The organism is Streptomyces sp. NPDC027663 (assembly GCF_055566415.1).
Window position 1 is genome coordinate 879,184 of record NZ_JBVHSK010000001.1, and the last position, 54,607, is coordinate 933,790.

General features: G+C 72.6%; 55 protein-coding genes, 1 other RNA gene and 2 pseudogenes (1 of these 58 cut by a window edge). 33 read left to right on the forward strand and 25 right to left on the reverse strand.

Going from position 1 to position 54,607, the window contains the following annotated elements:
• Positions 1–218: 218 nt before the first annotated feature.
• From ACZ4SF_RS03915 to ACZ4SF_RS03925, 3 genes are all read right to left on the reverse strand, one after another.
• Entirely contained in the window at positions 219–869 is a 651-nt protein-coding gene (locus tag ACZ4SF_RS03915; protein ID WP_468377790.1) for an SCO2322 family protein, read from the reverse strand.
• Positions 866–2,080: a prenyltransferase/squalene oxidase repeat-containing protein gene (locus ACZ4SF_RS03920; protein WP_468377793.1), complete on the reverse strand. Its 1,215-nt coding sequence runs from the start codon at positions 2,078–2,080 to the stop codon at positions 866–868. Before ACZ4SF_RS03920 ends, ACZ4SF_RS03915 begins: the two co-directional genes overlap by 4 nt.
• A gap of 414 nt (positions 2,081–2,494) precedes the next feature.
• Complete coding sequence (locus tag ACZ4SF_RS03925) at positions 2,495–3,541, reverse strand: hypothetical protein (RefSeq protein WP_468377795.1); 1,047 nt, start codon at positions 3,539–3,541, stop codon at positions 2,495–2,497.
• 250 nt (positions 3,542–3,791) lie between these two features.
• Here ACZ4SF_RS03925 and ACZ4SF_RS03930 point away from each other — a divergent pair, with 250 nt between their 5' ends.
• Genes ACZ4SF_RS03930 through ACZ4SF_RS03945 form a run of 4 tightly spaced genes read left to right on the forward strand, consistent with a single transcriptional unit; the run spans position 3,792 to position 7,629 of the window.
• The gene (locus tag ACZ4SF_RS03930; protein WP_468377798.1) at positions 3,792–4,385 is read left to right on the forward strand and encodes a helix-turn-helix domain-containing protein; all 594 of its coding nucleotides are present in this window, start codon (positions 3,792–3,794) and stop codon (positions 4,383–4,385) included.
• On the forward strand, positions 4,378–5,019 hold the full coding sequence (locus ACZ4SF_RS03935) for a hypothetical protein (RefSeq protein ID WP_468377802.1): 642 nt from the start codon (positions 4,378–4,380) through the stop codon (positions 5,017–5,019). The genes ACZ4SF_RS03930 and ACZ4SF_RS03935 overlap by 8 nt, the downstream gene beginning before the upstream one ends.
• Entirely contained in the window at positions 5,019–6,224 is a 1,206-nt protein-coding gene (locus ACZ4SF_RS03940) for an MAB_1171c family putative transporter (RefSeq protein ID WP_468377805.1), read from the forward strand. Before ACZ4SF_RS03935 ends, ACZ4SF_RS03940 begins: the two co-directional genes overlap by 1 nt.
• The gene (locus ACZ4SF_RS03945) at positions 6,217–7,629 is read left to right on the forward strand and encodes an FAD-dependent oxidoreductase (RefSeq protein ID WP_468377808.1); all 1,413 of its coding nucleotides are present in this window, start codon (positions 6,217–6,219) and stop codon (positions 7,627–7,629) included. Before ACZ4SF_RS03940 ends, ACZ4SF_RS03945 begins: the two co-directional genes overlap by 8 nt.
• A 99-nt stretch (positions 7,630–7,728) precedes the next feature.
• Here ACZ4SF_RS03945 and ACZ4SF_RS03950 read toward each other — a convergent pair whose 3' ends face one another.
• From ACZ4SF_RS03950 to ACZ4SF_RS03965, 4 genes are all read right to left on the reverse strand, one after another.
• The gene (locus ACZ4SF_RS03950) at positions 7,729–8,757 is read right to left on the reverse strand and encodes an MBL fold metallo-hydrolase (RefSeq protein WP_468377810.1); all 1,029 of its coding nucleotides are present in this window, start codon (positions 8,755–8,757) and stop codon (positions 7,729–7,731) included.
• Between the two features lie 90 nt (positions 8,758–8,847).
• Positions 8,848–9,750 carry a hypothetical protein gene (locus ACZ4SF_RS03955; protein WP_468377812.1) on the reverse strand — a complete coding sequence of 301 codons (903 nt, stop codon included), beginning with the start codon at positions 9,748–9,750 and terminating at the stop codon, positions 8,848–8,850.
• A 124-nt stretch (positions 9,751–9,874) separates the two neighbouring features.
• Positions 9,875–10,987, reverse strand: coding sequence for a S1 family peptidase (locus tag ACZ4SF_RS03960; protein ID WP_468377814.1), 1,113 nt, complete (start codon positions 10,985–10,987; stop codon positions 9,875–9,877).
• Between the two features lie 246 nt (positions 10,988–11,233).
• Positions 11,234–12,277 (reverse strand): hypothetical protein, encoded by a 1,044-nt coding sequence (locus ACZ4SF_RS03965; RefSeq protein WP_468377816.1) that lies wholly within the window; start codon positions 12,275–12,277, stop codon positions 11,234–11,236.
• A 212-nt stretch (positions 12,278–12,489) separates the two neighbouring features.
• Here ACZ4SF_RS03965 and ACZ4SF_RS03970 point away from each other — a divergent pair, with 212 nt between their 5' ends.
• From ACZ4SF_RS03970 to ACZ4SF_RS03980, 3 genes are all read left to right on the forward strand, one after another.
• On the forward strand, positions 12,490–12,693 hold the full coding sequence (locus ACZ4SF_RS03970) for a hypothetical protein (protein WP_468377818.1): 204 nt from the start codon (positions 12,490–12,492) through the stop codon (positions 12,691–12,693).
• A 144-nt stretch (positions 12,694–12,837) separates the two neighbouring features.
• Positions 12,838–14,289: an aldehyde dehydrogenase gene (locus ACZ4SF_RS03975; protein WP_468377820.1), complete on the forward strand. Its 1,452-nt coding sequence runs from the start codon at positions 12,838–12,840 to the stop codon at positions 14,287–14,289.
• A gap of 3 nt (positions 14,290–14,292) precedes the next feature.
• A complete protein-coding gene (locus tag ACZ4SF_RS03980) occupies positions 14,293–14,526 on the forward strand; it encodes a ferredoxin (RefSeq protein WP_468377823.1) in 234 nt (77 codons plus the stop codon).
• A gap of 676 nt (positions 14,527–15,202) precedes the next feature.
• Here ACZ4SF_RS03980 and ACZ4SF_RS03985 read toward each other — a convergent pair.
• On the reverse strand, positions 15,203–15,826 hold the full coding sequence (locus tag ACZ4SF_RS03985) for a TetR family transcriptional regulator (RefSeq protein ID WP_468377826.1): 624 nt from the start codon (positions 15,824–15,826) through the stop codon (positions 15,203–15,205).
• A gap of 220 nt (positions 15,827–16,046) precedes the next feature.
• On the opposite strand from ACZ4SF_RS03985, the gene ACZ4SF_RS03990 reads away from it, so the two are divergent.
• Genes ACZ4SF_RS03990 through ACZ4SF_RS04000 form a run of 3 tightly spaced genes read left to right on the forward strand, consistent with a single transcriptional unit; the run spans position 16,047 to position 19,356 of the window.
• Positions 16,047–17,543: a glycosyltransferase family 4 protein gene (locus tag ACZ4SF_RS03990; RefSeq protein WP_468377829.1), complete on the forward strand. Its 1,497-nt coding sequence runs from the start codon at positions 16,047–16,049 to the stop codon at positions 17,541–17,543.
• On the forward strand, positions 17,537–18,289 hold the full coding sequence (locus ACZ4SF_RS03995) for a class I SAM-dependent methyltransferase (RefSeq protein ID WP_468377831.1): 753 nt from the start codon (positions 17,537–17,539) through the stop codon (positions 18,287–18,289). The genes ACZ4SF_RS03990 and ACZ4SF_RS03995 overlap by 7 nt, the downstream gene beginning before the upstream one ends.
• Positions 18,286–19,356 (forward strand): prenyltransferase/squalene oxidase repeat-containing protein, encoded by a 1,071-nt coding sequence (locus ACZ4SF_RS04000; protein ID WP_468377835.1) that lies wholly within the window; start codon positions 18,286–18,288, stop codon positions 19,354–19,356. Before ACZ4SF_RS03995 ends, ACZ4SF_RS04000 begins: the two co-directional genes overlap by 4 nt.
• Before the next feature lie 100 nt (positions 19,357–19,456).
• Here ACZ4SF_RS04000 and ACZ4SF_RS04005 read toward each other — a convergent pair whose 3' ends face one another.
• Positions 19,457–19,750: a hypothetical protein gene (locus ACZ4SF_RS04005; protein ID WP_030655739.1), complete on the reverse strand. Its 294-nt coding sequence runs from the start codon at positions 19,748–19,750 to the stop codon at positions 19,457–19,459.
• Positions 19,751–19,877: 127 nt separating this feature from the next.
• On the opposite strand from ACZ4SF_RS04005, the gene ACZ4SF_RS04010 reads away from it, so the two are divergent.
• The 3 genes from ACZ4SF_RS04010 (at position 19,878) to ACZ4SF_RS04020 (ending at position 21,666) form a co-directional block, all read left to right on the forward strand.
• On the forward strand, positions 19,878–20,447 hold the full coding sequence (locus ACZ4SF_RS04010) for a hypothetical protein (protein ID WP_468377838.1): 570 nt from the start codon (positions 19,878–19,880) through the stop codon (positions 20,445–20,447).
• Positions 20,448–20,702: 255 nt separating this feature from the next.
• On the forward strand, positions 20,703–21,320 hold the full coding sequence (locus tag ACZ4SF_RS04015; RefSeq protein WP_468377840.1) for a GNAT family N-acetyltransferase: 618 nt from the start codon (positions 20,703–20,705) through the stop codon (positions 21,318–21,320).
• 37 nt (positions 21,321–21,357) lie between these two features.
• Positions 21,358–21,666 (forward strand): transposase, encoded by a 309-nt coding sequence (locus ACZ4SF_RS04020; protein WP_468377843.1) that lies wholly within the window; start codon positions 21,358–21,360, stop codon positions 21,664–21,666.
• Between the two features lie 45 nt (positions 21,667–21,711).
• On the opposite strand, the gene ACZ4SF_RS04025 is transcribed toward ACZ4SF_RS04020, so the two are convergent.
• Positions 21,712–22,308, reverse strand: a complete 597-nt coding sequence (locus ACZ4SF_RS04025) for a dihydrofolate reductase family protein (RefSeq protein ID WP_468377846.1) — start codon at positions 22,306–22,308, stop codon at positions 21,712–21,714.
• 354 nt (positions 22,309–22,662) lie between these two features.
• On the opposite strand from ACZ4SF_RS04025, the pseudogene ACZ4SF_RS04030 reads away from it, so the two are divergent.
• Positions 22,663–23,148, forward strand: a pseudogene (locus ACZ4SF_RS04030) (IS5 family transposase); the annotation flags it as partial.
• A 15-nt stretch (positions 23,149–23,163) separates the two neighbouring features.
• Here ACZ4SF_RS04030 and ACZ4SF_RS04035 read toward each other — a convergent pair.
• From ACZ4SF_RS04035 to ACZ4SF_RS04055, 5 genes are all read right to left on the reverse strand, one after another.
• Entirely contained in the window at positions 23,164–24,174 is a 1,011-nt protein-coding gene (locus ACZ4SF_RS04035; protein WP_468377849.1) for an LLM class F420-dependent oxidoreductase, read from the reverse strand.
• A 104-nt stretch (positions 24,175–24,278) separates the two neighbouring features.
• Positions 24,279–25,091, reverse strand: coding sequence for a DUF5336 domain-containing protein (locus ACZ4SF_RS04040; protein ID WP_468377852.1), 813 nt, complete (start codon positions 25,089–25,091; stop codon positions 24,279–24,281).
• Positions 25,092–25,173: 82 nt separating this feature from the next.
• Positions 25,174–26,148: an N-acetylmuramoyl-L-alanine amidase gene (locus tag ACZ4SF_RS04045; protein ID WP_468377855.1), complete on the reverse strand. Its 975-nt coding sequence runs from the start codon at positions 26,146–26,148 to the stop codon at positions 25,174–25,176.
• Positions 26,149–26,170: 22 nt separating this feature from the next.
• Positions 26,171–26,821: a class I SAM-dependent methyltransferase gene (locus tag ACZ4SF_RS04050; RefSeq protein ID WP_468377858.1), complete on the reverse strand. Its 651-nt coding sequence runs from the start codon at positions 26,819–26,821 to the stop codon at positions 26,171–26,173.
• A 196-nt stretch (positions 26,822–27,017) separates the two neighbouring features.
• Positions 27,018–28,763 carry an MFS transporter gene (locus tag ACZ4SF_RS04055; protein ID WP_468377860.1) on the reverse strand — a complete coding sequence of 582 codons (1,746 nt, stop codon included), beginning with the start codon at positions 28,761–28,763 and terminating at the stop codon, positions 27,018–27,020.
• Between the two features lie 158 nt (positions 28,764–28,921).
• Here ACZ4SF_RS04055 and ACZ4SF_RS04060 point away from each other — a divergent pair, with 158 nt between their 5' ends.
• The 3 genes from ACZ4SF_RS04060 to ACZ4SF_RS04070 all read left to right on the forward strand — a co-directional run bounded on the left by ACZ4SF_RS04060 (position 28,922) and on the right by ACZ4SF_RS04070 (position 31,592).
• On the forward strand, positions 28,922–30,109 hold the full coding sequence (locus ACZ4SF_RS04060; RefSeq protein WP_468377863.1) for a lipid-transfer protein: 1,188 nt from the start codon (positions 28,922–28,924) through the stop codon (positions 30,107–30,109).
• Between the two features lie 125 nt (positions 30,110–30,234).
• Positions 30,235–30,774 carry a SigE family RNA polymerase sigma factor gene (locus ACZ4SF_RS04065; protein WP_468377865.1) on the forward strand — a complete coding sequence of 180 codons (540 nt, stop codon included), beginning with the start codon at positions 30,235–30,237 and terminating at the stop codon, positions 30,772–30,774.
• Positions 30,774–31,592 (forward strand): hypothetical protein, encoded by an 819-nt coding sequence (locus ACZ4SF_RS04070; protein ID WP_468377868.1) that lies wholly within the window; start codon positions 30,774–30,776, stop codon positions 31,590–31,592. The genes ACZ4SF_RS04065 and ACZ4SF_RS04070 overlap by 1 nt, the downstream gene beginning before the upstream one ends.
• A gap of 13 nt (positions 31,593–31,605) precedes the next feature.
• On the opposite strand, the gene ACZ4SF_RS04075 is transcribed toward ACZ4SF_RS04070, so the two are convergent.
• Both ACZ4SF_RS04075 and ACZ4SF_RS04080 read right to left on the reverse strand, forming a co-directional pair.
• Positions 31,606–32,238 (reverse strand): response regulator, encoded by a 633-nt coding sequence (locus tag ACZ4SF_RS04075; protein WP_468378310.1) that lies wholly within the window; start codon positions 32,236–32,238, stop codon positions 31,606–31,608.
• Positions 32,239–32,298: 60 nt separating this feature from the next.
• Complete coding sequence (locus ACZ4SF_RS04080) at positions 32,299–33,585, reverse strand: sensor histidine kinase (protein WP_468377870.1); 1,287 nt, start codon at positions 33,583–33,585, stop codon at positions 32,299–32,301.
• A gap of 303 nt (positions 33,586–33,888) precedes the next feature.
• On the opposite strand from ACZ4SF_RS04080, the gene ACZ4SF_RS04085 reads away from it, so the two are divergent.
• The 3 genes from ACZ4SF_RS04085 to ACZ4SF_RS04095 are packed head-to-tail and all read left to right on the forward strand — an operon-like array spanning position 33,889 to position 36,816.
• Positions 33,889–34,746: a MaoC/PaaZ C-terminal domain-containing protein gene (locus tag ACZ4SF_RS04085; RefSeq protein ID WP_468377872.1), complete on the forward strand. Its 858-nt coding sequence runs from the start codon at positions 33,889–33,891 to the stop codon at positions 34,744–34,746.
• 34 nt (positions 34,747–34,780) lie between these two features.
• Positions 34,781–35,857, forward strand: coding sequence for a Zn-dependent alcohol dehydrogenase (locus tag ACZ4SF_RS04090; RefSeq protein WP_468377874.1), 1,077 nt, complete (start codon positions 34,781–34,783; stop codon positions 35,855–35,857).
• Positions 35,858–35,877: 20 nt separating this feature from the next.
• Complete coding sequence (locus tag ACZ4SF_RS04095) at positions 35,878–36,816, forward strand: 3-oxoacyl-ACP reductase (RefSeq protein WP_468377876.1); 939 nt, start codon at positions 35,878–35,880, stop codon at positions 36,814–36,816.
• A gap of 88 nt (positions 36,817–36,904) precedes the next feature.
• Here ACZ4SF_RS04095 and ACZ4SF_RS04100 read toward each other — a convergent pair whose 3' ends face one another.
• Positions 36,905–37,063 carry a hypothetical protein gene (locus ACZ4SF_RS04100; RefSeq protein ID WP_468377878.1) on the reverse strand — a complete coding sequence of 53 codons (159 nt, stop codon included), beginning with the start codon at positions 37,061–37,063 and terminating at the stop codon, positions 36,905–36,907.
• 411 nt (positions 37,064–37,474) lie between these two features.
• Positions 37,475–38,752: pseudogene (locus ACZ4SF_RS04105) on the reverse strand (hypothetical protein); the annotation flags it as partial.
• Between the two features lie 187 nt (positions 38,753–38,939).
• Between ACZ4SF_RS04105 and ACZ4SF_RS04110 the strand changes: the two are divergent.
• Genes ACZ4SF_RS04110 through ACZ4SF_RS04120 form a run of 3 tightly spaced genes read left to right on the forward strand, consistent with a single transcriptional unit; the run spans position 38,940 to position 41,992 of the window.
• Positions 38,940–39,788, forward strand: coding sequence for a Nif3-like dinuclear metal center hexameric protein (locus ACZ4SF_RS04110; protein WP_468377880.1), 849 nt, complete (start codon positions 38,940–38,942; stop codon positions 39,786–39,788).
• Between the two features lie 13 nt (positions 39,789–39,801).
• Positions 39,802–40,545, forward strand: coding sequence for a zinc ribbon domain-containing protein (locus ACZ4SF_RS04115; protein ID WP_468378312.1), 744 nt, complete (start codon positions 39,802–39,804; stop codon positions 40,543–40,545).
• Between the two features lie 16 nt (positions 40,546–40,561).
• Positions 40,562–41,992, forward strand: a complete 1,431-nt coding sequence (locus tag ACZ4SF_RS04120; protein WP_468377882.1) for a bifunctional RNase H/acid phosphatase — start codon at positions 40,562–40,564, stop codon at positions 41,990–41,992.
• Here ACZ4SF_RS04120 and eda read toward each other — a convergent pair.
• Together eda and yaaA are read right to left on the reverse strand one after the other, a co-directional pair.
• A complete protein-coding gene (eda, locus tag ACZ4SF_RS04125; protein WP_468377884.1) occupies positions 41,964–42,626 on the reverse strand; it encodes a bifunctional 4-hydroxy-2-oxoglutarate aldolase/2-dehydro-3-deoxy-phosphogluconate aldolase in 663 nt (220 codons plus the stop codon). The genes ACZ4SF_RS04120 and eda overlap by 29 nt on opposite strands.
• Positions 42,627–42,753: 127 nt before the next feature.
• Complete coding sequence (gene yaaA, locus ACZ4SF_RS04130) at positions 42,754–43,536, reverse strand: peroxide stress protein YaaA (protein WP_468377887.1); 783 nt, start codon at positions 43,534–43,536, stop codon at positions 42,754–42,756.
• Positions 43,537–43,610: 74 nt separating this feature from the next.
• Between yaaA and ACZ4SF_RS04135 the strand changes: the two genes are divergently transcribed.
• Positions 43,611–45,062: an RNB domain-containing ribonuclease gene (locus tag ACZ4SF_RS04135; protein WP_468377889.1), complete on the forward strand. Its 1,452-nt coding sequence runs from the start codon at positions 43,611–43,613 to the stop codon at positions 45,060–45,062.
• A gap of 107 nt (positions 45,063–45,169) precedes the next feature.
• Here ACZ4SF_RS04135 and ACZ4SF_RS04140 read toward each other — a convergent pair whose 3' ends face one another.
• Positions 45,170–45,274 (reverse strand): MerR family DNA-binding transcriptional regulator, encoded by a 105-nt coding sequence (locus tag ACZ4SF_RS04140; protein ID WP_468377891.1) that lies wholly within the window; start codon positions 45,272–45,274, stop codon positions 45,170–45,172.
• A 232-nt stretch (positions 45,275–45,506) separates the two neighbouring features.
• On the opposite strand from ACZ4SF_RS04140, the gene ACZ4SF_RS04145 reads away from it, so the two are divergent.
• From ACZ4SF_RS04145 to ACZ4SF_RS04165, 5 genes are all read left to right on the forward strand, one after another.
• Entirely contained in the window at positions 45,507–45,923 is a 417-nt protein-coding gene (locus ACZ4SF_RS04145; protein ID WP_468377893.1) for a DUF4260 family protein, read from the forward strand.
• Complete coding sequence (locus tag ACZ4SF_RS04150) at positions 45,916–46,437, forward strand: TetR/AcrR family transcriptional regulator (RefSeq protein ID WP_468377895.1); 522 nt, start codon at positions 45,916–45,918, stop codon at positions 46,435–46,437. The genes ACZ4SF_RS04145 and ACZ4SF_RS04150 overlap by 8 nt, the downstream gene beginning before the upstream one ends.
• A gap of 147 nt (positions 46,438–46,584) precedes the next feature.
• Positions 46,585–46,989: RNase P RNA component class A (gene rnpB, locus ACZ4SF_RS04155), an RNA gene on the forward strand.
• A gap of 116 nt (positions 46,990–47,105) precedes the next feature.
• Positions 47,106–48,086: a tyrosine-protein phosphatase gene (locus ACZ4SF_RS04160; RefSeq protein ID WP_468377897.1), complete on the forward strand. Its 981-nt coding sequence runs from the start codon at positions 47,106–47,108 to the stop codon at positions 48,084–48,086.
• A 44-nt stretch (positions 48,087–48,130) separates the two neighbouring features.
• Positions 48,131–48,673 carry an NADPH-dependent FMN reductase gene (locus ACZ4SF_RS04165; RefSeq protein ID WP_468377900.1) on the forward strand — a complete coding sequence of 181 codons (543 nt, stop codon included), beginning with the start codon at positions 48,131–48,133 and terminating at the stop codon, positions 48,671–48,673.
• A gap of 34 nt (positions 48,674–48,707) precedes the next feature.
• Here ACZ4SF_RS04165 and ACZ4SF_RS04170 read toward each other — a convergent pair whose 3' ends face one another.
• On the reverse strand, positions 48,708–49,046 hold the full coding sequence (locus tag ACZ4SF_RS04170; protein ID WP_468377903.1) for a MazG-like family protein: 339 nt from the start codon (positions 49,044–49,046) through the stop codon (positions 48,708–48,710).
• Between the two features lie 39 nt (positions 49,047–49,085).
• Positions 49,086–49,640 (reverse strand): DoxX family protein, encoded by a 555-nt coding sequence (locus ACZ4SF_RS04175; RefSeq protein ID WP_468377905.1) that lies wholly within the window; start codon positions 49,638–49,640, stop codon positions 49,086–49,088.
• Positions 49,641–49,768: 128 nt separating this feature from the next.
• On the opposite strand from ACZ4SF_RS04175, the gene ACZ4SF_RS04180 reads away from it, so the two are divergent.
• Complete coding sequence (locus ACZ4SF_RS04180) at positions 49,769–50,095, forward strand: nuclear transport factor 2-like protein (protein ID WP_468377908.1); 327 nt, start codon at positions 49,769–49,771, stop codon at positions 50,093–50,095.
• Positions 50,096–50,384: 289 nt separating this feature from the next.
• Positions 50,385–51,671 (forward strand): D-alanyl-D-alanine carboxypeptidase family protein, encoded by a 1,287-nt coding sequence (locus tag ACZ4SF_RS04185; protein WP_468377911.1) that lies wholly within the window; start codon positions 50,385–50,387, stop codon positions 51,669–51,671.
• 264 nt (positions 51,672–51,935) lie between these two features.
• Here the strand turns inward: ACZ4SF_RS04185 and ACZ4SF_RS04190 are convergent, their stop codons facing one another.
• Positions 51,936–52,694: an SDR family oxidoreductase gene (locus tag ACZ4SF_RS04190; protein ID WP_468377915.1), complete on the reverse strand. Its 759-nt coding sequence runs from the start codon at positions 52,692–52,694 to the stop codon at positions 51,936–51,938.
• A 203-nt stretch (positions 52,695–52,897) separates the two neighbouring features.
• Here ACZ4SF_RS04190 and ACZ4SF_RS04195 point away from each other — a divergent pair, with 203 nt between their 5' ends.
• Together ACZ4SF_RS04195 and ACZ4SF_RS04200 are read left to right on the forward strand one after the other, a co-directional pair.
• Entirely contained in the window at positions 52,898–54,187 is a 1,290-nt protein-coding gene (locus ACZ4SF_RS04195) for a multidrug effflux MFS transporter (protein WP_468377919.1), read from the forward strand.
• Positions 54,139–54,607, forward strand: the 5' end (the start) of a protein-coding gene (locus tag ACZ4SF_RS04200) for a serine hydrolase domain-containing protein (protein WP_468377921.1). The gene runs 701 nt beyond the window's last position; the window shows 469 of its 1,170 coding nt (coding positions 1–469); the start codon lies at positions 54,139–54,141; its stop codon lies beyond the right edge, outside the window. The genes ACZ4SF_RS04195 and ACZ4SF_RS04200 overlap by 49 nt, the downstream gene beginning before the upstream one ends.

Genomic DNA, 54,607 nt, shown 5'->3' on the forward strand with positions numbered 1-54,607 from the left:
AGGACGGCTCGCAGTTACGGTGCGAATTCGACTGCGGTGCCTGCAGTTCCCTGGGGGCGCGGGGAACTGCGCGCCCGGCCCCAGCGCACCCGCACGCGCAGGACGGCTCGCAGTTACGGTGCGAATTCGACTGCGGTGCCTGCAGTTCCCTGGGGGCGCGGGGAACTGCGCGCCCGGCCCCAGCGCACCCGCACCCGCACTCGCACGACGGCCCGCACTCACCCCGCGTCATCGCGTCGCCGCCGTACCTGCCACACCGCCGCCCCGGCCAGCAGGGCGACGACACCCGCGCCGATCGGCAGGCCCAGCGACGGTCCGCTGTCGGAACCCTGGTCCGCTGCGCCGCCCGTGCCGGACTTGCCCCGGGCGGAGACCTGCTCTCCGCATCCCTTCCCCGGATACCCGGCGATCGCGCACAGCAGGGCATTGCTGTCGTACCGCAACGGCTTGGCCACAGCGGCCAGCGCCTCCGCGGTGGACGCGTCGCGGGACACCCGCGCGCACGCCGTCCGCCGCCCCGGCGGCGTCTCGCCGGACGGCGCATCCGACGGCGTACCGAAGTCGAGGACCAGCCCCACCCGCTTCGTGCCGGCCTTCGCGGTCGTACGCCCGCAGATCGTGTCGAAGTCCGCCGTACCCCGGGGCCGGCTCGCGTCCGCGGAGTCCGCGCTCACCGCGAACCGGAAGCCCTGCACGGCACCGTCGTCGGGGCGGACGACCGAAGGACCCTGCGTGGCGTACGTCCAGTGGCCCCCGCTGCGCTCCCAGAACGACCAGTAGCGGTACCCGGTGGCGCCCGCCCGGCCCGCGGAGCCGAGCAGCAGCAGCGCGGCGACGAGCACGGGCACGGCACGGCGGACGGCGGTCACGGCTGGCGCTTCTTCCGGCCGCTGAGCAGGAAGCCGATGCCGGCGCCGGCGACGAGACCGACGCCGACGATCCACCAGACGCTCGTACCGGAGTCCGAGTCGTCCGACTTCGTCTGCTGGTCCTCGGACCTGTCCGCCTTGTCGGTCTGCGGGGCCGGACCCGTCGCGTTCAGGAGGGCGACCAGATCCTGGCCGCCGAAGTGGCGCGGGTCGGCTCCCGCGGTGTCGGCCGCGAGGATCAGCTGGGCGTAGGCCGCCGGCCCGCTCTTCTCGGCCCAGGCCGCGGAGTTCTTCTCCAGCCACTTCAGGGGCCCCTGTGCCGCCTTGGAACCGCCCTGCACGGCGAGTGCCACGACCGCGTCCGCCGTGTTGCCGTAGTCGGGCTGGTCCTTGGAGCCGGGCAGGACGGACATCAGGTGGCCGTCCTTCGCGACCGCCTTCGCCAGGTACGCCGCGCCGTTGGCCGCCGCCCGCTCCGGGGTGGGGCGGGAGGAGTCGCTGCACCCGGCCGCCGACGTGTCACCGGCCTTCGCCGACACCATGCCCTGGCCCAGCGCGCCGACCACGGCCGCCGCCGTCGCGTCCGCGTTGGCCGACAACTTGCCCTTCTTGTCCGGCTGGTAGGCGAAGGCGCCTCCCTGCGCACACGGCAGCGCGAGCTTCAGCAGGGCGTCGTAGGGCGACTTGCCGGCCTTCAGGACCTTTCCGGGGTCGTCGCCGGAGGCCTTGAGCGCGCCGATGACGACGGACGTCGAGTTCGCGTCACTGGGCCCGCCCGGCATGTAGCTCCAGCCGCCGTCCTTGTTCTGGACGGACTTCAGCCAGGACACCGCCTTGCCGGCCTCGGTGTCGTGGTCGCCGAGCGCGGACAGGGCCTGGGCGGCGGCGGCCGTGCTGTTGGTGTCGACCGACAGCTTGGCGTCGCAGGCCTTGGCGGTCTCGGCGCGGAAGGCGGCGAACGCCCCGCTCGCACACTGCTGCCGGGCCAGCCAGTCGACGGCCTTCGTCGCGGGCTCGACACCGGCCCGGTGCTGGGCGAGCAGCGCGAGGGACTGCCGCCAGACGCCGTCGTACGTCGGGTCGGACGTGCCGTAGAGGCCGGAGGGCAGCGCCTGCGACGGCTTGGGGGACGGGGACGCGGCCACGGCGGGCGCGGCGGCGGCCAACACGCCTACGGCGGCGAGAGCCGCGGCACTGCGGCGTACGTTCATGGTCGGCGACTGCCTCTCCCTGTGAGGAGCCGGGCAGCGCAGGGGAACACCCGCGCGGCTCGGCTCCGTGGACCTCGACGGTGCCGTGCGCGGCGGGCTGCCGACGCACGCGAGCCGGTCAACGTCCCGTCCCGGGGCAGTCCGGCTCACCGCTTTTCCTCCGGCGGCTCACGGACAGGTGTCTCCCCTGCTCGAGCGAAGCCGAGAGCATGGGGAAGGGTCGGCGCCGGAATTGCACCGGCTTCCCCCCGTACGGGTGTGATGACGACCCCGCCACTTTACCGGCCGTCCCGAGCGAGCCGAGGGGTGGCCGTGGGCACACCGCACCGGTGACCGGCGTCACGGCCACCGCGGTGACGGGGGACGGCGGGAAGACACCCGGCTCAGGCCACTGGTGACGGGGAGACGGCCGGCTCAGGCCGCGTACGTGCGGGCCGCCGGGGTCACCGTCGCGCTCAGATGGCGGGCCATGCGGCGCAGCGCCTCCTCGCACTCCGGGATGTCCTCGCCCGTCACCACCCAGTGCGCGAGCCGGTCGCCGACGTCCCCGTCCGGGGCCGCCGTCACCGGGTCGCCGGCCCGCCGGGTGAGGACCATCCGCTCGGCGGCCGGTTCGTGGGCGGCGGCCGGGTCCAGGTGCAGATGGGTCAGGCGGCCGGTCGCGGCCGGGTAGGCGAACTGCACGGCGGCGGCCCGCTGCCGGGTCGGCGTCAGCTCCGGGAGCCGGCCGGTGGCCAGCGCGACGGCGGCCCGGGCGAGGTCGACACCGGTCGCCCGCTGCACCAGCAGCGGGATCAGATCGCCGGGCAGGAACGGGGCGACGTCCATGACCCGGGGGCCGCGGTCGGTCAGCCGCAGCGTGATGTGCGCGACCGTGTGGGCGAGCCCGAGTCCCCGGACGGTCCGCTCGACGCACTGGCGCAGGAACCGGTTGTGCAGCAGCCCGTCGTGCGCGTGGACGCAGTGCCGCAGCGGGCTGCGGGCCGGGGCCGGGCCCGTCGTCGTACGGGTGAGCGCGACGATGCGGACCTCGTCGTCCAGGACGACGGTCTCGGCGGACACCAGTGGCCCCGCCGCGTCCTCGGGGCCGGCCGGCGCCACCCGGTGCCGCCCCAGCAGCGTCTGTAACGCGACGGGGTCGGCGCAGGCCGTCGCCGCCTCGTACGGCAGGCCCGGTGTCCCCAGCAGGCCGGCGATCCGCGCGGCGCAGCCCAGATGCTGCGGCGACCAGGTCAGTACGCCGTCGAGCGGGCATCCGGCCGCGTACCGCACCACCGCCTCGGCCGTCTCCGTCTCCCGGGCCGGGTCGGCCGCGAGATGGCCGGTCAGATACGGGCGCGCCCAGGCCGGCGGATCCGGGTCCACCAGGACCACCGGGCGGACCGCGGCGATCCGTGCCAGCGCGAACTCGCCGCAGGTGCCCCGGCGTCCGGCCCCGAGGAGCAGGACGGGCTGCGCCATGGATGCCTGCCCCTTCCTCGGGGGGAAGGCGGACAAGAGACACCCCGGATGCCGCTCCCCCATAGGCGGCACCCGGGGCGGGTCGGATCTTGCTCTCTGTGCAGTGATCCTCACCCACACGGCCCCCAACTGTCAACGATTGCTGCGTAATTGCGCAGGCGGCGTTGTCACGTCTGGTCGCCGAACGGGCGACCGGGTAGCCTCGCGTCAGCCCAGCCACCGAACGGACGCACGCCCAGGGGGGACCTCGGTGAGTGACGCCTATGTCTCGCTGGCCGATGTCCTGCACCGGCTCGGCGAGTTGACCGGTCGGCCCGGCCGCCTGCCGGAGGCCCTCGACGTGGCCGGCCTCTCCTACCGCACCGGCATCCCGGTCTGCACCGTCGTGGAACTGCTCTCCGGCGGCCGGGCTCCCGAGACCTGTCTGAGTCAACGGGTGCGCCAGCGGCTGGACTTCATCCGGGAGAGCCGGCGCCGTCCCGACGGCAAGCGGTACTCGCTGGACGAGCTGGCCCGGATCGCCGGAACCAGCAGGCAGTGGCTGAGCGAGTGGCGCAAGAGCGGCATGCCGAGCCTGGAACACGCCGACCGGCTGCGCCGCTTCTTCGGCCTGTCCGCCGGCTTCTTCACCGCGGACGAACCGGAGGCCCTGCACGAGGCCCTGCAGCCGGTGCTGCAGAGCCTGGAGGCGGAGGCGGACCCGCTGCTGCGGCTTCGCGAGAGCGGACTCGTGCGGCTCGCCGCCCGCGCCCCGCAGATGAACGCCCACCAGCTCGCCACCCTCGCCGACCTGGCCGAGATGATCATCTCCTCGGAGCGGGTGAAGGACAGCGGGCGTGCCTGAACCGACCGGCTCGACGCCCCCCGCCTCCGGCAAGCCCGCGAAGTACCCGCGCCCGGCGGCGCCCTCGAAACCGCCGAGGTCTCCCAAGCGCTTCCTCGACCGGCTGGTCCGGGACACCGTCCGCACCCTCAGCCCGCCGACCGGTCCGAAGACCTTCCTGCGTGCGCTGTGCGACACGCTCAGCCCGCAGCTGGACCGCCCGGTCCGGCTGAAGTTCGTCGCCTTCCCGCCCGGCCTGGACGTCTCCGGGATCACCCTCGCCCGGGACGAGGACTACATCGTCGTGGTCGAGGACCGGGCTCCGGAGACGCACAAGTTCGTCATCGCCGGGCACGAGATCGGCCACATCCACTACGGCACGCTCGACGTGCACTACCCGTCCGGGCTGCCCGCCGCCGCACGCCGGCTGCTGTCCCGGGCCGACGACGACATCCCCTGGGACCGGGTCGTCGCCATGGCCACCCGCTCGCCCGCCGCCTCGGCGGCCGCGGCCGAATGGGAGGCCGAGGAGTGCGGGCTGCGCCTGGCGGCCAAGTTCTCCAAGGTCGTCGGGCCGGGCGCGGCCGGCCGCATGACCCAGGACACCCTCACCGACCGGCTGTCCTCCTCGCTGGGCAACATCGGCGGGCCCTGATGCACTGGGACATCGCCGGCTGCTTCGCAGCCTACGCCGTCCCGGCCGGCCTGCTCGCCGTGGCCTTCGTGATCAAACTCCCGGTGCTGCGGCGCGCCTGGCAGGACCCGATCCTGCGGGCCACCGCCGTGCTGCTGGGCATCGGCTCGATCGTCTTCGCCTCGCTGCCGCCCGCCAACCTGCACCGCATCAACCGGCTCGCCGGCATCCCCAACTTCGCCGGCCTGTGGGTCTATTCGCTGCTGACCGCCTACTGCGGCGCCTGCCTGTGGCTCATCATCACCTGGCGCGACCCGCCGTCCGCCGTCCGCCGCCGCAACACCCGGCTGGTCTGGATGACGTACGGCATCATCATCGTCGGCCTGTGGACGACGTTCCTGCTCGGTGACCACCACGTGGAGCGGCTGCGCGACCTCGACACCTACTACGCGGACACGCCCTGGATGCGCGAGTTCGTCCTGCTCTACCTCTGCGCCCACCTGGTGTCCGCACTGATCGCGGCCGGCATGCTGTGGACCTGGTACCGCAAGGTCGAGGACACCTGGCTGCGCCGGGCGGTGATCTTCCTGCAGGAGGCCTACGCCCTCGGCCTCCTCTTCGACCTGGGCAAACTCGCCGCGATCGGTGCCCGGTGGAGCGGCCGTGACTGGGACTGGCTGTCCACGTACGCCGCCCCGCCCTTCGCCATCGCCGAGGCCGCCCTGGTGGCGGTGGCCTTCATCGCCGGACAGGCCGGGCCGCTGATCGAGGAGCGCCGTCGGCTGGTGGGCTCCTACCGGCGCCTGAAGCCCTTGTGGCAGACCATGCTGACCGTCACCGCACCGGCGGCCCCCGCGACCGGCCGGGTCAGCGGCGCAGCCCTCCGCCTCGAACTGCGCCGGGCGGCCATCAACGACGGTCTGCTCAAGCTGGCCCCGCACCTCAGCGGAGCCCGGCGCGAACAGGTCGGGAAGGCAGCGCTGTCGGTGGGCTACCCGGAGTGCGTCGCGCGGGGCATCGCCGGCGCGGTGGACGTCCTCGTCGCGGCGGCCGAGCTGCACGCACCCGGCGACCCGCACCGCGAGCCGTCGGCCGGGCTCCCAGGGTTCGCCTCCGACCCCGGCGAACTGGAGTCGGTAGCCCACGCGTTGCGGTTCCACGCAGCCGCCATCGAAAGGTTCCGCCGGCAGGCGGTCGCCACGGAAGGTCTCACCTCACATGCCTGACATACCCACCGTCCGCCGTACCGCGCTCGTCATCGGCGGCAGCACGGCCGGCATGCTCGCCGCGTCCGTGCTCGCCAGCCGCTTCCACGAGGTGACGATCGTGGAGGCCGACCGGCTGCCGGCGGGCCCCGAGCCGCGCAAGGGCCTGCCCCAGGCCCGGCACGCCCATCTGCTCTGGTCCGGCGGGGTGGCCGCGCTCGAGGAGCTGCTGCCGGGCATCACCGGCGAGCTGACCGGCCGGGGCGCAGGACTCATCGGGGTGATGTCCGACCTGGTCAGCAAGGCGCCCTCCGGGCAGTGGTTCCGGCGGTTCACCGACTCCCGGCACCACATGATCGTGTGCAGCCGGGACCTGCTGGACGCGGTGATCCGCGCCGACGTCCTCGCCCGGCGCAGGATCACCCTGCTCGACGGCACCCGGGTGGCGGGTCTGACCGGGGACCGGCACCGGGTGACCGGCGTCCAGGTGCACTCCGGCGCCGGCGGGGAGCGCACCGCCCTCCACGCCGACCTGGTGATCGACGCGAGCGGACGCGGCTCCCAGGCGGACAACTGGCTGCGGGCGCTGGGCCACGCCCCGGTCGAGGAACGGGTGGTCGACGCCGGCGTCGCCTACGCCAGCCGCATCTACGCGGCTCCCGGCACCACGGCCGATCTGCGCTACCCCGTGGTCAACGTGCAGGCCGACCCGCGGGACGCACCGGGCCGCGGCGGGGTCGTCGCACCGATCGAGGGCGACCGCTGGCTGGTCACGCTCTCCGGCACCCGCGGGGGGCAGCCGACCGCAGACCCCGACGCGTTCGAGCACTTCGCGCTCACCGGCCTCACGGACCCGGTCATCGGCCATCTCCTCGCCGAGGCCAAGCCGCTGACCGATCCGGTGACCACGCGCAGCACGGCCAACCGCCGGCGCTACTACGAGAAGGCCGAGGCCTGGCCGGAGAACTTCGCCGTCCTCGGGGACGCCGTCGCCGGCTACAACCCGGTGTACGGGCACGGACTGTCGGTCGCCGCGCAGAGCGTCATCGCCCTCGGCCGGGTCCTCGACCGGTACGGCCCCACCGCCCCCGGCACCGCCCGCCGCATCCAGCGCGCGGTGGCCCGGCCGGTCGGCAACGCGTGGAACCTCGCGGTCGGCCAGGACGCCTACTACCCCGGGGCCGCGCCCCAGCCGCCGACCTTCGTCGAACGCCTCCTCACCGCCTACGTCGACAAGGCCGTGGCCGCCGGCTCCGAGAACCCGCACGCCCTGCGCGGGCTGCTGGACGTGATGAGCCTGAAGACCCCGCCTCCCCGCCTGTTCGCCCCCGACATGCTCTGGCACATCGCCTTCGGCCCCCGCAAGGGCCCCCTCCCCGGCCCGCCGCTGACGGAGCGGGAACGGCAGGCGGCGGGGCTGGGCTGAGGACGGCGGCGCAAGGCGTGGGTGCCGGGTCGAGGGCGGTGACGGGAGGCGGCGGGTCCGGGCCGAGGGCGGTGACGGGAGGCGGTGGCCCCGGGCGGGCTAGACGGCCACGTACGTCACCGGCTCGCTCCCGGGCACCGGCTCCGCGCGGCCCTGCTTGACCAGGCGGCGCAGGTGGGACTCGGCCTCCGAGACCGCGATGTTCCGGGAGCCGTAGGGGATCTCGGCCCAGGGGCGGTTCCACTGCATGCGTTCGGCGAGCTGCCACGGGGTGAGGGGCTCGGCGAGAAGGGCGAGGAGGCCGGACAGCCGGCTCTCGTGGTGGGCGAGCAGCTCCCGTACCCGGCCGGCAGCGTCCGTGAAGGCGTGCTGATGGGCCGGGAGCACCTCGGCCGGGGTGAGGCGCCCGACCCGCTCCAGGGAGTCGAGATAGTCACCGAGGGGATCGGTGACGGTCACGTCGTCGGGATCCTCGTACAGGCCGATGTGCGGTGTGATCCCGGGCAGCAGATGATCCCCGCTGAACAGCCGCCCCTGCCCCGCGAGCCGGCCAGGATGCTCCTCCTCCAGGTGCAGGCAGACGTGGCCGGGTGTGTGCCCCGGGGTCCAGATCGCACGCAGCCGGCGGCCTGGCAGGTCGAGCAGTTCGCCCGGGACGATCTCGCGGTCCGGCAGGGCGGGGGACAGGCCCGGCAGCGTACGGCGGCCACGAGCCGCGTGCAGCGGGGCCACGTGCTCCGCGGGCGCCCCGGCCGTCTCCAGCTTGGCCGCCATGTACGCGTACCACCGCTCGGGCCGGGTCTCCCGCGCCCTGCGCACGATCGCCGCGTCGGCCGCGTGCAGCGCCACCCAGGCGCCGGAGGCCTCACGCACCCGCGCCGACAGCCCGTGGTGGTCGGGGTGGTGGTGGGTGACGGCCACGCCGTACACCTCGTGGACCGCCGTACCGCACGCCGCCAGCCCCGCCACGAGGGTGTCCCAGGACGCCGGGTCGTCCCAGCCGGTGTCGACCAGCACGGGGCCCCGGTCGCAGTCCACGACGTACACCAGCGTGTAGCCGAGCGGATTGTCAGGTATGGGGACCCGGACCGAGTGCACGCCCCCGCCGTGATCGAACGTCTCCACCATCTGATCCGCCCCCTCCACCCACGACCGCTGCCCACTATAACTAGAACTGGTTTCACATCAGAGGGGTGTGCGGTGGGCGTGCTGCCCGGGTCAGCTCCAGCTCGGTGAAGCACCGTGGGGTGGCTTGTAGGGGACCGGCCGGCCCGTGTGCGCGTCGAGCAGCACGCGGGCGTCCAGGGGGCGGTCCAGTCTCACCGTCACCCGCCGGAGCTTCGCCTGCTTGGTGCAGGGGCCGCTGTCTTCCCCGTCCTTGACGAAGGGGGACAGCACCACGCTGCCGGATGTCTCCAGCACATCCACCACCGGGCCGTCGTCGCAGGCACCGTGAACGGCGACCACGGTCACCGCCCGCCCGTCCGCGGAGATCCGGACCAGCCCGTCGAGCGGAAGTCCGGGGACGTCGACGGCCCGCCCGATCGGAGACCGGGGGAGTCCCGACGGGACGACGGCGGCCCGCTTGAGGGGAGAGTCGTACCCCTTCAGGCGGAACAGCCAGGCCGGTACCGTCGCCGGTCCACGGCTGGTGGCCACGCTCATCTCGCCCAGCTTCGCCCCGGTCACGGTGAGGTGCGGCGCCTTGCCGGCGTCGCGGGTGCCGGCCAGGGACCTGTACGACGCCTCCGCCCCCACCAGCGGCCGGGTGAGCGACCGGCCTCCGTCCCATGCCACCCGGCCGTTCTTCGACCGGGTGGCAGGCAACCTGCCTCGCAGGACGAAGCGCTGTTCGTCGTAGGCCCGCTTGTCGGCCCTGCTCCGCAGCCCGCCCCGCGGCAGCTCGGTCACGTCACCCATGGGGTGGTAGCCGGCACGCCACGCTGCGGCCGCGGTCGATCCGTCCCAGGCCGCGGCGACCTGCCGGGCGCGCTGTGCCACCACCTTCACGTCACCGCTCGCCTCCTGCCGGCCGCCGCAGCCGGAGACGGCCCCCAGGCCGACGGCGGACAGGGCCACCGCGGCGAGCAGGCTGACGGAGCGCAATGAACTGACACGCATATGACCTCCCGGAGGGACGGCGTAGCAGACTGTCGCGCTCCTGTGACGCGGCCGGCCCGCGACAGGTTCACCGGCTGCTGCGGACCGGCAGGACGCGCGGTCGGTGGACGCGCCTTCCGCGTCGTCAGTACACGTGCAGGCCGCGCTGGTCCAGCACCGTCTGCACCCGGGTGAAGTAGTTCCGGTAGGTCCCGCTGGAGGACGAGGTGCACGTCGTCTCGGCGCTGCCGCCGGAGAGCAGACCCAGGGCCGTCGTGCCATGGAGCAGCGGCCCTCCGCTGTCGCCGCCCAAAGCACACACGTTCGACTCGTACATGCCGTACATCGTCTTGCCGTCGATGTTGACCGTCACGCTCGTCTTGGTGATGTGGCCCGTCGTGTCCTGGCTGGAGACGCCGATCCGGTCGACTTCCTCGTCCTCCGCCGCGAAGCGGGAGTTGTCGATCTGCTTGTAGGTGCCTCCCCAGTACCGGACCATCCCGTAGGGGTGGATGCCGGAGGCGTCCGCCTTGATGGTGGCCCAGTCGCAGGCGCGGTCCACGCCGTCGCAGGCCCCGCCGGTGCCCGATCCGAAGGCGGACGCCGTCTGGGTACCGATCTTGGTGTTGTTCCAGTTCATGTACCAGATGTTGCCGGTGCCCGGTACGCAGTGGCCGGCGGTGAGCGTGTAGACCGTCCCCGAGGAGTTCTTGGCGTTGAACCCGGCGCTGCAGAGCCAGCCGTCGGAGGTGATGCCGTTGCCGCCGCGCAGGTCGGATTCCTTGAAGGACAGCTTGGTCCGGACCCGGTCGATGCGTACCGCACCCGGGTGAGCCGCCGCGACCTTCTCGATCCGGGTCCGGCTGCCGGCGGGCGCTCCGTCGAAGATCTCGACGTTCACCTGGTTGGTGTCGGCCTCGACGCCCCATGCCGTGTTGCGGATGCTCCCCAGCCGGTCCAGCTCGTGGTGGATGGAGACCAGTTCGGCCGTGCTGCGGGCCACCAGCTTCGGGACGCCTCCCGCGTCCCGGACGGTCTGGGCGGCCGCCTGGTCGGTGACCGCGACCACGAGGCGGCCGTCCTCGTAGTAGACGCCGCCGGTCCGGTCGTCTCCGAGCCGTTCCGCGAGGGCTGTCGCCCGGGTCGGGCTGGTGAGCGGCTTCGGAGTGTCCCCGGCGAATGCCGGGCCTGTTGCGGCGGCCGTGACCAGCAGTGCGGCGGGCAGAACCTGAAAGAGCCTCTTCCAGGGATGACTCACGTGTGACCTCCAAGGGTCTTTCGACACCAGTGGAACAGTCGTGCGAATTGAGCTGCCCGTGACTATAGGAGATGGTGCGGCAACTGATCCCTTCCGTGCGTGAAGTGACATATGAGCTTCCACCTGTGGTCAACAGCCCCCGGAAGCACCGCACTCGAGAGCGCGCCGACCAGCCGAAGCCCTGCCGTCGCGGCTCGTCGCCCGGCCTCGTGGGCCGCCCCGGGGGGGCGGCCCACGAGGGGCGGCTCACGGACGCCAGTCCGCCTCCAGGTCATGCGAGTCGGTCTTGGTGAGCTGCTTCAGGCCGGTGCCGTCGGCCCGTACCAGGTAGAGGTGTTCGGGATCCGCGTCGTCGCCACCGCCTCGGGTGAAGACCAGGCGGCTGCCGTCCGGGGACCACGAGGGGTTCTTGTCGTTGAGGCGGGCCGCGGTGATGCGGTGCAGTCCGGTGCCGTCGGGGCGGACGAGGTAGAGGCGGGCGAAGCCCGAGGAGTCCACGCGGCTGAAGGCGATCCGGTTGCCGTGCGACCAGTCGGGCGTCCAGTCGTGGGAGCCGGCCGCGGTGACCGCCGTCTGGGCCAGGGTGGACAGCCGGATCCGCATCACCCTGCTGTGCCCGGCCGCGTCGGCGCGGTTGAACGCCAGGTGCTTGCCGTCCGGGGACCACGTCGGGTGGAGGTCGTCCGCCGTGGTGTGGGTGAGCCGCTTGGCGGGGGTGCCGTCGATGTCGGCCACGTAGATCTCGCGCTGGGTGCCGACCGGCTTGGCGTAGGCGATCCGCTTGCCGTCCGGGGACCAGGCAGGGTCCGATGCGCCCTTGGTGCCGGGAACGGCCTTCAGGCCGCCGCCCGTGGTCTTCATGGTCCAGATGCCGTCGATGGCACCGCCGGAGCCGTAACGGACGAACGCCACCCGCTTGCCGTCCGGGGACCAACTGGGCATCACGTCACTGACGGTGGGGGTGTGCGTGAGCTTGACGGGCGTGCCGCCGGAGGGGGAGATGGCGTAGAGGTCCTCGATGGATGCCGTCGCGGTGTAGCGGGCGAAGACGATGGACGGGTCCGCCGCCGCTCCCGCGTTCCCTGCGGCGCCCAAGGTCAGGGGTGCGGCCATGGCGAGCGCGGCGGCCACCACCACAGCCCGGCCCCTCCGCGTCGTTCCGCTTCCACCGGTCCTGCCGGCCTTGCCGGTCTTGCCGGCCCTGCTGGCCCTGCCGGTTCTCGGAGCCCTGTCGGCGGTTCCGCCGTCGCCGTCGCCGGTGCGGTGCTGTTGGTGCGTCAAGGTGTCCACCCCGTCCCTCCCTGCGGCCCGCTGTGGGCCGCGCCGGCCGAAAACATCCCACCCGGTGGGAGCCGGGGGAAGTGCCGGGAAGTGGTGGTACGAGCCCTGTGACACGTTCCGTACACCGCTGTCACAGGGAGCGGGGTCCGCGGCGCGCGGTGGCGCCGGCACCGGACAGGGCCCCTCCCGTGCGGTGCCGACGCTACTGCGCCAAGAAGTACGTGAACGAGCGGGATTTCCTGGAGCTGTGGGCTCAGTCCCTGGCCAGGCTGAAGTGTGCCGCCGCATCCTTCATGGAACATCGGGACGCGATGTTCCCGGAGGTGCCGGTGTGGCCTCACTACAAGTGGCTGGTGAGCCAGGCCGAGCGGCGTCTTGTTTCCTCCGGCGTCCCCGCCTCCACTCTCTCCGGCCGGAGTCTCTAGCCTGCGGCGTGCCGTCCGGCCGGTCGCCGCCGTGCAGGGTCCAGCGGGCTCCGGGTCTGGCCTAGTTCAACCAGAACTGATATCAGTTCTGACACAGCGTCAGAAACGGCGGATGCGGTGCGGTGCGGCGGGAGGCAGTCGGCCATGACCGAGCTCGTGGAACACGGACAGCTGTTCATCGGCGGGGAGTTGACCGACCCGCGGGGCCGGGACGTCATCGAGGTGGTCTCCCCGCACACCGAGGAGGTCATCGGCCGGGTGCCGCACGCCTCCCGGGAGGACGTCGACCGGGCCGTGGCCGTCGCGCGCCGCGCCTTCGACGAGGGTCCCTGGCCGCGGGCCACGCCGGAGGAGCGGATCGAGGTCGTCACCCGTATCAAGGACGGCATCGCCGCCCGGCACGAGGAGATCGCCCGGGTGATCTCCTCCGAGAACGGCTCCCCGTACTCCTGGAGCGTCCTCGCCCAGGCGCTCGGCGCGATGATGGTGTGGGACTCGGCGATCAAGGTCGCCCGCGACTTCACGTACGAGGAGCGCCGTGACGGCGTCCTCGGCCCGATCCTCGTCCGCCGTGAACCGGTCGGCGTCGTCGCCGCCGTGATCCCCTGGAACGTCCCGCAGTTCATCGCCGCCGCCAAGCTCGCGCCGGCCCTGCTGACGGGCTGCACGGCCGTACTGAAGCCGTCCCCGGAGTCCCCGCTGGACGCCTACCTGCTCGGCGAGATCGCGCGTGAGGCCGGTCTGCCCGAGGGCGTGCTCTCCATCCTCCCCGCCGACCGCGAGGTCAGTGAGTACCTGGTCGGCCACCCCGGCGTCGACAAGGTCTCCTTCACCGGCTCGGTCGCGGCCGGCCGGCGCGTGATGGAGGTCGCCGCCCGCAACCTCACCCGCGTCACCCTGGAGCTGGGCGGCAAGTCGGCGGCGGTCGTGCTGCCGGATGCGGACCTGCAGACCGCGGTGTCCGGCATCGTGCCGGCGGCCTGGATGAACAACGGCCAGGCCTGTGTGGCCCAGACCCGCATCCTCGTCCCGCGCGCCCGCCACGACGAGTTCGCCGACGCCCTCGCCCAGGCGGCGAGCGCCCTGAAGGTGGGTGACCCGCTGGACCCGGCGACGCAGGTGGGCCCCCTGGTCGCCGAACGGCAGCAGCGCAGGAACCTCGACTACATCCGCATCGGCCAGGAGGAGGGCGCCAAGATCCTCACCGGCGGCGGCCGGCCCGCGGGCCTGGAGAAGGGCTGGTACGTCGAACCGACCCTCTTCGGCGGCGTCGACAACTCCATGCGCATCGCCCGCGAGGAGATCTTCGGCCCGGTCATCTGCCTCCTGCCCTACTCCGACGAGCAGGAGGCGGTGAGGATCGCGAACGACTCGGACTACGGCCTGTCCGGCAGCGTCTGGACGGCCGACGTCGAGCACGGCATCGACATCGCCCGCCAGGTCCGTACCGGCACCTACTCCGTCAACACCTTCAGCCTCGACATGCTGGGCCCGTTCGGCGGATACAAGAACTCTGGCCTCGGGCGGGAGTTCGGCCCCGAAGGGTACGGCGAGTACCTCGAACACAAGATGATCCACCTCCCGGCGGGGGTGTAGGCCATGGGCGACCGCTGGCACATCGAGGTCGACCGCTCGGTCTGCATCGGCTCGGCCCAGTGCCTCCATCACGCACCGGCCGGATTCCGCCTCGACTCCGCCCGCCAGTCCCACCCGCTCGGACCGGACACCGATGCGAGCGAACAGGTCCTGGCGGCGGCCGAGAGCTGCCCGGTGGAGGCCATCGTCATCACGGTGCTGGGCAGCGGGGAGGCGGTGTTCCCGCCCGAGGAGTAGCGACGGCCCGGCCTGCTGGAACCCGGGCATCGCGGCCACCGTCCAGCGCGACCGGGCCACGGCCCGGTACGCCTGGGAGGGCTTCGGCATCCGGCTCCCGCAGGGCGGCCCAGCGGGAGGAGGCCCGCCGCCTGCTGGAGGAGTGGGCCCGCGGGACGGGGCCGGGGCGGAGCTGGAGCAGGTCTGGAGACGGTCACCGGTGACCGGCCGCCACCGCGGGAGAGGCTTGTTATGAATTGGTGCTAAATGGTGGGTTCCGTCAGCCGTGGGTGAATTATCCTGAAGAAGCCTACGAGGCGAGTGAGGGAGTCCGACCGGAGTAGCCGACTTGGGCGAGACGCAGAGGCATCCGCCGAGGCCGACAGCGACGGTAGGGCTGAGAGGCCGGAAAGCAGCAGTCAGGCAGGACGGCGACCCCCATTACCTGATCCGGACCATACCGGCGAAGGGAACCCGTCTCGTAGGTCTTTCATGTGTCCGGGTCCCGGCTCGACAGGTCTTCCGTGGCGCCCGGCGCCCCCGCTCCGCGGGACGGCTCCGGGACGTCGCTGCGCCCGGCGCCCCGGCTCGGCAAGGCGTCCGCGTGCCCGGCGCCCCGGCTCGGCAAGGCGTCCGCGTCCACGGCGCCCCGGTTCGGCAAGGCGTCCGCTGCCCGGCACCCCCGCTCCACAGGACGTCAGTGCGCCCGGCGCCCCGGCTCCGTCAGGTCGATCAGCCGGCACACCGTCTCGATGTCGATCTTGACCTGGGCGATGGAGGCGCGGCCCGACAGCCAGGTGATGAGGGCCGAGTGCCACGTGTGCTCGATGACCCGGACCGCGGAGAGCTGCTCGGGAGTGGGGTCGGCCTGGCCCATCGCGTCCAGGATGATCGCCGTCGTCTGCCGGGAGACCTGGTCGACCTCGGGTGAGACGCTGCGGTCGGCGAAGGTGAGGGCGCGGACCATCGCGTCGGCCAGGTGCGGCTCGCGCTGCAGGGCGCGGAAGGCCCGCATCAGCGTCTCGGCCACCCGCTCGGCGGCCGTGTCGCCCGCGGGCGGCTTCTTCCGCAGCGTGCCGTGCATGTGCTCCAGCTGGTCCTGCATGGTGGCCACCAACAGATGCACCTTGGACGGGAAGTACCGGTAGAGCGTGCCGAGGGCGACCTGCGCGGACTCGGCGACCTCGCGCATCTGCACCGCGTCGAAACCGCCCCGGCTGGCCAGCTGGGCGCTGGCGTGCAGGATCCTCCGGCGGCGGGCCTCCTGCCGCTCGGTGAGCGGTGATGAGGCAGGACGCGAAGTGCTGGCTTCCGCAGGCATGGGTCCCGTTCCGTGACAGTCGGTGAGGGTGTCTGTAGGGCTCGTGATCGGACGGCATCACAGGGCCGCGCGCCGTGGCGTGAATCACCCGATCCACTGCTCACAGCGCCCCTACCTGCCGGTAGATTCAGAGCCTCTTGAACGATCAAGTCTGAAACTTGTTCTAGATTAGCGTCCCGGCGTAGTCTCGCGGGACAGTGCAGGCAGAAGGGGGCACGGAGTGACCGCTGAGGCCCGGGAAGCGAGTGCCGGCCAGGAACCCGCTTTCCCCCAGCTTTCGGCTTCGCTCAAGCGGGGAGGTGCCCCCAACGACGAGCGGCCGCTCGACATCGCGCTCCTCACCTACAAAGGGAACCCGTTCTGCGGCGGACAGGGCGTCTACGTACGGCATCTGTCGCGTGAACTGGCCCGGCTCGGACACCGGGTCGAGGTCATCGGCTCGCAGCCCTATCCCGTCCTCGACGAGGGGTACCCCGGGCTCACCCTCACCGAGCTGCCCAGCCTCGACCTCTACCGGCAGTCCGACCCCTTCCGCACCCCGAAGCGCGACGAGTACCGGGACTGGATCGACGGCCTCGAAGTCGCGACCATGTGGACCGGCGGCTTTCCCGAGCCGCTGACCTTCTCGCTGCGCGCCCGCCGGCACCTGCGCGCCCGCCGCGGCGAGTTCGACGTCGTCCACGACAACCAGACCCTGGGCTACGGGCTGCTGGGCGACATCGGCGCGCCCCTGGTCACCACGGTCCACCACCCCATCACCGTGGACCGGCAGCTGGAACTGGACGCCGCCGAGAACTGGCAGCGCCGCTACTCGGTGCGCCGCTGGTACGCCTTCACCCGCATGCAGAAGCGCGTCGCCCGCCGCCTGCCCTCCGTCCTCACCGTCTCCGGCAGCTCCCGGCAGGAGATCGTGGACCACCTCGGCGTTCGTGACGACCGCGTCCATGTCGTCCACATCGGCGCCGACACCGACCTGTTCGCGCCGAATCCGGCCGTCCCCGAGATCCCCGGACGGATCGTCACCACCTCCAGCGCCGATGTGCCGCTCAAGGGGCTGGTGTTCCTCGTGGAGGCCCTCGCCAAGGTGCGCGCCGAGCACCCGGCCGCCCACCTCGTCGTCGTCGGCAAACGCCCGCAGGAGGGCCCGGTCGCGCAGGCCGTCGAGCGGTACGGCCTCGAAGGCGCCGTGGAGTTCGTCAAGGGCATCTCCGACGCCGAGCTGGTCGACCTGATCCGCTCCGCCGAGGTGGCCTGCGTGCCCTCCCTGTACGAGGGGTTCTCGCTGCCCGCGGCCGAGGCCATGGCCACCGGCACCCCGCTGGTCGCCACCACCGGTGGCGCGATTCCCGAGGTGGCCGGCCGCGACGGCGAGACCTGCCTGGCCGTACCGCCCGCAGACGCGGGTGAGCTGGCCGCCGCCCTCAGCCGGCTGCTCGGGGATCCGGAGCTGCGGGTGCGCCTCGGCCGGGCCGGCCGCGAGCGGGTGCTGCAGAAGTTCACCTGGGCCCGCGCCGCGGAGGGCACCGTGGCCCACTACCGCGAGGCCATCGCCCGCTCCGCCGGCTCGCGCCGCGCCGCGGACACCCACCGGACCCCGGCGAGCGACAGGCGCTCCGTGCCCCCGACCCCCGGCCGCCCCGCGGCCTCCGCGAGTGTTGCCTCCGCGACCTCGACGAGTGACACCGGCGTCTACCCCGAAAGCAGGGCCACGTGCTGACCGTCGACTTCTCCCGGTTCCCGCTCGCCCCGGGCGACCGTGTCCTGGACCTCGGCTGCGGGGCCGGCCGGCACGCCTTCGAGTGCTACCGGCGCGGCGCCCAGGTCGTGGCCCTGGACCAGAACGCCGAGGAGATCCGCGAGGTCGCCAAGTGGTTCGCGGCGATGAAGGAGGCCGGGGAGGCCCCCGAGGGCGCCACCGCCACGGCCATGGAGGGCGACGCCCTCGCCCTGCCGTTCCCGGACGAGTCCTTCGACGTCGTCATCATCTCCGAGGTGATGGAGCACATCCCCGACGACAAGGGCGTACTCGCCGAGATGGTGCGCGTCCTGAGGCCGGGCGGGCGGATCGCCGTCACCGTGCCGCGCTACGGCCCCGAGAAGGTCTGCTGGGCGCTGTCCGACGCCTACCACGAGGTCGAGGGCGGCCACATCCGCATCTACAAGGCCGACGAACTCCTCGCCAGGATCCGCGAGGCGGGCCTCAAGCCGTACGGCACCCACCACGCGCACGCGCTGCACTCGCCGTACTGGTGGCTGAAGTGCGCGTTCGGCGTCGACAACGACAAGGCGCTGCCGGTACGGGCGTACCACAAGCTGCTGGTCTGGGACATCATGAAGAAGCCGCTCGCCACGCGGGTCGCCGAGCAGGCGCTGAACCCGCTGATCGGCAAGAGCTTCGTGGTCTACGCGACCAAGCCGCACCTGCCGCGCCTCGCCGAGACCGACGGGGTGGCCGCCAAGTGACCACTCCCCGGACAGAACACCTGGTCCTGCCCGGGGTCCTCACCGCCGAGCAGGCTGCCGCGACCGTCCGCGGCATCCTGGCCGTGCAGCGGGAGGACGGGGCACTCCCGTGGTTCCGCGGGCACCACCTGGACCCGTGGGACCACACCGAGGCCGCCATGGCCCTGGACGCGGCCGGCGAGCACGAGGCCGCCGAGCGGGCGTACGACTGGCTGGCCCGGCACCAGAACGAGGACGGCTCCTGGTACGCCGCCTACGCCGACGGCGCCCACGACGACGTCACCGACCGCGCCCGCGAGTCCAACTTCGTCGCCTACATAGCCGTCGGCGTCTGGCACCACTACCTGTCCACCGGTGACGACACGTTCCTGGACCGCATGTGGCCCACCGTCTACGCGGCCACGGAATGGGTGCTGCGGCTCCAGCAGCCCGGCGGCCAGATCGGCTGGCGCCGCGAGGACGACGGCACGCCCGCCACGGACGCCCTGCTCACCGGCAGCTCCTCCATCCACCACGCCCTGCGCTGCGCGCTCGCGATCGCCGAACAGCGCGAAGAGCCGCAGCCCGACTGGGAGTTGGCCGCCGGGGCACTGCGCCACGCGATCCGCCGCCACCCCGAACGCTTCCTGGACAAGGACCGCTACTCGATGGACTGGTACTACCCGGTCCTGGGCGGCGCGCTGACCGGAGCGGAGGCCAAGGCCCGCATCGAGGACGACTGGGACCGGTTCGTCGTCCCCGGCCTAGGCGTGCGCTGCGTCGTCCCCAACCCCTGGGTGACCGGCGGGGAGTCCAGCGAACTCGCCCTCGCCCTGTGGGCGGTGGGCGAGTCCGACCGGGCCCTGGAGATCCTCCAGTCCATCCAGCACCTGCGCGATCCCGAGAGCGGCCTGTACTGGACGGGGTACGTCTTCGAGGACGGGGCGATCTGGCCCCGCGAACTGACCACCTGGACGGCGGGTTCCCTGCTGCTGGCCGTGGCCGCGCTGGGCGGTCACGAGGCGACGTGTGCGGTGTTCGGCGGGGAGCAGTTGCCTTCTGGGCTCGAGGTGGATTGCTGCGCCTGAGGGGCGGGGGCTTCGGCGCACGGCGGGTGCGGGTGTCCGCCGTGACCGCTCGCGCAGTTCCCCGCGCCTCCTTGCAGGGCGCGTTCCCTGCCGGGGTCCTTCAGTGGCGGTGCATGCGGTTGGCGATGGCGTGGCCGACGAAGAGGTAGACCACGGCGGCGAGGCCGTAGCCGGCGACCACGCGGGCCCACGCCTCGTCGAACGTGAAGAGGTCGTGCGACCAGCCGGCCAGCCAGGAGGCCGCGTCATGGACGAACTGGACCAGGCTGTTGGCCCGGTTGGCGTCCAGCAGGTACATCAGGATCCACAGGCCGAGGATGAGGGCCATGATGTCGGCGACGATCGCGATGACCGTCCCGGCCTGATTCGCACCGTTGCGATATCGAGGGGACATACCTTTCGGATTGCCGGGCGGCGGGCGGTGAAACCCGGACGGCGTCCCCCGAGTGGCGCACGGCCCCGCCCCGGGTGAGGCTGCCGGAGAAGCCGACCGCTCGGGGAGACACGTCCGGAGGAACTCCGTGCCCGTTCCGATACGGCGCCTCTGTCTGGCGCTCACCCTGTGCTGTGCCCTGCTGGCCTGTTCCACCGCCTGCGGAAGCGGTGAGAAGCCGACCGGTACGAAGGCGGCGTCGGCGGTGGCCGCCGCCGAGCAGGACACGCCCAGCCCGAGCACCTCGGCCGAGCGTCAGAAGTTCGCCAAGACCCGGTTCGTCGCGAACGCGGGCCTCGCGGCCGGCGCCACCTACCAGTGGATCGTGAAGCCGTGGAAGGCCGGCAAGTTCAAGAAGGGCGCCCAGGGCCGCAAGGCGGCTCTGGTCAAGGCCGGCCTCGCCGGCGCCTTCGCCTACAACCGGCTCAAGGCGGCCCAGCGCAACGCCCAGGGCGATCCCACCCTCTCCAAGGCCCTCGCACCCCTCACGAGCGGCATCGAGGCCCTCAAGAGCCTGCCGTCCAAGTTGCGCAAGGGCGACGAGAACGCGGCAGGCTCCTTCGAGGACGTCATCGGCCAGGTCAAGAACGCGGGGCAGAGTGCCGGGGCCCCGGTCAAGGACCAGGTGCCCTCCGCCTCCCAGCTCGCCGAGGGCTAGGCAGTGCCTCTTCGATCACCTGGCCCGGCCGTTGCCGCGGTGGGCTGACCACGAAGCTCGATGGGCTCCGCACCTGACAGGCGCAACGCGGCGACAGGCCCTCACCGCTGCCACACCGCACTGGGCGGACACCCACCCATCAGCCGCGTCAACAACGCTGCGGGTCAATACACCTAGGCCCTGTCTCCCCGATCACGGGGTCCGGTGGCGAATATCAGGAGGACGTTGGGCGGTTCGGCCGGACACAATGCGGCCATGGTTGATCACGTTCGAGATGCTTCACGCCCGGATTTCCTCAGCAAGCCGTCGCTACGAGGGGAACAGGTGCTGCTCCGGCCAGTCACGGTGGATGACGTGCCCGCGTTGATGCCGATGTTCCTGGACACAGAGGCAGCACGGCTGACCGGCAGTCATGACGACGGTGTGCCCGATGAGGGGCGACTACGTACCTGGTACGACAGTCGTCGGGAGCAAGATGAACGGCTGGACCTTGCCGTGGTCGAGCTGGCGACGGGGAACGTCGTCGGCGAGGCGGTCCTCAACGAGTGGGACCCAGGCAACGAAAGTTGCAGCTTCCGCATCTGCCTGGTGCCCGGCACCTACGGATCTGGCCTGGGGACGGAGGCGACCCGTCTGATCGTCGGGTACGGCTTCGAGAAGCTGGGGCTGCACCGCATCTCGCTGGAGGTCTATGCGTCCAATCCGCGAGCCCGCCGCGCTTACGAGAAGGTGGGGTTCGTCGCCGAGGGCGTACTGCGTGACGCGCTGCTCTGGGAGGGCGAGCGGGTGGACGCGACGGTGATGTCGATCCTGGCGCCGGAGTGGTTCCAGCACGGTGGACGTCCGGAAACAACCGGTCACGCGTCGGTCTGACCCTGCCGCTGGCGTCAGGTCGCTCGTTGTTCCGCTCATGACGAGCCGGGGTGATCTGACCGACGCTGAGTGGGCCGTGCTGGAGTCACTGTTGCCGGTGAGCAACAACCGATGCGGCCGGTGGCGGGACCACCGCCAAGTGATCAACGGAATCATCCACCGGCTCGGCACCGGGGCGCAGTGGAGAGGGCTCCGGAACGTTCTGGCCCGTGGAAGACCGTCCACAAGCGCCACCCAGATGCCGAAGGTCGCGCCCTCCGCGGCCAGCTCGGGGCGCCCCCACGCCGCTCACCTCTGTTGCAGCCATCCACGGTACTGGCACGGCGGCGCTTGCGTGACCCTCTGAGCGCACTCGCGCCGAACCTTCACAAGCGCCGCCCGTCAGGAGCGTTCAGCTGCCGACGCGCGTGTAGGTGAGGAACACCGCGCCGCTCTTGAGGACGGTGTGGTCTGCGAGTGTCCAGGTGCGCGGGTCGAAGGCAGCCTTGCGGGAGAACAGCGGGATCCCGTCGCCGATGGTCAGCGGGCCGACTTTGAGGATGAGCGTGTCGATCTCGGCGTACAGGGAGCCCGCGAGCTCGGCGCCGCCCAGTAGCCAGATGTCCTTGCCAGCCTGCTGCTTGAGTTCGTGCACGGTCGCCACCGGGTCGTCAGCGACCAATTCGACGGCCGGGTCCGGGCTCTCGGTCAGGGTCCGGGAAAACACCAGGTGGCGCAGGTGGGGGTAGGCGTCGGTGATGCCGGCCGCAAGGCCGATCTCGTAGCTGCGCCGCCCCTCCAGCACGGTGTCGAAGTGCGTGCCCTCCGCCGTGACGGACAAAGCCTGCCGGGCCTGGACGGGCAGCGTCTCCGGGTACTCGGCCACGAGGTGCTGTATGTAGTCCTCCGGTATGGGCCAGAAGCCGTTGGGACCGGTGGGGTCCCCGCCGTCCGGGCCCGCGATGAAGCCATCGAGAGTGGTGGCGATGTAGTGGACGAGTCTGCGCATGCCGGGTCCCTTCCATTGGTCATGCCGGCGCGCTACTGCCCGGCACTGCCGGATGGCATGCCGAGGTGCGAGGCCGCTGAGTGATCATGGCACTCGTCTCAACCAGCGCGAGCACCGTGCCGCCAAATCTCGTGAACATTCGCCCGCGCCAGGGTTCAACTGCTGCCCAAACCAGCCGACAAACGCTGTCACTTGAAGTGGACAAAGCCAATCCGCGCCCATCAGCATGCGGCCGGTGCTCCGAGGAAGCCGCCACCGGCCCCTGCCGGCTAGGGCGAAGGGGGCTGCGCAAAGACCAGTTCACGTGTGCGCGCACATGCGCCGCAACCGCCGGGAGGCGGTGGCGCACCCGGCGAGGCCCTGGACCGCTCGCGCGGCGGGCTGACCACGAAGGTGCACCTGGCCTCGGATGGGCTGTGCCGTCCGCCGGCCTTGCTCGTCACCCCGGGGCAGCGGGCCGACTGCACCCAGTTCATCCCCGTCATGGACAAGGTCCGGGTCCCGCGCGTGGGTTCGGGCCGGCCACGGCGGTTGCCGGACAGCGTCAGCACCGACCGTGCCTACAGCAACAGCAAGATACGCGCCTATCTGCGACGCAGGGGAATCAGCCATGCCATCCCGGAGAAGCGCGACACCATCGCTGCCCGTGAGCGGTGAGGCTCACGCGGCGGGCGGCCACCGGGCTTCGCCACCGAACGCTATGCCGCGCGGAACACGGTGGAACGGGCCGTGAACAAGCTCAAGCAGTCCAGAGCCGTCGCAACGCGCTACGACAAAAGTGCGTACGTCTTCCTCGGAACCGTCACCGCCGCGGCCATCCTCATCCGGCTCCGCTCGTGATCGGGGAGACAGGGCCTAGGCGTTCAGCTCCGCCAGCACCCGGAGCGTGTGCGGGTCCGGTGACAGGGCCAGCAGATCCGTCACCGGGCCCGCGCGCCACAACTCCAGCCGCTCGGCGATGCGTTCACGCGGGCCGACCAGGGAGATCTCGTCGGCGAAGGCGTCCGGCACGGCCAGCACGGCCTCCTCGCGCCGTCCGGCCAGGAACAGCTCCTGGATCCGCCGGGCCTGCGCCTCGTACCCCATGCGGGCCATCAGGTCGGCGTGGAAGTTGCGGGCCGCGTGCCCCATGCCGCCGATGTAGAACCCGAGCATGGCCTTGACGGGCAGCAGCCCCTCGGCCACGTCGTCGCACACCTTCACCCGGGCCATGGGTGCCACCAGGAACCCCTCGGGCAACGTGCGCACCGCCTCCCCGTACACCTCGGGCCGGCTCGGCGCCCAGTACAGCGGCAGCCAGCCGTCGGCGATCCGGGCCGTCTGGGCGACGTTCTTCGGGCCTTCCGCGCCCAGCAGGACAGGGAGGTCGGCGCGCAGGGGATGGGTGATCGGCTTGAGCGGCTTGCCGAGGCCCGTGCCGTCCGGCCCGCGGTAGGGGAGGGGGTGGAACCGTCCGTCCACCTCCACCGGTGCCTCCCGGCGCAGCACCTGCCGTACGGCGTCCACGTACTCCCGGGTCGCGGTCAGCGGCGACTTCGGGAACGGCCGGCCGTACCAGCCCTCCACCACCTGAGGTCCGGACAGGCCGAGCCCGAGCAGCACACGTCCGCCCGAGAGGTGGTCCAGGGTGAGCGCGTGCATCGCGGTGGTGGCCGGCGAGCGGGCCGCCATCTGGGCAACTGCCGTGCCCAGTCCGATCGTCGAGGTCTGCGCGGCGATCCAGGTCAGTGCCGTGAAGGCGTCCGAGCCCCAGGACTCCGCCGTCCACACGGAGTCGTAGCCGAGCCGTTCCGCCTCCTGGGCGAGCGGTACGTGTCCGGCGTCAGGACCGCGTCCCCAGTAGCCGAGTGCGAGTCCGAGCCGCATGCACGGACCTCCTGACGTACCGTCAGTTCCAAGCCGGGAGGCGACTGTACGACAACGGCCCCCCGCCCGGAAGGGCGAGGGGCCGGTGCGGTACGGGCCACGGCTCAGCCGCGCTGGATGCCCGAGGTGTCCTGCAGCACGCCACGGCGGCCGTCCTGGGTCTGCGCCACCAGCGCGGCTCCGCGCTGCTCGACAGCCAGGTACCAGGTTCCCGGCGCCAGTTCGGCGATCGGGTTCGGCGAACCGTCCTCCCCGAACAGCGGACGGGCCACCGGCACGGCGAACCAGAACGGAGAGAAGTCCCCGACCGGAGCACCCGGCGCCGCCGGAGCACCCTGACCGGCCGCCGGAGCACCGGGCCCGGCCGGCGGCTGCTGACCGAACGGCTGACCCGGCTGCGGCTGGGCGCCGTACGGCTGCTGCGGCTGGGCGCCCGGGTAGCCGTAACCACCGGCCGGCTGGGCGCCGTAGGGCTGCGGGGCGACCGGCTTGGGAGCCGGGACCAGGGCCGCCTGGAGGGCGGGGACCAGGGGGGTGGCGATGGCGGCGGCGGCCAGGACGAGCGCGGCGATGAGGCCGAGGATGAGGCCGGCGCCGGCGTCCACGTTCTCGAGGTCGATCAGCATCCACAGCAGCGTCCAGGCCGCCAGGACCGCGAACGCGGTGCCGACCGTGCCGAGGTCCAGTCCGGCGACCTTCCGCGGCTGCGGCAGGCAGCGGTTGACGACGATGAGGGCACCACCGATCACCGCGCCCATGAAGATGCCCAGGCCTATGCCCAGGGAGTCCCAGGCGTTCTGGCTGAACTCGCCATACCCGGTGGAGTAGCTGGTCAGGTCGAGGAACGACGCGATGAACAGCACCACCGCTGCTCCGATCACCACGCCGTCGCCTCTAGTGAGGGAGCGGATATTCACTTCAGGTCCTTCGTAGGTCGTCTCGTCGTCGTAGACACTATCGCCCGCAAGATCCGGCCGTCCGGCCGGATCCGCCCGTCGGTCACGACTTGCGCAGGAAACCCACGATTCCCTCAGAGATCCCCTGCGCAGCCTTCTGCCGCCAGGCGCCGCTGGTCAGCAGTGCCGCGTCCTTGGTATCGCGCATGTTGCCGCACTCGATGAACACCTTGGGAACCGTTGACAGATTGAGACCGCCCAGGTCCGTACGCGTGACGAGACCGGTACCTCCGCCAAGGTAGTTGGAGGCCGGCTCGCCGGTCTCGCGGACGAAGTTGCCCGCGATGCGCACCCCGAGATCGTGGGACGGGCCGACGATGGCGCGGGTGTCTGCCGCACCGGCGTGCACGGAACCCGGCAGGATCACATGGAAGCCGCGGTTGCCCTCGGCGGAGCCGTCGGCATGGATCGAGACGGCCGCGTCGGCGTGCGCGGTGTTCCCGATCCGGGCCCGCTCGTCCACGCACGGCCCCCAGGGCGGGCTGTCCCCGTCGCGGGTCAGCTTCACCGTGGCGCCCTGCTGCTCCAGGAGCGTGCGCAGCCGGTGGGCGACGTCGAGGGTGAACCGGGCTTCGGTGTAACCGTCGTTGGTGGACGTACCGGTGGTGTCGCACTCCTTCCGGTTCGTCCCGATGTCCACGGGCCGGTTGATCTCGGCCGTGTGCTGGAAGTTGCCGGGATTGTGCCCCGGGTCGACGACGACGACCTTCCCCTTGAGCGGGCCGGAGGCGTTCGGCCGGGCGGAGGGCGAGGCGGACGTGCCGCCGTGGTCGTCCTTGCCGTCGGTGCCGGGCGAGCCGGTCAAGGCCGAGGGGGAGGAGGACACCGCGGAGGTGCGCGGGGCGGGTGCCGGGGAGGCCGTGCGGTCCTCGCCGCCCGGCCCGCCGCCGCCCACCGCCTCGTACACCACCCAGCCGAGCAGCGCGCCGGGCACCAGCGCGGCCAGTGCCACGGTCAGTGGGCCCCGCCGGGGGCGGCGGGGCTGTGGGGGATCGAAGTCCGGGCCTGTGTAGGACACGTCTGCGACTCTAACCGGGGTGTCAGATCCCTGCTCCCGTTCGCCGCAGGACGCGCAGCGAGCGGGTTACGGAGACCTCCGTGAACGCGCCGGACTCCAGTGCCCGCAGGTACACCCGGTAGGGGGCCTGGCCGGTGAACTCGTCCTCCGGGTGCGGGAAGACGTCGTGGATGACGAGCAGGCCGCCCTCGGCCACGTGCGGCGCCCAGCCCTGGTAGTCGGCGGTGGCGTGCTCGTCCGTGTGGCCGCCGTCGATGAACACGAACCCGAGCGGGGAGTTCCAGATCCGCGCGATCTGCGGGGAGCGGCCGACGAGGGCGACCACGTGCTCCTCCAGGCCGGCCCTGAACAGCGTGCGGCGGAACGCGGGCAGCGTGTCCATCAGGCCGATCTCCGGGTCGACCGTCTCCGGGTCGTGGTAGTCCCAGCCGGGCTGCTGCTCCTCGCTGCCCCGGTGGTGGTCGACGGTCAGCGCGGTGACCCCGGCCGCACGCGCCGCGTCGGCCAGCAGAACGGTCGAGCGCCCGCAGTAGGTGCCCACCTCCAGCAACGGCAGCCCCAGCCGCCCGGCCTCCACCGCAGCCGCGTACAGCGCCAGCCCCTCGTCCACGGGCATGAACCCCTTGGCCGCCTCGAACGCGGCCAGGATCTCGGGCTGGGGAGCGGTGGGCATGGGGCGGCCTTTCGGTCGTACGACTGTCCGACCGCCCATGCTGCCGCACCCCCTGTCACGTGTGTGACAGGGGGTGCGGACAGCGCCCCGGAAAGGGCGCGGGGCTGTGTCCGATGTGTGCCTCCGCCGCGTGGGCGCGAGCGGCCACCACGAAGCCGCAGCCGCCGGACGGCAGACCCCCGTACCCCACCGGGCGCTACGCGGTCACCGTCTCACCCGGCAGGGCAAGGTCCACGTCAACCGCCCCCTGCTCACCGGAGTGCGTCGCCGAAGAAGCCAGCGGCCCATGCCCGGACGCCCGCGCCGCCAGCACGTACGCCCCTTCGGCCGGCACCGCCAGCGCATAGCTGCCGTCCTCGTCGGACACGGTCGCCCCCGCCTGCCGGCCCCGCCGGTCGATCAGCGTGACCTTGGCCCGGGCCACCGGCGCCCCCTCCGCGTCCAGGACGCGTCCGCGGAAGCCGCGCAGCACCTCCTCGGCCCGCTGAAGCACCGCGTCCTCCTCGCTGCTGGCCCGCAGCTGCGTGTGCTGCTGAGCCGGGCGCGGGGCCTTCGGCAGGAAGACCGCCAGCAGCAGGCCCACCGCCACCGCGGCGGTCGCGATCAGGAAGGAGACGCGGAAGCCGTGCATGGTCGGGATCTCGATGCCGCCGGCGTCGTTCGCCGTGTTGGCGAGCACCATGCCGATGACGGCGCTGGAGACGGACGTGCCGATGGACCGCATCAGCGTGTTCAGACCGTTGGCCGCGCCGGTCTCCGAGGCCGGCACAGCGCCGATGATCAGCGCGGGGAGCGAGGAGTAGGCGAGGCCGATGCCCGCGCCGAGGACCACGGACGTGACGATCGTCTGCCAGGCCGCGTCCATCAGGCCGAGGCCGCCGCCGTAGCCGAGGGCGATGATCAGCAGGCCCATGATCAGCGTGGTCCTGGCGCCGTAACGGGCGGACAGCCGGGCGTACACCGGCGCGGTGAACATCATCGTCAGGCCCAGCGGAGCCACGCACAGACCGGCGACGACCATCGACTGGCCGAGGCCGTAGCCGGTGGCCTTCGGCAGCTGGAGCAGCTGGGGCAGGACCAGCGAGACGACGTAGAAGCTGACGCCGACCATGATCGAGGCGAGGTTGGTGAGCAGCACCTCGCGGCGGGCGGTGGTGCGCAGATCGACCAGGGGTGCCGGGGTGCGCAGCTCGTACAGGCCCCACAGGACGAGGACGACGACGGACGCGGCGAACAGGCCGAGCGTCGTGCCCGAGGACCAGCCCCAGTCGCTGCCCTTGGTGATGGGCAGCAGGAGCAGCACCAGGCCGGTGGACAGGCCGAGCGCGCCGAACAGGTCGAAGGAGCCCTCGGCGCGCATCGGGGACTCGGGGACGACGAGGAGGGTCAGGGCGATGGCCAGGGCACCGAGGCCGGCGGCGCCGTAGAACAGGGCGTGCCAGTCCGTGTGCTGCGCGACCAGGGCCGCGGCGGGCAGCGCGAGGCCGCCGCCGACGCCGATCGAGGAACTCATCAGGGCCATGGCCGAACCGAGCTTCTCGCGCGGCAGCATGTCGCGCATCAGGCCGATGCCGAGCGGTATCGCGCCCATGGCGAAGCCCTGGAGCGTACGGCCCACGATCATGGTGATCAGCTGGCTGGTGAGCGCGCTGATCAGGGCGCCGGCCACCATCACGGCGATGCTGAGGATCAGCATGCGGCGCTTGCCGTACAGGTCGCCGAGCCGGCCCATGATCGGGGTGGAGACGGCGCCGGACAGCAGGGTCGAGGTGAGGACCCAGGTGGCGTTGCTGGGGGCGGTGTCCAGCAGCTGCGGCAGGTCCTTGATGACCGGCACGAGCAGGGTCTGCATCACTGCGACCACGATGCCCGCGAAGGCGAGCACGGGGATCACGGCCCCGCCCGCTCTCCGGGTGGGCTGATCGGTCGTCGTGTCTGTCATGTGAGGCCTTCCGCGTGTCATGGGTGCTGGGTGAACCTCGTATGCACAGGCAACTATTCCGTTGCTTCGGGCCCCTAATGAATCCTTGACCGGCCCATGGGTTTCTGATCTGCCGTCAGGTCTGGTGGGTTGTTGGAACGCGTTCTAGTCTGCGGGCCATGAAGGCCTATGTCGCCGGTGTCGGAATGACCCGGTTCGAGAAGCCAGAGACGCGGGAATGGCAGTACTGGGACATGGTCCGGGAGGCCGGGAGCGCGGCGCTCGCGGACGCCGGGATCGCCTACAGCGACGTGGAACAGGTTCCCGTCGGCTACTGCTTCCAGCCCTCGACCGCCGGCCAGCGCGCCGTCTACGAACTCGGCCTGACCGGCATCCCCGTCCACAACGTCAACAACAACTGCGCGACCGGCGCCACCGCCCTGATGCTGGCCCGCCAGCTGGTCGAGGGCGGCGTCTGCGACTGCGTGCTGGCGCTGGGCTTCGAGAAGATGAAGAAGGGCGCGCTGGGGGGAGGGGCCGGGGGAGAGGACTTCTCGGTCTCTCCCGTCGCCCGGCACTACGGGATCATGGCCGCCCGGCACGGCTTCGCCGCGGCCCCGCCGACCGCGCAGATCTTCGGCGCCGCGGCCCGCGAGCACATGGAGAAGTACGGCACGACCGAGGCCCAGCTCGCCGCGGTGGCCGCCAAGAACCACCGGCACTCGGCGCACAACCCGTACGCCCAGTTCCGGGACGTGTACGAGGTCGACGACGTCCTCGCCGCGCGCATGGTGCACCACCCGCTCACCAAGCTCCAGTGTTCGCCGACCTCGGACGGCGCGGCAGCGGTCGTGGTGGTGTCGCAGCGGTTCGCCGAACAGCGCTCCCTGACCGGCCTCGCCGAGATCGCCGGGCAGGCCATGACCACGGACACCGAGGCGTCCTTCGCCTCCGGCTCCTGCATCGACGTCGTCGGGCAGCCCATGTCCCGGGAGGCGGCCCGGCAGGCGTACGAGAGCGCCGGGCTCGGCATCGAGGACGTGGACGTGATCGAGCTGCACGACTGCTTCTCCGTCAACGAACTGCTGACGTACGAGGCGCTCGGCATGTGCGCGCCGGGGGAGTCGGGGAAGCTGGCCGAGTCGGGCGCGACGACGTACGGCGGCCGGTGGGTGGTCAACCCGTCCGGCGGCCTCATCTCCAAGGGCCACCCGCTCGGCGCGACGGGCCTCGCCCAGACGGCCGAGCTGGTCTGGCAGCTGCGCGGCGAGGCGGGACAGCGGCAGGTGCCCGGCGCCCGGGTCGGGCTCGCGCACAACATCGGGCTGGGCGGGGCGGCGGTGGTGACCGTGATGCGGGCGGCGTAGTCCCGGACTTCGCCGGCTTTCTGCTCGTGCTGCTGTGGCTGCCGCGGAGAATTTCTCCGAGTTCCGCGAACCGAGGCAACGGTCCGGGCGGCCCGTGGACTCCTTCTGACATCTAGGAGGTGCCCATGGGGGATCGGAAGCAGGCTCGGAACGAGGAGTTCCAGAGCTTCATGACCGGCCGCTGGCCGCGGCTGATGCGCACGGCATTTCTCCTCACGGGGGAGCAGCACGCCGCGGAGGACCTGGTCCAGTCGACGCTCGAACAGGTCTTCGTGGCATGGCGCCGGGTCGGCTCGGCCGACGACCCGGAGGCGTACGTACGCCGCGTGATGATCAACGCGCACGCACGCAAGCACAGAAGAAGGCTGAAGGAGTTCCTGGCGCCGAAGGACGACTCGGGCCTGGTGCGCGAAGTGGCCGACACAGGCGACCGGATCGCGCAGGCCGACGACCGCAGCGCCCTGCTCGAGGCGCTCGCCCAGCTGCCCGTGCGGCAGCGGGAGGCGGTGGTGCTGCGCTACTGGGAAGACCTGACGGAGACCCAGACGGCGGAGGCGATGGGCTGCTCGGTCGGCACGGTCAAGAGCAACGCGGCCAAGGGGATCGCGAAACTCCGCGCCATACCGGGACTGGCGGACATGGTGACGCACGGAGGGCGGAAGTGATGAGCGCGGACCGGGAGAACCACGACATGACACAGACGGACATCGCCCTCCTCCTCGCGGACGCCGCGGACGAGGTCGAGATCGGCATAGCCCCCGTGCAGGCGGTCATGCGCGGCGGCAGGCGGCGCAGAGCCCGGCGGTGGGCGGTGGCTGCGGCCACGGCGCTGGTGCTGGCCGGGTCGACGGGCGCCCTGGCGGTGACGGGCCTGCCGGGCGGCGGGCACGCGGACCGGCAGACGAGCGTGGCGAAGCCGCCGGCCTCGGCCGAGGCGCGGCACGTGTACACCCCGCAGAGGACCACGCTGGCGCGGGGGACCTACCAGGGCAAGGAGTGGAACGTCAGCGTCGAGGTGTGGGGGGCCCCGCGCACCGAGGCGGAGGCGGACCGGCAGTTCAACGCCATGTACGAGCTGGGCATCAAGCCGGCGGACGCCCGCAGGCCCGCCGACCTGATCGGCAAGACGTCGTACTTCGCGACCCGTGGCTGGGGCGACGACCGGTCGCAGCAGGTCGTGTTCGACTCGGTCGAGAAGTTCGAGCGGTACTCGGGCACGGACCTGCAGGCCTTCGCGACCCGTCTGGGACGCGGCGGCGAGACCTCCGGCCGGCTGGTGATCGGCATGGTCGCCAAGACCGCCCGGCAGGTCACCTGCCACTGGAGGGACGGCACCACGGCCGTGGCCGAGCCGGCCGAGGGCTTCTCCGCCCACGACACGGGATCGGCGATCCGCGCGGTGGACGGCTTCCAGGGGGCCGACTGGTTCGTGTGCACGGCACCGGCAGGGACGTCCTACGGGTCGGCGGAGGTGACGAAGTAGGCCCGCCGGGAGGTCACAGCCACCCCTGCTGCCGGGCCTCCCGTACCGCCTCCGCCCGGTTCCGGGTACCCGTCTTGCCGATGGCGGCGGACAGGTAGTTGCGGACGGTGGACTCGGACAGATGGAGTCCGGCGGCCACATCGGAGACGGTCGCCCCGTCCGCCGACGCCTTCAGCACATCGCACTCGCGGGCGGTCAGCGGATTCGGCCCGGCGCTCAGCGCGGCCGCGGCCAGTGCCGGATCGACCACGGTCTCTCCAGTGAGCACGCGCCGGATCGCCTGGGCCAGTTCCTCCACCGGCCCGTCCTTGACGAGGAAGCCGGCCGCTCCGGCCTCCATGGCCCGGCGCAGATAGCCGGGCCGGCCGAAGGTGGTGAGTATCAGCACCCGGCAGTCGGGCGCCTGCTCACGCAGCTCGGCCGCCGCGTCCAGCCCGCTGATGCCCGGGAGTTCGATGTCCAGCAGGGCCACGTCCGGCCGATGCGCCAGCACACCGTCCACGATGCCGTCACCCGAGGACAGCTGGGCCACGACCTCGATGTCCTCCTCCATACCGAGCAGCAGGGCGAGGGCGCCACGCATCATGCGCTGATCCTCGGCGAGCAGAACCCGGATGCGCTTGGCGGGCCGGTGATCCGGGGGCATCTCGTTCATGGGCTCAGGGTACGGCGGACACCGGAGCCCGGTGCGGTGCCGACGTCGGCGTCAGCCGGGCTGTCGGGCCGTCCCGGGCTCCGGGGCACCGGCCGCCGTCAGTGCGTCGCGGGTCAGGGGAAGTTCGGCGGTGACCGTGAAGCCGCTGCGCGGTGCCGGCCCGGCCGTGAGCGAGCCGCCCGCCGCCGCCAGGCGCTCGGTCAGTCCCTTCAGGCCGGTGCCGCCGATGCCCTCGCGCGGCGGGCGGACGGCCCTGCCCGTGCCGTTGTCCGCGACCGTCAGCCGGGCCCGCTCGGCGGCGCCCTCCACGGTGATCTCGCAGCGGCTCGCGTCGCTGTGCCGTACGACGTTCGTGACCGCCTCCCGCACCACCCAGCCGAGCAGCGCCTCGGTCTGCGGGTCGAGCGGTGTCCCCGACCGGCGGACCACCGGCTCCACGCTCGCCGCGGCCAGCGCGGAGCGGGCCCGGGTCAGCTCGGTGGCCAGGCTGCCCTCGCGGTAGCCGGTCACCGCCTCGCGGATCTCGGTGAGCGCCTGCCGGCCCACCGACTCGATGTCCGTGATCTGCCCCAGCGCCGCGTCCATGTCGCGCGGGGCCAGCCGGCGGGCCGCCTCCGACTTCACCACGATCACCGACAGGGTGTGCCCGAGCAGGTCGTGCAGATCGCGGGAGAACCGCAGCCGCTCCTCCTCCACCGCACGCCGGGCCAGCTCCTCGCGGGCGTCCCGCAGCTCCCGCACCGCCTCCGAGAGGCTGAGGATCGCAGCGGTCACCATGCTGGAGATGAAGGTGGCGTACCCGATGCCCGACGCGTCTCCCCAGCCGCCGCGGACGTAGGAGACGGCACCCGCGTAGACGGCGAGCAGCAGGCCCGCACGGGCCAGCCACGGGCCGCGCAGGGAGGCGCCCGTCGCCAGCCCGAGCAGCGGGAAGAACGTCAGCCAGTCACCGCCGTACCCGAGCGCCAGGCCCGTGGTCAGCAGCCCCATCAGCGCCAGCGCCACCCGGGTGGACACCGCCTCCCGCTTCGCCCGGTCGAAGGAGCGGAAGGTGACGTAGATGTACAGGGAGTTGAAGGTGAGCAGGCCCAGACCGCCGACCCACGGGTTCGGGGTCCTGCCCTGGAGCAGATTGGAGAAGGACCCGAGTCCCATCAGCAGCCAGGGCAGCAGGGCGAAGCCGGTGGGGGGCGGCCCCGGATGCTCGGCGTCCGCGGAGGCGCGCTTCCTGCCGGCCGCCCGCCGCGCGGCCTTGAAGCGCTCGTGCTCCGCCTTCCACTCCGTCCGTGCCGCCTGCCAGGCCTGCACCTGGCACCGCAGTCTTCGCGCCCGCGTCATCTCCGTGTTTCCCCCGATCGACCGGTCCCCGCCCGTCGGCGGTGCGACAGCCCGGCGTACGCACCGAACACTACGGAGCCGGGCCCCGTCCCGGCAGATGCGCATGTACGGACTCGGGCAGTACACATGTCACTGCGCCACCTCGTCTGACACCGCGTCAGGAGCCTTCACAACTGTGGAGCGCTGGGCTATACAGAGGGCGCCGGACTGGAACGCGTTCTAGATCGGCTCGCAGCGACCCCGGTGCGGCCGACGGTGCGGACGTCCGCGCCGGGGTCTTGATCCGCCAGTGTCAGGAGCCGTATGCCCATCGACGCAGCGAAAGCCCTCGCGGCCGAACCCCGGACCGGCGAGATCTCCTGGACCACCAAGGACGTGCAGCTCTACCACCTGGGCATCGGCGCCGGCATCCCCGCCACCGACCCCGACGAGCTGCGCTACACCCTGGAGTCCCGGCTGCACGTCCTGCCGAGCTTCGCCACCGTCGCGGGCTCCGGCGCGCCCGGTGTGATCAGCGGCCTGTCCATGCCCGGTGTGCAGGTCGAGCTCGCCAAGGTCCTGCACGGCGGACAGACGCTCCTGATCCACCGCCCCATCCCGGCCGAGGGCACGGCGACCGCGACGAACCGGCTCGCCGCCGTCTACGACAAGGGCAAGGCCGCCATCCTGGTACTGCGTACCGAGGTCGCCGACGCCGACGGCCCGCTGTGGACCAACGACGCCCAGATCTTCGTGCGCGGCGAGGGCGGCTGGGGCGGCGACCGAGGCCCCTCCACCCGGCTCGAACCGCCCACCGGCGCGCCCGACAGGACCGTCGAACGCCCCGTCCGCGAGGACCAGGCCCTCCTCTACCGGCTCTCCGGCGACTGGAACCCGCTGCACGCCGACCCCGAGTTCGCCAAGCTCGCCGGCTTCGACAAGCCGATCCTGCACGGGCTGTGCACCTACGGGATCACCCTGAAGGCGGTCGTGGACACGCTGCTCGGCGGCGATGTCACCCGGGTCCGCTCCTACACGACACGCTTCGCCGGTGTGCTGTATCCGGGCGAGACACTGCGCATCCGTATGTGGCGGCAGCAGGAGAGCGTCCGGGTGGCCGTGAGCGCGGTGGAACGGGACGACGCGCCGGTCCTCGCGGACACCGTCGTAGAGCACTCCTAGCACTCCTGAAACCAGTGAAGAGGGGAGCCGCACCATGCGCGCAGCCGTACTGCACGAGATCGGCCAGGAAAAGCTGGAGGTCCTCGACGACGTCGAGGCGGTGGGCTTCGGCCCCGGCAAGGTCAGGGTCCGGGTGCGCGCCACCGGGCTGTGCCACTCGGACCTGTCCGCGATGAACGGGGTGCTTCCCCAGCCGGCTCCCTTCGTGCCGGGTCACGAGGGCGCCGGCGAGATACTGGAAGTGGGCGAGGCAGTACGGCACTTGAAGCCCGGCGACCGGGTCGTCCTGTGCTGGCTGCCCGCCTGCGGTGCCTGCCCCGCCTGCAGACGCGGGCAGACCCAGCTGTGCCTGGCCGGGTTCATGAACGCGGGCACCCCCAACTTCAAGCGCTCCGGCGGTGACCTCTTCGGCTTCGCGGGCACCGGCACCTTCGCCGAGGAGGTCGTGGTCGACGCCGGCTGCGCCGTGCCCCTCCCCGAGGACGTGCCCTTCGACATCGCCGCCCTGATCGGCTGCGGGGTGACCACCGGACTCGGTGCCGCCCTCAACACGGCGGATGTGGAGGCAGGTTCGTCGGTGGCCGTCATCGGATGCGGGGGCGTCGGCATCTCGGCGGTGCAGGGGGCGCGGCTGAAGGGCGCCGCCGAGATCGTCGCCGTCGACCCGGTCGCCTCCCGGCGCGAGGCCGCACTGGCCTTCGGCGCCACGAAGGCCGTCGCACCGGACGAACTCGCCGACGCAAAGCAGCAGATCACCGCCGGCGAGGGCTTCGACTACGTCTTCGAGGTCGTCGGCAGGTCCGCCACCGCCCGCACCGCCTACGAGAACACCCGGCGCGGCGGCACCCTCGTCGTGGTCGGCGCGGGAGCCATGGACGACTTCCTGCAGCTCAACATGTTCGAGCTGTTCTTCGACGAGAAGCGCATCCTGCCGTCCATGTACGGCGGCGGCGACGTGCTGCGCTCCTACGAGCGCACGATCGCCCTGTGGCGGGCCGGCCGCGTCGACCTGGCGGGCCTGATCACCCACCGGGTGCCGCTCGCCGGGATCAACGAGGCGCTGGACCAGATGCGTACCGGGACCGCCCTGCGTACCTGCATCGAGATCTGAGGAAGCCGAGGACTCCCGGAATGTCACTGCCACTCGAGGGACTGTCCGCCGTCGTCACCGGCGCCGGACGCGGGCTCGGCCGGGCCGAGGCCCTGGAACTCGCCCGGCTGGGCGCGGCCGTCGTGGTCAACGACTACGGCCGGCCGGGCCGGGACGGGTCCGGCGCGGCGTCGGCCGCCCCTGCCGAGCAGGTCGCGGACGAGATCCGGGCGGCCGGCGGAAAGGCCTTGGCACACACCGGTGACGTCGCCGATTTCCGGCAGGCCGGTGAACTCGTCGGCTCGGCGATCGCCGAGTTCGGAAAGCTGGACATCCTGGTCAACAACGCCGGCATCCTGCGCGACCGCATGGTGTTCTCCATGACGGAGGACGAGTGGGACTCGGTGGTCCGCGTCCACCTCAAGGGACACTTCAACACCACCCACTTCGCCGCCGCCCACTGGCGGGAACGCTCCAAGGCGGCCGGGGGACCGGTGTACGGGCGGATCGTGAACACCTCCTCGGAGGCGTTCCTGGCGGGCTCCGCCGGCCAGCCCAACTACGCGGCGGCCAAAGGCGGAATCGTCGGCCTGACCACCTCCACCGCCCTCGCCCTCGCCAAGTACGGCGTCACGGCCAACGTCATCTGCCCGCGCGCCCGGACCAGGATGACCGAGGACGTCTTCGCGGGCCTCGAGAAACCGGACGAGGGCTTGGACCCGCTCGCCCCCGAGCATGTCGCCCCGCTCGTCGGCTATCTGGCCGCACCGGCAGCCGCCCGGGTCAACGGCCAGCTGCTCGTCGTGCACGGCGGCATGGTGGCCGTCATGGAACGGCCCCGGGTGCGGGCGAAGTTCGACAGCGAAGGGGAGACCTTCACCTACGACGAGCTCGACGCGTTGCTCACGCCGCACTACGCGGACCGGCCGCCCGGGGAGACCTTCGCGGCGGCGGACGTGCTGGGGCTGAAACGCGGATAGGGGGAGCGGGCAAGGAGAAAAGGAGAAGTGGAGCGGGCAAGGAGAAGGGGGCGCTCGTGGAACGAACGCCCCCTTCTCCTGCGTACCGTCAGACAGCCGCCTCGGACGTCTCCTGGACCGGCTTGCGGTGCCGGCCGTGCGGAGCCGTCTCGCTCTCCTGGGCCGCTACCGGGCCCCGGTGCCGGCCGTGGCCGGCGGTCTCGTAAGAGTCGGCAGACAGCTGCTCCGTCGTGCTGGTGTCGCTCATCGGACGTATTCACCCCGTCAACATGATCTTTCGTACAGCCGGGCGAGTGTAACCGGCGCACCACGGGCCGAATCCAGGAGCACACGCCAACCGGCACTAGTTCGTTACAAGGCGTCCCAAAGGCGCCTGCTGCAACGGCACCGGACGCGCCACCACCGGTTCCCGCACGACCGCGACCGCGACCTGTTGCAGGCCACCGGCCGTCGAATCCCCGCCGGTCAGGCCCGGTTCGGCCGCCGAGGCGACCACTTGCCAGGCGCCGGCCGCCGAACCCCCGCCGAGCGCACCCGGTTCGACCGTGACCACGTGCCAGGTGCCGGTCGCCGAACCCCCGTCGACCGCACTCGGTTCGGCCGTGACCACTTGCCGGCCACCGGCCGTCGAATCCCCGCCGGCCAGGCCCGGTTCGCGCGCGTCGGTGACCGGGCTCGGACGCGGCAGGGTCGGGGCAGGCTCCGGAGGGTCCGGTTCCGTCGCCGCCGGGGGCGCCACGGGCGCCCCGCCGGCGATGCCGTCCCGGACCGGACCCTCCAGCCCTGCCTCCCCCGGTCCCCCCGCCTCGATGGCAGCCGCGCCGGCCCTGCCGCCCCCGGCTCCCGCACCTCCCGTCGCGGCCGGAGCCGCGGCAATCCCGCTCACCAGGGGCCCCGCGCCCCCCGCTTCCCCCCTGGGGACCCTCAACTCCGCCACACCGCACGGGGTTTCCGTTGTGGCGTACGGCAGCCGCAGCACTCCGTCCTGCGTCCACAGCCCGGCCCCGGCCAGCCACCCGTCCGGCGCCGGAAGATGACGGAGCCGCCGCTCGGCCGGCCGCCAGACGCCCACCCAGGCGCCGAACGGCCCGTCCACCCGCAGGCCGACCGCGCAGTTCTCCGGCATCAGCACCTGCCCCGGCTGGATCGCGAACGGCGTCACCGCGCACTCCGGCACCCGCAGGCACTCGGGGAAACGCACCGGCAGAGTGCTGCCGAGTACGCCCCAGCCCAATCGTTCCTGCCCGGGGGAGGGCGCGTCGGAGGAGATCAGCAGCAGTCCGCTGTCGGGGTCGGCGAGCAGCAGCCGGTCGTCGCTGCCGTCCGCGATCTGCAGCAGCGGCGAGACCTCCCCGCCGCGCCCCAGGTCCACCACGACCGTCTTGGTGTGCCCGCCCAGCTCCCGGTCGAGCGCCAGCAGCCGCCCGCCGTGGTCCAGCCAGACCCCGCCCGAGCAGCGCCCCGGCACCTCGGCGAGCCGCTCCGGGCCGAACGCCCCGCCCGCCACAAGCCACAGCACGCAGCGACGCGGGCCGGCCGCCAGCGCGTACGCGCGCTCGCCCCCCGGCGCCGGCGGCAGCAGGGTCAGCCGGGCGCCGGGCTCCGGGCACTCCACCGCGCCCAGCGGCAGCTCGCCGGTGCCGGGCCCGGTCGGGTACAGCAGCGAGAAGGCGTGCCGTCCGTCCACCAGCCGGTGGATCAGCACCCGCCCGTCCCCCATCGGCTGCACCTCGGTGCCGGGCTCCTCCGGCTGATCGCCGGGCAGCGGCACCGCATAGGGCTCCGGGCCGTCCAGGGTCCAGCGCTCCGGGAACCAGGAGTCACCGGCCGGCGCGAGCCGGGCGGCGTACGCACCGTCCGCCGTGATCGCGCACCCCGCGCCCGGCACGCCGTCGGCCCCGTCCGCGGACGGGGATTCGATCGCACAGGCCGTCATCGTTCGGTCACCTCCTGCGACGAAGCTAGTTTTCGCACGCGCAGGCGTGGAACCGGCCGACTCCCGCTTCACACGTACGGGTGGCGCAGAAGCGATTCACCTGAGGAAACCGGGGCGTGTGTGCTGAGCGGGGGCAGACGCGGCGGATGCGGTACAGCCCCGCCGAACAGCCAGGTAGCCTTGGCCCGTGCCCCGTCTGTCTGAAGTCATCGCCGCGCTGGAGAACCTGTGGCCCGCCGAGCGGGCCGAGTCCTGGGACGCGGTCGGCACGGTGGCGGGCGACCCCGGCCAGGAGGTCACCCGGGTCCTGTTCGCCGTCGACCCCGTGCAGGAGATCGTCGACGAGGCCGTGAAGCTCGGCGCCGACCTGCTGGTCACCCACCACCCGCTCTATCTGCGCGGTACGACCACGGTCGCGGCCACGCACTTCAAGGGCCGGGTCGTGCACACGCTGATCAAGAACGACATCGCGCTGCACGTCGCCCACACCAACGCCGACAGCGCCGACCCGGGAGTCTCCGACGCCCTCGCGGGAGCCCTCGACCTGCGTGTCGTACGCCCCCTCGTGCCGGACCCCACCGACCCGGCGGGCCGCCGGGGCCTCGGCCGCGTCTGCGAGCTCGACCACCCCCTCACCGTCCGTGAGCTGGCCGCCCGCGCCGCCGAGCGGCTGCCCGCCACCGCGCAGGGCATCCGGGTGGCCGGCGACCCCGAGGCGGTCGTCCGTACCGTCGCCGTCAGCGGCGGCTCCGGCGACAGCCTCTTCGACCAGGTCCGCGCGGCCGGCGTCGACGCCTTCCTCACCGCCGACCTGCGCCACCACCCGGCCTCCGAGTTTCTCGGGGCTGTCGCCCCACGTCCCCTCGCGCTGCTCGACGCGGCGCACTGGGCCACCGAGTGGCCCTGGTGCGAGCTGGCCGCGAGCCAGCTCGACGAGATCTCCGACCGCCGCGGCTGGGACCTCCGCGTCCACGTCTCCAAGACGGTCACCGACCCCTGGACCGCCCACGCGGCGCCCAGCACCACGACTAGCTAACAGGAGCCCCCAACTGAACGCCGCGCCCGCCGACCAGATCCGACTCCTCGACGTCCAGGCCCTCGACGTCCGCCTGCAGCAGCTCGCGCACAAGCGGAAGTCGCTGCCCGAGCACGCCGAGATCGAGTCGCTGACGAAGGACCTCACGCAGCTGCGTGACCTGCTCGTGGCCGCGCAGACCGAGGAGAGCGACTGCGCCCGCGAGCAGACCAAGGCCGAGCAGGACGTGGACCAGGTGCGCCAGCGCGCCGCCCGAGACCAGCAGCGCCTGGACTCCGGCGCGGTCACCTCGCCGAAGGACCTGTCCAACCTCCAGCATGAGATCGCCTCCCTCGCCAAGCGGCAGGGCGACCTGGAGGACGTGGTCCTGGAGGTCATGGAGCGCCGCGAGGGCGCACAGGAGCGGGTGAACGAGCTGACCGAGCGGGTCGCCTCCGTCCAGTCGAAGATCGACGACGCGACCGGCCGCCGGAACTCCGCGTACGAGGAGATCGACGGTGAGGCCGCCACGGCCACCAAGGAGCGCGAGGTCGTGGCGGCCTCCGTCCCCGCGGACCTCCTCAAGCTCTACGACAAGCTGCGCGAGCAGCAGGGCGGCATCGGCGCGGCCAAGCTGTACGCCCGTACCTGCCAGGGCTGCCGCCAGGAGCTGGCGATCACCGAGCTGAGCGAGATCCGCTCCGCCGCGCCGGACACCGTGGTCCGCTGCGAGAACTGCCGCCGCATCCTGGTGCGTACGGCGGAGTCGGGTCTGTAGACAGGGGATGGGGCCGGTGCGGGAGTTCATCGTCGAGGCCGACGGCGGATCGCGGGGCAACCCCGGACCGGCGGGCTACGGGGCCGTGGTCCGCGACGCGTCGACGGGCCAGACCCTGGCGGAGGCGGCCGAGTACATCGGCGTCGCCACGAACAACGTCGCCGAGTACCGCGGCCTCCTCGCCGGCCTCCGTGCCGCCCACGCGCTCGACGCCTCGGCAGCGGTCCACGTCCGCATGGACTCCAAGCTGGTCGTCGAGCAGATGTCGGGCCGCTGGAAGATCAAACACCCCGGTATGAAGCCCCTGGCGACGCAGGCACGGTCCGTCTTCCCGCCCGACCAGGTCACCTACGAGTGGATCCCCCGGGACCAGAACAAACACGCGGACCGCCTGGCCAACGAGGCGATGGACGCAGGTGCCAAGGGCGAACAGTGGTCCGCGTCGGCGTCCCGGGCGGAGCTGGGCACCCCGCGCGCGCTCCGGGAGCCCTCCGGCCCACCCGGGGACGTGACGGCCGGTGCGGCGAAGGCCCGGGCGGCACTGGCGGAAGGCCGTGCGGCGGCGCCGGGGCCGGTGGCGGCACCGGCAAAGGACGGCGTCGAAGCACCTCACAGCGAGCAGCACCCGACCGCCCCCAGCGAGCCGCACGTGCCCGGCACCGGCACGGAAGCCCACGCCGCTCCCAGCGAGCCGCGCCCTTCACGCACCGGCGGGGCACCCCACGCCGCCCCCAGCGAGCCGCGCCCTTCACGCACCGGCGGGGCAGCCCCCGTCACGCCGAGCGAGCAGCGCCCCGGCTGGAGCGCCGCCCCCGATCTCGGCGCTCCCGCCACCTTCGTCCTGCTCCGCCACGGCGAAACCCCCCTCACTCCCCAGAAACGCTTCTCCGGCAGCGGCGGCACGGACCCCTCCCTCTCCGACGCCGGCCGCGAGCAGGCCCACCGTGTCGCCGAGGCCCTGGCACGGCGCGGCACGATCCAGGCCGTCGTCGCCAGCCCCCTCGCCCGCACCCGCGAGACCGCAGCCGTCGTCGCCTCCCGCCTCGGCCTGGACGTCACGGTCGACGACGGCCTGCGCGAGACCGACTTCGGTGCCTGGGAGGGTCTGACCTTCGGTGAGGTCCGCGACCGCTACCCGGCCGACCTGAACGCCTGGCTCGCCGATCCCGAGGCCCACCCCACAGGCGGCGGCGAGAGCTTCGCCGAGACGGCCACCCGCATGGCCGCGACGCGCGACAAGCTGGTCGCGGCCCACGCCGGCCGCACGGTCCTGCTGGTCACGCACGTCACCCCGATCAAGACCCTGGTCCGCCTCGCCCTCGGCGCCCCGCCCAAGTCCCTGTTCCGGATGGAACTCTCTGCGGCCTCCCTCTCCGCGGTGGCGTACTACGCGGACGGCAACGCGAGCGTACGGCTGTTCAACGACACGTCCCACCTGCGGCCCTGAGCCCGGCCGCGGCCCGCGCCAGTTCCTCGATCCGCCCCCAGTCCCCGGCGGCCACCGCACCCGCCGGGGCCATCCAACTCCCGCCCACGCAGCCGACGTTGGGCAGGGACAGATACTCCGGCGCGGTCTGCGGGCCGATCCCGCCGGTGGGGCAGAACCGCGCCTGCGGCAACGGCCCGGAGAGAGACCTCAGATAAGCCGTACCGCCCGCCGCCTGCGCCGGGAAGAACTTCATCTCCCGCACCCCGCGCTCCAGCAGCGCGACCACCTCCGAGGTGGTCGACACCCCGGGCAGGAACGGCACCCCGGATCCGCGCATCGCCTCCAGCAGTGCCCGCGTCCACCCGGGACTGACCAGGAACCGCGCCCCGGCGGCCGTACACGCGGCTACCTGTTCCGGGGCGATCACGGTGCCCGCCCCGACCACCGCCTCCGGCACCTCGGCGGCGATCGCCCGGATCGCGTCCAGCGCGGCCGGCGTCCGCAGCGTCACCTCGATCGCGGGCAGCCCGCCCGCCACCAGCGCCCGTGCCAGCGGTACGGCGTCGGCGGCGTCGGAGAGCGCCAGCACGGGCACGACGGGGGCGAGATCGAGCACGGAGGCAGCCGAGGAGGAGGGCAGCGGCGAGGTCATGCCCTCATCGTGCCCAGGTGCTGCACCACACGCAATGAGCGTTGCGCACACTGCAACGACGCGTCGTCCATCGGCCCCCGAACCGCGGCCCCACGACCCCGCGCCGGCCCTTCCTCGCCTCCGCCGCTCAGTGGATCTCGTCCACCAGCACATCCAGCGACCACGCCTTGCCCGCCCTGCCGGGCGCCGCCGCCTCAACGACGTACCCCAGCCCCCGCAGCGCCTCCACCAGCTCGGCGGGGTCCTGCGGCACCGCCCCGGCCGTCAGCAGGCTCCGTACGATCCGGCCCTTCGTCGCCTTGTTGAAGTGGCTGACGACCTTCCGGGTCGGCGCGTGCAGCACGCGTACCGTCGCCGTCCGCCCGGCCACCTCGCCCTTCGGCTTCCAGGCCGCCGCGTAGGCCGCGGACCGCAGGTCCAGGACCAGGCCGTCGGCGGCCGCCGGCGGGAGCGCCTCGGCCATCGGCGTCCGCCAGTGTCCGGCCAGCGCGCCGAGCCCCGGCAGCTTCACCCCCATCGAGCAGCGGTAGGAGGGGATCCGGTCGGTCACCCGCACGGCGCCCCACAGGCCCGAGAACACCAGCAGCGAGTCCGCCGCACGCCGCCGCGCGTCCGCGTCCAGCGTGGCCAGGCCGAGGGCGTCGTAGAGGACACCGGTGTAGATCTCCCCGGCGGGGCGGGCGCCGGCCGTGCGCAACCCGGCGTTCTTCGCGACCTCGCCGCGCAGCCCCTCGCTCAGCCCGAGCACCTCGCGTGCCTTCTCCTCGTCGGCGGCGCACAGCTCGGCCAGCTCACCGAGTACCGCCTCCCGGGCGCCGGACAGCCCCGGCAGGGACAGCGACTCCAGCTCCAGGGGGGCACCCTCGCCCGAGTTCGCCTTGCCTTCGGAGGGCGGCAGCAGGACCAGCAACACGTACTCCTTACGTAGACCTCCGCGCCAGGGTACGGCGTGCCGCCCCGGCGGCCCCGGCCTACGCTCGCTGTATGCCGTGCCGCAAGATCCGCGCCACCGGCGCCCCCGAGGCACCGCTCCGGGCCGCGCTCGCCGGGCTCCGTGCCGAGCTGGGCATTGCCGAGGCCTTCCCGCCGCAGGCCCAGGAGGAGGCCGAGCGCGCGGCGAAGGCCCCCGTCCTGCCCTCGTACGACGCCACCGGCATCCCGTTCTTCACCCTGGACCCGCCGGCCTCCACCGACCTCGACCAGGCCGCGCACCTCTCCCGGCACGGCAACGGCTACCGCGTCCGGTACGCCATCGCGGACGTCGCCGCCTTCGTCGTACCCGGCGGCCCCCTGGACGCGGAGGCGCACCGGCGGGTGCAGACCCTGTACTTCCCGGACGAGAAGGTCCCGCTGCACCCCACCGTGCTCAGCGAGGGCGCCGCCAGCCTGCTGCCGGAGCAGACCCGGCCGGCCGTGCTGTGGACCGTCGACCTGGACGCGGAGGGCCGCACGCGCGCCGTCGACGTGCGCCGGGCCCTGGTCCGCAGCCGCGCCAAGCTGGACTACGCGGGCGTGCAGCGGGCCATCGACGCCGGGACCGCCAAGGAGCCGGTCGCGCTGCTCAAGGAGATCGGGGAGGCCAGGCAGCGGCTGGGGGCCGAGCGCGGGGGCATCTCGCTCGGCGTGCCCGAGCAGGAGATCACGGAGAACCCGGCGGGTGGGAACGGATCCCACACGTACGAGCTGTCCTACCGTGCCCCGCTCCCGGCCGACGGCTGGAACGCCCAGCTCTCCCTGCTCACCGGCATGGCCGCAGCCGACCTGATGCTCGCCCACGGCACCGGCATCCTGCGCACCCTCCCGGCCGCCCCGGACGGTGCCGTCGCCCGCCTCCGCCGTACCGCGGCCGCCCTGCGCATCGACTGGCCGCACCATGTGTCGTACGCGGCCCTCCTGCGCACCTTGGACCCGGGCGACCCGCGCCACGCGGCCTTCCTGCAGGAGTGCACCACGCTGTTCCGGGGCGCCGGCTACACCGTCTTCCGGGACGGCGCCGTGCCCGCGCTCACCACCCACGCGGCGGTCGCCGCGCCCTACGCCCACTGCACCGCCCCGCTGCGCCGCCTCGCCGACCGCTATTCCTCCGAGATCTGCCTCGCCGCCGTCGCCGGGCAGGCCCCGCCCGACTGGGTGCTCGCCGGGCTGGACGCGCTGCCCCGGCAGATGGCGGACGGCTCCCGCCGCGCGGGCACGGTCGAGCGGGAGTGCGTCGACATCGTGGAGGCGGCGCTGCTCAAGGACCGGGTCGGGGACCTCTTCGACGGCTGCGTGGTGGACGTGGACGAGCACCGGCCGGACACGGGGACCGTGCAGTTGGTCTCCCCGGCGGTCATCGGCCGGATCCAGGGCGAGCACCTGCCGCTCGGTGCACGCCTGCGGGTACGGCTCGCCCGGGCCGAGCCGGGGAGCGCGAAGGTCCTGTTCACCGCGGCCTGAGGGCCCGGACAAGGGTGCCGGTGTCGTCGGCGTACAGCCGCACCACGCTCACCCGCTTCCGGCGGCCGAACACGCTCGTGTGGACGACGGGCCGGTCGAGTTCGAGCTCACCGTGGTCCGGGAGCCGACGGCGAGGTCGAGCGTGCCCTCCGGTAGTGCCGCACGGTCCGCGTCGTGACGCCGACGGCGGCGGCGAGTTCTCCGATCCGCATGCGACCAGTACAGACGTTGACGTCGCGGAGGGGTCAAGGGGCGCTCGTGGCCCGGAGCGGCGGGGCCCGGACCGCCCCTGGCCCGGACAGGCCAGGCCCCGGACAGGCCAGGCCCCGGAGCGTCCGTGGCCCGGACCGGCCGGGGTAGGCCTTGACGGCTAACACTGTTAGCCCTACCGTTGAGCTAACGGCGTTAGCCAGTCCGGCTCGCCGTACGACCCCGGAGGCAGCCATGACCGCGTCAGCCGGCACGAGCACCCCGCGCACCACGACCACCGCCCTGCGCCGCGCCGCCTGGCTGGCGTCCGCCCTGTTCTGGACCGGATTCGCGGTGCTGGAGTCCGTGAACCACGGCTGGCTCGCCGGCGGCCTCACCCTGGCCTTCCTGGTCCTGCCCGACCTCACCTTCCTGGTCGCGCTGGACGAGGCTCCCCGCATGGCGAAGGGACAGCTGGCGCCGCGCGCGGTGCCGTACTACAACGCCATGCACCGCGCCCTCGTCCCGCTCGCGCTCGCCGTCGCCTACACGGTGCTCCCGGTGGACTGGCCGCCCGCCTTCGCGGCGCTGTGCGGCTGGCTCGCCCACATCTCGTACGATCGCGCCTTCGGCTACGGACTGCGCACCAAGGAGGGCTTCCAGCGTGGCTGACCGGCTCACCCCGCGGGCACGGGAGATCGTCGCGGCGGCCCGGGACCTCCTGGAGGAGTCCGGGCCCGCCCACCTCACCATGCGCACCCTCGCCGACCGCCTCGGCATCAAGGCCCCTTCCCTCTACAAGCACTTCCCGGACAAGCACGCCGTGGAAGTGGAACTGGTCGCGCAGCTGCTCAGCGAGACCGCCGAGGCCCTGGAGGCCGCAGAGGCCCGTGCCCCCGGCTCACTGGAGACACTCGCCGGGGCCTACCGGAGCTACGCCCTCGCCCACCCCCACCTGTACTGCCTGGCCACCGAACGGCCGCTGCCCCGCGCCGAGCTGCCCGACGGCCTGGAGGACCGGGCCGCCCTGCCGTTGCTGCGCGCCTGCGCCGGCGACCTGGACCTGGCCCGCGCGATCTGGGCCTTCGCCCACGGCATGGTGGTCCTGGAGATCCACGGCCGCTTTCCGGACGACGCCGAACTGAACGCGGCATGGCAGCGGGGCCTGCAGGCGTTGCATCCCTAGGCGGCAGCACGGCAAGGAAGGCCGGAGGAGCCGCCGGCCCTCACGGCTGCCGGCCGCGTTCGCACCCATCCCTGGCCGACCCGTCCCCGGCGACGGTCACCGGTCCGCGGCGCGGCGTCCGACCGGTACCATGGTCGACACGGCAGACGAGCCGGGCGGACGGCCGCGTGGAGTCCCCCTAGGGGGCTTCCCGAGGAACGTCCGGGCTCCACAGGGCAGGGTGGTGGCTAACGGCCACCCGGGGTGACCCGCGGGACAGTGCCACAGAAAGCAGACCGCCCGGGGCTTCGGCCCCTGGTAAGGGTGAAACGGTGGTGTAAGAGACCACCAGTGCCCAGGGTGACCTGGGCAGCTAGGTAAACCCCACCCGGAGCAAGGTCAAGAGGGGCGCCGTGAAAAGCGCCCTGCGCGGACGTTCGAGGGCTGCCCGCCCGAGTCCGCGGGTAGACCGCACGAGGCCGGCGGCAACGCCGGTCCTAGATGGATGGCCGTCGCCGAGGGGCCCGCGAGGACCCCTCGGAACAGAACCCGGCGTACAGCCCGACTCGTCTGCCCCTCCGCATCCCCGCACCCGCCGGCCGGCAGGCTGTGCGGGTGCGCCGTCGTGCTTCCTCTCTCAAGATCCACGCGCTAGCTTCCCGCCCCTGCTTCCAGGAAGGGGCACATGCATGCCATCCAGAACGCGCACCGCGGGTGCCGTCGTCCTCGCCCTCGCCGCCTCGCTCGCTCCCGTCACCGCACACGCCGCACACGCCGCACACGCCGCGCCCCCTGCAAACACCGCGCCCCCTGCGCATGCCGCACACGCCGCGCCGGTGCGGCACGAGCGGCCGGCGTACGGTTCCGTCCAGGCCGTCCCGGCCAGCCGGGTCCTCGCCGTGCCCGGCACCGTCAACGCCCGTGACACCGGCGGATACGCGACCTACGACGGCAAGAGGACACGCTGGGGGGTGCTGTACCGGTCGGAGAGCCTGGCGAAGATACCGGCGGACGGTACGGCCGCGCTGGCGGAACTCGGGCTGGGCAGTGTCGTCGACCTGCGCACCGCGCCGGAGATCCAGGCCGACGGCACGGACAGGCTCCCCGCCGGGGTGACCGCCGTGCCGGACGCGGTGGACGACACCGGCCTGTACGCGTTCATCGGGCAGGCGGTGATCAGCAGGGACCCCGTGTACCAGCAGTCGCTCCTCGGGGACGGCAAGGCACGGGCGCGGATGATCTCCCTGTACCGGGGCTTCGTCACCAACCCCGCCAACCGGGCGGCGCTCGGCAGTGCGGTCCGTGCCGTGGCGAACTCCTCGAAGCCGGTGCTGTTCCACTGCTCGGCGGGCAAGGACCGTACCGGCGTCCTCGCCGACACGATCCTGCGCGCCGTCGGCGTTCCCGCGTCGACGTCCGAGCAGGACTACCTGCTGTCCGGCCGGCTGCGGGCCGCCTCGGACCAGGCCCTGCGGGACCAGCTGAAAGCGGCCGGCTACATGCAGAACCCCGATCTGCTGATCCCGCTCCAGCAGGTGAGCGGCGACTACCTCGGCGCGTTCCGGGACCAGGCCGCGCACGACTACGGCAGCTTCGGGAACTTCCTCACCGACGGCCTCGGCCTCGACGCCCCCACGCTGCTGCGACTGCGGATCCGTCTCGTGGGGTGACTCCGAGAACCGCGCGGCCCCCCCCGGAACGTACGCTGAGCGGCATGAAGATCCTCGGCCTGTGCGGAAGTCTGCGATCCGGCTCGCTGAACGCGGCCGTGCTGCGCTCCGCGGCACAACTGACGCTGCCTCCACGGGAGTTCGCCGTCGACCCAGGGCTGGACCGGCTGCCCTTCTTCGACGCCGACGTCGAGGCGACCGCGCTGCCCCGGGTCGTGGCGGACCTGCGGGCCGCGGTCGGCGCGGCGGACGGCCTGCTGATCGTGTCCCCGGAGTACGCTCACGGCACCTCGGGCGTGCTGAAGAACGCCCTGGAGTGGATGATCGGCGGGGGCGAGGTCGACGGCAAGCCCGTGGCCCTGGCGAGCGCGTCCCCCGCGGCGAGCGGCGGCGACCGGGCCAGGGCCTGGCTGGCCGAGACCCTCACCGTGATGGGGGCCCGCCTGGTACCCGCTCAACTGCGCGTCCCCCAGGCCACTTTGAAGATCGCCGACGGCCGGGTCACGGACCAGGCCACCCTGGCCGAGCTGAGCGGCCTCCTCGACGCGCTCACCCGGGCCGCCGCCGAGGTCCCGGCCCCCATGTAGACGGGCGACGTCCTCGGCGAGGTCTGCCGGCCGGTCACGCCGGGGGGCCGAGCGGGCGTTCCCGCACCTTCCTCAGATGCCCCTCGAACACCTCACGGGCCTGCGGAGTCAGCGTGCGCAGTGCGACCAGTGCCGTGATCGCCACATCGCACAACTCGGCCCGTACGTCGTACCAGTCGTGGCTGACGCCCTTGCGCGGGTTCTGGCCCGTGGCCCCGATGACCGCCTCGGCGACCTCGCCGACCTCCTCGGACAGTTTGAGGACGCGCAGCAGAACGCCCTCCTGGCCGGTGTGCACGCGGTTGGCCTCCAGCCGGGACCAGAGTTCGTCGACGGTGGCCCAGAGAGCGGCGGCAGTGTCCTGATCGGTCATGCCCCGCAGCCTGCCATGCCGCGGCCACACGCCGCCGCGTCACTCCTCGAACTCCTCGAACAGCGCTTCCTGCTCGCCCACCGTGCCGGCCCGTACCCGTCTGTTCCGGGCACCGATGACCAAGGCTGTCACCGCCGCCGTCACTCCGAACGCGGCCGGCACCATCCAGCCGCGGTTGAAGACGTTCCCGAAGGCGTCGTCGAGGGAGAGCCGGCCCGGGCCCGCGACGGCGAGACCGGCCGCGACCAGGCCCAGAGTCGCCGGATGCTCGTAGCCACCCTCCTGGGCGAAGAACCCGTTGGGCAGGTGGACCGCCGATGCCCCCGCCATCCCGCCGGCCGCCGCCGCGCCCGCCGCCGGGGTGGCGAGGCCCAGCGCCAGCAGGGTGCCGCCGCCCGCCTCGGCCAGGCCCGACGCCAGCGCGCTCGCCCTGCCGGGTGCGTATCCGACGGACTCCATGAACTGGCCGGTGCCCTCGAGGCCTTGCCCGCCGAACCAGCCGAACAGCTTCTGGGCACCGTGAGCGGCCAGCACTCCGCCCGTCCCCAGCCGAAGCAGCAGCAGGCCCAGATCACGTCGGTCGTAACAGCTCACGGTGACTCCCATGAAGTCAGGCGGACAGGTCCCTCCCGCGTCTCCAGCGTCGCACCCCGCGCACTCCCGGGCCCGTCCTGGAGGGCGTTCGGGTGGCGGGCCCGGAGGAGCGGTGTGAATCTGGCGCCATGACGATTCAGCCAGCCAAGCTCAGCGATCCGGCCGTGCGGGCGTTCGTGAACGCCGTCAACTCCCACGACCGCGAGGGCTTCATGTCCCTCCTCGCGCCGGGCGCGACCATGTCCGACGACGGCTCCGACCGTGACCTCGCCGACTGGATCGACCGGGAGATCTTCTCGTCCCACGGCCACATCGACGTCGACAACGAGTCCGACGGCGGCCGCACCGTCCTCGCCCGCTACTGCAACGACACCTGGGGCGAGATGCGCACCAAGTGGTCGTTCACCGTCGAGGACGACGGGCGGATCTCGCGTTTCGAGACCGGGCAGGCCTGACCGGCCCCGACGGGCCCCACGGCCGCACCGGTTGCCGTGGCCGCGAGAACCGACGCGGGACGGCGTACCGCTCCTGCTGATGCCGGACATCCCGTTCCCCGACGGTTCTCGGCGCCCTGTGCGGGCGTGGCCGCAAGCCGGGGAAGAACCTGCGACGGGCCCCGGGCAGAAGATGTGGGGGAGCCGGGAAACCGGCGTGACTCATCGGATTTTCATAAGCTGGCAAATTCACCTGCCAGGACGTCATCCCTTGGTCAAACCCCTGGTCGAGCCGGTGTACGGTCCCCGAGTGCGTGATTGTTCCCGGCTCAGCAGACGTGCCGTCCTCGGGCTGACGGCCGCCGCCCTGCCCCTCTCCACGGCCACCGAGGCTGCCGCGGCCGGCCCGGCTGCCGGGGCTGTCGCAACCACGTCCCGTGAGCTCTCGGCTTCGCGCGAGCCGGGAGGCAACCCCATCGGCGGCGAGCGTCTGGCCCGCCCCGGGGTCCAGGTGAGCGGTGCCTCCGGACTGCCCGGGAAACTCACCGCCCGCTCGTGGCTGGTCGCCGACTGCGCGAGCGGGGAGGTGCTCGCCTCGTTCGGCGCGCACCGGCGTCTCGCGCCCGCGTCCACGCTCAAGATGCTGTTCGCGGACACCGTGCTGAAGAAGTTCGACCGCACCCTGCGCCACCGGGTCACCGACGCCGAACTCGCCGACGTCCCGGCCGGTTCCAGCCTCGTCGGCATCAAGCCAGGCATCACCTACACCGTCGAGCAGCTGTGGCAGGGCGTGTTCCTGCGCTCCGGGAACGACGCCGTGCACGTGCTCTCCCACATGAACGGCGGCATCGCGAGGACGGTTGCCGAGATGCAGGCCAGGGCCGAGGACCTGCAGGCCCTGGACACCCGTGTGGTCAGCCCCGACGGCTTCGACCACAAGGGGCAGATCTCCTCGGCGTACGACCTCACGCTCTTCGCCCGCCACGGCCTGAAGGACGGTGACTTCCGCGGCTACTGCGGCACGAAGACCGCCGACTTTCCGGCGGGCGGCAAGAAGACCTTCCAGATCCAGAACACCGACCGCCTGCTCACCGGGGCGTGGGGCCTGAAGACGTACGAGGGGCTCATCGGCGTCAAGAACGGCTACACCAGTCACGCCGGCAACACCTTCACCGGCGCGGCCACCCGCGGCGGGCGCACCCTGCTGGTCACCGTGATGCACCCCGACTCCGGGGGCAACGCCGTCTACGAGGAGACCGCCGCGCTGCTCGACTGGGGCTTCACGCACGGGAGTTCGGCCCGGGCCGTGGGCAGGCTGGCCGAGCCGCTCAGCGAGGGGGGCGCGAGCCCGGAGCCCAGGCGCAGGACGGTGCGGGCGGCGGCCGGCGCACCCGGCTCGGCCGCCGGGGACGGCTCGGCGTGGCGGGTGGCCGGCGGCGCGGCCGCGGCGCTCGCGGTGCTGGGGGCAGGAGCAGGAGCAGGAGCAGGAGCAGGGGCCTGGGCCGTACGCCGGCGCAGGGTGCGGGCGGCGGCCGGGGCCGAGCGTGGGGAGCGGGACGCCGGGGCGGACACAGGGGCTGAGCGGGTCGAGGCCTGACCGGTGCCGCGCAGGCAGCACGCGGGCCGCACGGTTACGTGCGGCGACCGTTCCACCGACCGGTGTGTACCCCGCGGTCGCCGCGAGGTCCACCCCCAGAACTCCGGTCCGGTGGAACGGCCGCCGCCTCCCCCCTCGGAGTGGCTGCGGGAGTACCGTGCGTCAACTGTGAAGCTCTGGTGGAGAAAAGTTGAGCACACGTCCACGACCGGCCGCAATACCGTGGATGTTGGAATTCCGCTTGTGGGGGGCGCGGAGCCGGGCTCAGCCGCGCCCGATGTACGGCATCGTCGTCGCCAACACCGTCGCGAACTGCACGTTCGCCTCCAGCGGCAGTTCGGCCATGTGTCGCACCGTTCGCGCCACATCGGCCACGTCCATCACCGGTTCCGGGGCTACTTCCCCGTTTGCCTGCAGCGCGCCGGTCTGCATCCGGGCCGTCATGTCCGTCGCCGCATTGCCGATGTCGATCTGCCCGACCGCGATGCGGTACGGCCGCCCGTCCAGCGACAGCGACTTGGTCAGGCCGGTCAGGGCGTGCTTGGTCGCGGTGTAGGCGACGGAGTGCGGGCGGGGCGTGTGGGCCGAGATGGAACCGTTGTTGATGATTCGGCCGCCCTGCGGCTCCTGCTCCTTCATCCGCCGGTACGCCGCCTGCGCGCACAGGAACGCCCCGTTGAGGTTGGTGTCCACCACGTGCCGCCAGGCGTCGTAGGGCAGCGCCTCGACCGGGACACCGCCCGGGCCGAAGGTCCCCGCGTTGTTGAACAGCAGATCCACCCGCCCGAACCGCTCCACGGTCGCCGCGAACAGCGCCTCCACGTCCTCGGGCCGGGACACGTCGGTGCGTACGGCGAGGGCGGCGCCCTCCGGTGCCGGCGCCGCCGTCTCCTCCAGGGTCTCGGTGCGCCGGCCGGCCAGCGCCACCGACCAGCCGGAGCGCAGCAGCTCCACGGCGACGGCCCGCCCGATGCCGGAACCGGCGCCCGTCACCACCGCGATCTTCGATTGCGTCTCGGTCATGCTCCGCAGCGTAGACAGTGAGTCCGCGATGCGGAATCAACTGTCCGCCATGCGGTTGGCCATCGGCATCGGCCACCCCGCTCCCCGGCCACCACGCCTTCCGTCGACAGCACCGCCCTCGCTCGTGCGTGCTTCGGCACTCTGTGCGAGCTGAGAGCATAGGTGCCGGTCCGTACGAGATCCGGTACGAGAGGGAGGGACGTATGACCGAGTACGGGGCGGCACCGGAAGCGCAGGAGGACTCCGGCCCCGCCGAGCCGTCGACCGCCGCGACCCGGCGTACCGGCCTGCTCGTCACCTTCGTCCTCGGCGGCCTCGCCGCCACACCCCCGCTCGCGATGGACATGTACCTCCCGTCCCTGCCGGAGGTCACCCGCTCGCTGCACGCCCCCGCCGCCACCGTCCAGCTCACCCTCACCGCCTGCCTGCTCGGCATGGCGCTCGGGCAGCTGGTGGTCGGCCCGATGAGCGACAGATGGGGCCGCCGCCGGCCGCTGCTGGCCGGCCTCGCCGTCTACGTCCTCGCCACCGCCCTGTGCGCGGTGGCGCCGAACGTCGAGACTCTGGTCGCCTTCCGCCTGGCGCAGGGCCTCGCGGGTGCCGCCGGGATCGTGATCGCGCGGGCCGTCGTCCGCGATCTGTACGACGGCGTGGCCATGGCCCGCTTCTTCTCCACCCTGATGCTGATCTCCGGGGTCGCCCCGATCGTGGCGCCCCTGATCGGCGGGCAGATCCTCAGGGTGACGGACTGGCGGGGCGTGTTCGTCGTCCTCACCGTGGTCGGCGCCGCTCTCGCCGCCCTCGTCCGGTTCCGGCTGCCCGAGACGCTGCCGCCCGGCGACCGGCACAGCGGGGGAGTGGGGGAGGCCCTGCGCGCCATGCGCGGGCTGCTCGCCGACCTGCCCTTCACCGGCTACATGCTGGCCGGCGGCTTCACCTTTGCCGCCCTGTTCGCCTACATATCCGCCTCCCCCTTCGTCGTCCAGGAGATCTACGGCGCCTCCCCGCAGACCTTCAGCCTGCTCTTCGGCCTGAACTCGGTCGGCCTGGTGATCGCCGGACAGGTCAACGGCAAGGTGCTGGTGGGCCGGGTCAGCCTGGACAAGGTGCTCGGCACCGGCCTCGTCGTGATCGTGCTCGCGGCGACCGCCCTGCTGCTGATGGCGGCGGGCGTCTTCGGCGCGGTCGGGCTGGCCCCGATCGCCGCCGCCCTGTTCGTCCTCATGTCCGCCATGGGCATCACCCTGCCCAACGCCCAGTCCCTCGCCCTGCTGCGCACCCGGCACGCCGCCGGCTCCGCCTCCGCGCTGCTCGGCACCTCCTCCTTCCTCGTCGGCGCGATCGTCTCCCCGCTCGTCGGCGTCGCCGGGGAGGACACCGCCGTGCCCATGGCGGTGGTCCAGCTGGCGGGAGCACTGGTCGCGGCGGCCTGCTTCGTGGGAATGTGCCGTCCCTGGAACGCACGTGCGAGGTCGGAGGGAGAGGACAACTGAGCGCACCGAGACTGCGCGCCGGCACACCGGAACGGGCCGGACTCGACCCGGTCGAGCTCGGGCACCTGGTCGGCGGGATACAGGCGCTGACCGCCGGCGAGCGCCCCTGGGCGGCCGGCGCCGTCGTGCTGGCCGGGCGCGGCCCGGTGATCGCCGTCGCCGAGGCCGCGGGCTGGGCCGTGCGCTACGCCTCCTACGACCCCGAGACCGACAGCGGCGTCGAGCTCCCGCCGGCCGCCCGCGTGCCGGCCACCGTCGACACCCTCTTCGACCTCGCCTCCCTCACCAAGCTGTTCACGTCCGTCGCCGCCGTGCAGCAGATCGAACGAGGCACCCTCGGCATGGACGCCAGGGTCGGCTACTACCTGCCCGAGTTCGTGGGTGCCGCCGCCTACGGCATCACCGTGCGACAGCTGCTCA

Excerpts from the sequence above, each read along its gene's own strand:
- ACZ4SF_RS03920 (WP_468377793.1), bottom strand. The coding sequence starts at position 2,080 with ATGAACGTACGCCGCAGTGCCGCGGCTCTCGCCGCCGTAGGCGTGTTG.
- ACZ4SF_RS03925 (WP_468377795.1), bottom strand. The coding sequence starts at position 3,541 with ATGGCGCAGCCCGTCCTGCTCCTCGGGGCCGGACGCCGGGGCACCTGC.
- ACZ4SF_RS03940 (WP_468377805.1), top strand. The coding sequence starts at position 5,019 with ATGCACTGGGACATCGCCGGCTGCTTCGCAGCCTACGCCGTCCCGGCC.
- ACZ4SF_RS03945 (WP_468377808.1), top strand. The coding sequence starts at position 6,217 with ATGCCTGACATACCCACCGTCCGCCGTACCGCGCTCGTCATCGGCGGC.
- ACZ4SF_RS03950 (WP_468377810.1), bottom strand. The coding sequence starts at position 8,757 with ATGGTGGAGACGTTCGATCACGGCGGGGGCGTGCACTCGGTCCGGGTC.
- ACZ4SF_RS03955 (WP_468377812.1), bottom strand. The coding sequence starts at position 9,750 with ATGCGTGTCAGTTCATTGCGCTCCGTCAGCCTGCTCGCCGCGGTGGCC.
- ACZ4SF_RS03975 (WP_468377820.1), top strand. The coding sequence starts at position 12,838 with ATGACCGAGCTCGTGGAACACGGACAGCTGTTCATCGGCGGGGAGTTG.
- ACZ4SF_RS03980 (WP_468377823.1), top strand. The coding sequence starts at position 14,293 with ATGGGCGACCGCTGGCACATCGAGGTCGACCGCTCGGTCTGCATCGGC.
- ACZ4SF_RS03985 (WP_468377826.1), bottom strand. The coding sequence starts at position 15,826 with ATGCCTGCGGAAGCCAGCACTTCGCGTCCTGCCTCATCACCGCTCACC.
- ACZ4SF_RS04005 (WP_030655739.1), bottom strand. The coding sequence starts at position 19,750 with ATGTCCCCTCGATATCGCAACGGTGCGAATCAGGCCGGGACGGTCATC.
- ACZ4SF_RS04015 (WP_468377840.1), top strand. The coding sequence starts at position 20,703 with ATGGTTGATCACGTTCGAGATGCTTCACGCCCGGATTTCCTCAGCAAG.
- ACZ4SF_RS04020 (WP_468377843.1), top strand. The coding sequence starts at position 21,358 with ATGACGAGCCGGGGTGATCTGACCGACGCTGAGTGGGCCGTGCTGGAG.
- ACZ4SF_RS04025 (WP_468377846.1), bottom strand. The coding sequence starts at position 22,308 with ATGCGCAGACTCGTCCACTACATCGCCACCACTCTCGATGGCTTCATC.
- ACZ4SF_RS04035 (WP_468377849.1), bottom strand. The coding sequence starts at position 24,174 with ATGCGGCTCGGACTCGCACTCGGCTACTGGGGACGCGGTCCTGACGCC.
- ACZ4SF_RS04050 (WP_468377858.1), bottom strand. The coding sequence starts at position 26,821 with ATGCCCACCGCTCCCCAGCCCGAGATCCTGGCCGCGTTCGAGGCGGCC.
- ACZ4SF_RS04055 (WP_468377860.1), bottom strand. The coding sequence starts at position 28,763 with ATGACAGACACGACGACCGATCAGCCCACCCGGAGAGCGGGCGGGGCC.
- ACZ4SF_RS04060 (WP_468377863.1), top strand. The coding sequence starts at position 28,922 with ATGAAGGCCTATGTCGCCGGTGTCGGAATGACCCGGTTCGAGAAGCCA.
- ACZ4SF_RS04065 (WP_468377865.1), top strand. The coding sequence starts at position 30,235 with ATGGGGGATCGGAAGCAGGCTCGGAACGAGGAGTTCCAGAGCTTCATG.
- ACZ4SF_RS04070 (WP_468377868.1), top strand. The coding sequence starts at position 30,774 with ATGAGCGCGGACCGGGAGAACCACGACATGACACAGACGGACATCGCC.
- ACZ4SF_RS04075 (WP_468378310.1), bottom strand. The coding sequence starts at position 32,238 with ATGCCCCCGGATCACCGGCCCGCCAAGCGCATCCGGGTTCTGCTCGCC.
- ACZ4SF_RS04080 (WP_468377870.1), bottom strand. The coding sequence starts at position 33,585 with ATGACGCGGGCGCGAAGACTGCGGTGCCAGGTGCAGGCCTGGCAGGCG.
- ACZ4SF_RS04085 (WP_468377872.1), top strand. The coding sequence starts at position 33,889 with ATGCCCATCGACGCAGCGAAAGCCCTCGCGGCCGAACCCCGGACCGGC.
- ACZ4SF_RS04090 (WP_468377874.1), top strand. The coding sequence starts at position 34,781 with ATGCGCGCAGCCGTACTGCACGAGATCGGCCAGGAAAAGCTGGAGGTC.
- ACZ4SF_RS04095 (WP_468377876.1), top strand. The coding sequence starts at position 35,878 with ATGTCACTGCCACTCGAGGGACTGTCCGCCGTCGTCACCGGCGCCGGA.
- ACZ4SF_RS04100 (WP_468377878.1), bottom strand. The coding sequence starts at position 37,063 with ATGAGCGACACCAGCACGACGGAGCAGCTGTCTGCCGACTCTTACGAG.
- eda (WP_468377884.1), bottom strand. The coding sequence starts at position 42,626 with ATGACCTCGCCGCTGCCCTCCTCCTCGGCTGCCTCCGTGCTCGATCTC.
- ACZ4SF_RS04135 (WP_468377889.1), top strand. The coding sequence starts at position 43,611 with ATGCCGTGCCGCAAGATCCGCGCCACCGGCGCCCCCGAGGCACCGCTC.
- ACZ4SF_RS04140 (WP_468377891.1), bottom strand. The coding sequence starts at position 45,274 with ATGCGGATCGGAGAACTCGCCGCCGCCGTCGGCGTCACGACGCGGACC.
- ACZ4SF_RS04145 (WP_468377893.1), top strand. The coding sequence starts at position 45,507 with ATGACCGCGTCAGCCGGCACGAGCACCCCGCGCACCACGACCACCGCC.
- ACZ4SF_RS04160 (WP_468377897.1), top strand. The coding sequence starts at position 47,106 with ATGCCATCCAGAACGCGCACCGCGGGTGCCGTCGTCCTCGCCCTCGCC.
- ACZ4SF_RS04165 (WP_468377900.1), top strand. The coding sequence starts at position 48,131 with ATGAAGATCCTCGGCCTGTGCGGAAGTCTGCGATCCGGCTCGCTGAAC.
- ACZ4SF_RS04170 (WP_468377903.1), bottom strand. The coding sequence starts at position 49,046 with ATGACCGATCAGGACACTGCCGCCGCTCTCTGGGCCACCGTCGACGAA.
- ACZ4SF_RS04180 (WP_468377908.1), top strand. The coding sequence starts at position 49,769 with ATGACGATTCAGCCAGCCAAGCTCAGCGATCCGGCCGTGCGGGCGTTC.
- ACZ4SF_RS04190 (WP_468377915.1), bottom strand. The coding sequence starts at position 52,694 with ATGACCGAGACGCAATCGAAGATCGCGGTGGTGACGGGCGCCGGTTCC.
- ACZ4SF_RS04195 (WP_468377919.1), top strand. The coding sequence starts at position 52,898 with ATGACCGAGTACGGGGCGGCACCGGAAGCGCAGGAGGACTCCGGCCCC.